Source organism: Paenibacillus periandrae (assembly GCF_022458865.1).
GTDB classification, from domain to species: Bacteria; Bacillota; Bacilli; order Paenibacillales; family NBRC-103111; genus Paenibacillus_S; species Paenibacillus_S periandrae.
On sequence record NZ_JAJNMU010000042.1, the window covers coordinates 1 to 53,085 of the forward strand.

Consider the following 53,085-nt stretch of genomic DNA (forward strand, 5'->3'; position numbering starts at 1 on the left):
CTTGAGGGGGTAGTGTCCCATGGACGTGCGGGTTCAAATCCCGCCGACCGCATTGTTAGACCCTATTAGAGAAATCCTTCTAGCACAAGGGTTTCTCTTTATTTTTGGGCGTCTGTGAACGGCGGGAGAATGGTCTCTGTATCTCTCTCTTTGTGGCCTTGGGGACGGATTGGGGACGGATTCAAATGATCGAATTTAGCAGCGGTCTCTTTGCTAACTTTTTTGGTGACGTGTGTATACAGGTCTGCCGTGGTTTGATACTTTGAATGGCCGAGCCGTTTTTGAATCGCCTTCATATCCGCATCGTTTTCGATCAAGATGGTGGCTGAGGTGTGCCGCAGATCATGGAAACGGATGTGCTCAAATCCATGCTTAATCAAAAACTTAGTCCACCATTTGGACGGCTGCGTGTGATAGAACGGTTTGCCAAATCCGGCATGGAAAACAACTTGTCGATCACCGCCCAACCATTTATTGAGTTCGGACATTTTCCAGAAGGTAACCATCCACTGTTTGTGATACTCTTTTAACTCGGCCATGTACCATTCTGGCATAGATACAATCCGTTTGGAAGTATTATTCTTTGGGCCTTTTCGCACCGCTTGGCTGTTCTCCGTCAGCGATATACTGCGTTTGATCGCCACCGTATTCTCCTTGAAATCCACATCCGGCCACTCTAGGCCAAGCAGCTCGCCGCGACGAAAACCGCCCAGCATAGCACCCAAGCAGAACATCCGCCACACAACCGGAGCGGATTCATAGAGTTTTTGAATCACCAACTGGGCCTGTTCTTCATCGTAGTATCTCATTTCCTGCTGCTCTACTTTTGGTTTAGGCACGCCATTCATTGGATTCTCCTTCAGAAGCCGCCAATCGACCGCTCGGCTAAACACATTTTTAGTAACGCGGTAAATATACTCAATCGTTCCTGGAGACAGCACGCCGTTTTTCCGATCCTTTCGTGCGCCCTCTTTTCGGAGGTCGTTGGCAAACGTCACCAGGTGCATGGTCTGGATCTGGTCAACGCGCATATGTCCGAGCGTCGGTAGGATGTGGTTGTCCAAATGATGTACATAGGTTTTGTATGTTAGCGCGGCCAGCTTTTTCTTTGCGTACTTCTCCTTCCACTCCTCGACGAAAGCTGAAAAGAGCATTTTGTCAGGGGCGATGTATTCCCCGGCCTCCACCTCAATCTTGAATTTTGATAATTCACCATCCAAATAATCCTGTAATTTCTTTGTGGTCCTTAAAAGTGCCTTGTCCTCGATTACGATTGTTTTGCGTTCCCGCCCTCTCCCGCCACCGATCTGATTACCAGCTTCTACCGTGAGGCGCCAAGAATTACTGCTGCGTTTTTCGATACTTCCCTTAGCCATTTCAAAAACTCCCATCCCAAACGTATGTTCTGTTTTTATCTATGAGTAAACAGCCTTGCAGCTGGAAAGCGCAAAGTTAGTATGTAAATTCTGGGGTGGTAAGATCTATAGGTTAATGAATGAGTCCTCGTTTGTCCAAAGATTAAGTTTACGTTCAGGTTTGCTTTTCAGGTGTGCGACTTCTTCTGGAACGCCGCAGGCGACAGCGGCATCATAGATCGTCATGCCGGTCAATAGCAATTCATCGGAAATCAGCAGTTCAACGGCGAACTGGTTGGCCTCGCGTTCGACCTTGTCGATGGACTGCAACGTGTGAGCCTTTAAATACGGCGTGTTTACTTTTGGATGGAGTAGAGAGTGGGCTAGTTCATGGGCACAAGTAAACCGCGATTGAGCCTCTTTCATTAGCTCATGCAAGTGAATAATCGGGATGCGGTTCACACAGCTAAAGTAACCCCAAGTCGATTTTCCCAAGTATTCATACAGAACCAAAATATTTCTCATGCTGGCTATTCTAAAGGGGTCATTGGTTCCGTGGAGTTGAATTAGCTTTTTCACCATATTTACCATTCAAAGCCCCCCGGAGACTATTTGCGATATTTATTTGGCGTAAATTTCTTTTTGGCCATGTATTTGGAAAGCCGCAACGTGTTTTCGATTGATGCAAGCAAAGCCTCTCGATCTTCTTCATCCTCCAGCGGCTCGCCGTTATATGCAAGAGCCATGTCGCTAGCCAAATCTTCTTTAATCTTCTCAAGACGCTTCATAATGTCGCGTTCATCTTTTGATGATAAGGCGTAAGGGTCTAAAGAATTGCCGCGTGAGGAAATTTCCCTCTCTGAATCGGTTTTACCAAGTGATTCAGCATCTATCCCTAGCGTTCTACATATTTTCAAAACATTGTCTATAGATGCATTCGCTAAGTCTCGCTCTATCATAGAACGGATTGTTGTGTAAGCTACTCCCGATGCTTTGGATAAGCTCATGACATTAAATCCTTTTTCCTCAATTATTTTAGTTAAATATTCCCCTCTAGTCACTAATACACTACCTCTCAAATCAATTTAAACTTACGCAATTTCGTAACTCCTATCTAAAGATACCATGTCAATTTTTATTTGTAAACTAATAAGTTACGATTTTGAGTATATAAATGGAAATTAATTGTTGACAAGTTACTTTAAATCGTATATATTTACCTCATCACATACGATATGTCGTAACATCAGGAGGTGATAGTATGTATCCAAACCTCGATGCAGAAATGGCCAGAAGAGGTATAAAAAGAAAAGATTTAGCTTGTTTATTCAAGAATCGAACAGCCACTGTATCTGACAAATTGAATGGGAAATATCCTTTTCTGCTAGACGAAGCTTTCAGGATTAAAGAAACTTATTTTCCTGATATGCCTTTAGATTATTTATTTAAACAGACAAATCAGAACACATCCTAACCGAGATGCTTTTAGTTATTTCTTTATTATGAGGAGGTCATTATGAGCGTTGCTGACCAGATTTTTGAATCTCTTGTCGAGGCGGCTACCGCTGAAGCGGTTCGTCGGGTACTAAGTCAAGTTCAAACGCAGATTAAACCGGATCGAACATTAAATACCCAGGAAGCGGCAGATTACATTGGTGTAAGTCGCAAGACGATCTATGTCATGTGCGCTGAAAAACAAATCCCACATATACCAGCAGGTTCCATCCGATCGAATAAACCGGTATATCTGTTCCGACAATCGACTTTAGATGCCTGGATGCTTGAACGTGAGCAGGCCAGTTGCCCTGACCTAAAATAATCTATCAAGCTATCGGAGTGTTAAGTAGATTACGAGGAAGGAGGTGATAACAACTATGCAAATATCAGCAAGCCTTATGAAAGACCGCTATTGGAGCGGAACGCTGTACTTATTTTTGAACAACCCAAAGCTTAACCGCTACCTGACTATACAGTATTTCAATTTGGAAGAAGGCACGATCCAGGCCGCTGCCTTGAAGAAGCTGGCAAAGCCTTGGGCCGAGTCGGAGAAATTCATGCTCAACTTAGCCCTGCACATGTATAACGAACAGCATAAGGTCAACTTGTCCGACATGGACCATCTGGACTTCAATAACAAGCAGCTCGTGTTTGAAGCGTTGAGACTAAGGTTTGGATGATGAGAGGAGGGAAGGCATTTGGGCGCACAGCAAAATGACATAATCCAGGATAGCCTTGTTGATGCCTGCAAACGGCAGTTGATCGAGGATGGCAAATTAGTATTAACGGACAGCGGGTATCGCCTTACGGCGCGGGGACGCGAAGCCGTCATGAAGGAACTACGTAGGTATGAACTTCGACCGGCAATGGCGATGATGCTCGAAATTCACGTGTTGAACCAGCACGAGCATTCAGTTTGGTAAGGAGGAGTGTGAATGTCAGACGAAATGCTTGATCGGTTGGGCGAGTACTTTGTATATCACCAGATTTTAGAGCGCTACGGTATCCGGTTCGAGCAATTTGTGCAGAAGGTGAGGGCGGGGACATGGGAAGCGTACTTAGCGGCTTGATTATGAATGCTGAGATCCAACGCCGTATTGATGAATTGGACTCTTTTCTTTCCATTACTGTGATACATCCGGAGAGGTTCGACAACGTGGAAAAGGTGAGGGAATGGTTGGAAAGTGAAATTGCTCAACTCGAAGCTGAGCAATTAGCAATGTTGGAAGAGGAAAAAGAAAATAGCCGCCTGGCGGGGCGGCTGGTTGAAAAGCAAGGAAATATACTTAGACCCAGTATAGCGCAATGGCGGATGCTGGGCAAGGGGGAAAACGACAAATGAAAACTGGGAAAACTCTGCAAGAATTAGCGATTGAATTGGATCGTCAAAACAACGTAAAACGGGACTTCATTTTGGATACTCGAAAAATTAGCATGGCCATGGATAGCGGAAAGCCAAATTTAGATATCGTCCAGTCCATCAAAGGGGAACACGTTAACATTGATCGCTTTTCAATGAACGATATTGCACACCGTCAAGTGGGTACACACCTGAGCATTCCAGCAAAATATTATGACCGTATGCTGAAGGAATACCCTGATTTGCTTACCACGAATGTAAATGCATGGTTCCATAAGCAGCCTGCACGCAGAATGGTGAGGACATTGGATGGTAACGCCAGGGCGTTCCTATCGGATCGATATCGCAGGATTGATAATTTCGAGATTGCCTCAGCTGTGCTACCAGTGATTGGCGAAATGCGGGACGCACGGGTTGAGAGCAGCGAGCTGACGGATAGCCGGATGTATCTCAAAATTGTCAATCCGCGGCTTGAGACTGAGGTTCGGAAAGGTGACATCGTTCAGGCTGGCATCTTGATCTCTAACAGTGAAGTTGGCCACGGTGCTGTCAGTGTTCAACCCTTGGTATTCCGGCTCGTCTGCTCGAATGGCATGATCGTTAACGACTTGGGTCAGCGCCGTTATCATGTTGGGCGACAAAATACTGGGGATGAGTACGAGTTGTTCAGGGACGAGACCCTTCAGGCGGATGACAAGGCGTTCATGATGAAAATTCAGGATACCGTTCGCGCTGCTGTTGACGAAGCGAAGTTTCATAAAGTTGTCGATAAGATGCGGGAAGCGACTGAGGCACCAATCACAGGCAAAATCCAAGATGTTGTTGAACTATCGGCAAAGAAGTGGAACCTCAACCAAGGTGAATCAGAAAGCGTGTTGCAGCATTTGATCAAGGGATCCGATTTATCGCTCTTTGGACTTAGCAACGCAATGACCCGCGCAGCCCAAGATGTTGAAAGTTACGACCGCTCGACAGAGATGGAATCACTGGGCTGGGATGTCCTAAATGTAACTAGCAATGAATGGAACGATCTTAACAAAGGAGGGCAAAGCCAATGAAAGGAACTGGCATAGTACGTCGTATTGATGATCTTGGTCGTGTAGTAATTCCGAAGGAGATTCGCCGCACATTTGGAATTTCCGAGGGCGATCCGCTTGAAATATTTGTGGACGGTGATCTCGTGCTGTTAAGGAAATACGTCCCAGGCTGCATATTGTGCGGATCTCTAGAATCTTTGACGCCTTTGTGTCCAGGTAAGGAAATTTGCGCCGGCTGCATCAAGACCATCAACGCCATTGTGCCGATTGCGAACGAGAATCAAACTGCTGGCACTCAAATGCTGGAGGGCGAATCATGAGCTTCAGCGCCCCATACGATTTTTACGAATGTCAGAATTGCTGCTTGGGCTATGCGGTAGAAACGGATCAATCGGACGAACCAGCATGCCCAAGCTGCAGCAATACAGATGCTGATTTTAAAGGAACGAAAATCGTCGAGTTTTCGGAATAATGGCGTGGGAGGGCAAGAAATGAATGTTTTTGATGCAGCGGAAGATATCAAAAATGAGCTCAAAGAAGCAATAGTGGTACTAACAGACGGAGGATTCTATTTAGCAGCCAATGTTTTGGAAAGAAGGCTGGCACAATATGAGACTACTGAAGATGAAATTAAACGGCATTTAGTTTGACCCTATCAGGTGGGGGTTTGAGCGATCGAACCTCCAGTGATGCGGTTAAGCGTCGATATCATTTAGATCATTAGCGCGAGGGTTCCATTGTTTGTCGTTGTTGACTCCCTCATCAAAAGGAAAATACAGCGGCTGGTTCGCCATTAGCCACATAACCGCCTGTTTGATTCGAGTGATCGGTCCGATGGGTCGATGGGTTGGGAAAATGGCAACTCTCGCGGTGATGATCTCAAGCTTCGGCTTCATCGTTGGCCGCTCAAACCGGGGCTTCCCCCTTTCCCTCCGGCGACCTTGAGCGGCGAACGATGGTGCAGACCATCCAAGGGACGGTGGCTTGGTATATCCACCGAAAAAACATATATGCTGCGGCGGTTGCAGATCCGCCATGCCAGGGATTCCCGAGACGGCAGTATCAAAACTGATTCCCTTGTTTTATACCATTACAGAGGAAGGAGGTAAGCCTGTGGGTGAAGCTGCTGATATGATTTTGGAAGGTTTGTTATGCGAAGCTTGCGGTGACGTTATTGACGGCGAAGAGCCAGGCTATCCGCGCAAATGCAAGTGCTGCAAGAAAGGTAAATAACCCGCCTGGCAGCGGGCTACATCAAAACAGTAGATGCCCCCATTTTATCACGGATGGGTGGGGGCGACAAGGAGGCAACCATGGATATACAGACCATTATTAAAAGACTGCTGGCATTGCCGGCAGAAATTACGATCGCTGAGGAGAATGTTTTGCAGGCTCATGCCCGGCTGATCGACGCCAAGGACATGCTGCAGCAAAAAGAGGACTCTCTTCTTCTCGGCAATATGCTTGATGGAAAAAATGCAGAAACAAGGGCGGCCCAAGCACGTCAGTTCACGACGCACGAACGTGAAATTCTTTCAGATGCTGAATTAAATCTGAAGAATGCATCTGTTCGTTTGGAACGTCATCGTTACGAATTCAAAGCTCTTCATGCTGTAGCTGAATTGCTGAAGGGGGCGGCGTAATTGAGCGAAATTCAAGTTCTACCCTCCTCAGGTGGAAATGCCGGAGGTAGTGCAATCGTTGATTTTGAATTGGGTAGCGTTGCCGATTTCAAACGGAGGCTGACCGATATGAAGGCGAAATATGATTTCCTCCAAGAGTTTTTCAAAGAAATTATGGTGAAGGATGAGGATTTTGGTGTTGTACCCGGGACGCAGAAGCCCACATTGTACAAACCAGGCGCGGAAAAATTATGCGAGTTGTACGGTTTTGCGGCTCATGTAAAAAGCAAAGAAGAGGAACGCGAATTCGATAGCGGATACTATCGTGTGTGCTATACATTGCAATTGATACACCGATCATCCGGCATCATCGTCGGCGAAGGCGTAGGTGAATGCAGCACCTTCGAATCCAAATACCGGTACAGATGGGTTAGCGAGAGTAAGGTCCCCGCCCATTTGGAAAAACAAGATTTGTTCTTTGAGCTTAAGGATGACTGGAAGGATGGACAAAAAACTGGGAACACCTACAAGCAATATCGCATCCCGAATGAAGATTTATTTAGCCAGTGGAATACAGTGCTGAAAATGGCTTATAAGCGTGCATATGTGGGGCTGACGCTGCAGTGCACTCGATCCAGCGGCATCTTTACTCAAGAGGAAGCGGAAATGGACGAGTTTGCTAATGTGCCTGAGGAAGATCGTAAGAAAGCCAAGGGGCGAACCGCAAATGCGAATACTGCGCGCAACCAGTCCGCGGCCTCTGCTGGGAACCAACAGCAGGGAGCAGCTACACAGAAAAATCGGGTGCTATCCCTTATGAAGCAGGCGGATCTGGATTGGAATGGTCTTGCTAGGGAAGCCTCAAATGCTCTCGGTCGTGATGTGAAAAAGGTTGTGCAAGACATAAAAAATGAGGCAGAGTGGAAGGCTGTTGGCGACCATCTTGATCAATATATCGCCGGGACTGGCTCTGAGGATGATCTCGACCTACCGGAGGATCTATGAAAATAGCGCATGTTGCAGACAGCCACTGGGGCTTTGGTTATCAGGGGCCTACGCCTTCCTCACGTTTTGAGGACATTACTCGTACGATGGATGGTGTTGCGGATCGTATTATCGCGGAGCAGTGTGAACTTGTACTGTTCTGCGGTGACGCATTTAAGGACGCCCGTGTTTACATTGACAGGGCGACGGCTGAGATCAAGGCGTTCACTTCCTGGCTTCGTAAATTGTCTGACGCCGGAATTGAAGTCGTAGTGATTAGCGGGACCCCTTCGCATGATGCCATCAGTGCTTACCATCTGATACGTGAGATGCAGATCCCCAACGTTCACATTTTCACAGAATTGGACACGGTTCTTCATGTGAAAGGCTTGAACATTGCCTGCCTACCAGGGATGAATCGATCTACGTTCGCTACAGAGCCGGCTTTCGCAGGTTTACCGCCGCATGAATTCCATCAGAAAATGACCGAGTGGATTACGGATCAGTGCCGGGGGCTGGCTGACCATACGACAAGTATTGTGGCTGGCAAAGCTGTCCCAATGATCCTTATGAGCCACTTAACTTTTGATCTGGCTGATACGGGCTTTGAAGATGCATTGCTTCAGAATGAACCTATCTTAACGGATGAAGCTGCACGCATGTTTGATCTGGTCTGCTTGGGGCATATTCACAGGCCACAAAAGGCTGGCAGCAATGTCTTTTACAGCGGGGCTCCCGAACGGCACAATTTTGGTGATGAAAGGACGATGCCCGGGTTTTATATCCATGAGTTTACAGATGGATACGAGGGACTTAAACACACCGTTTCCCGATTCATTGAGACACCTGCCCGACGCTTCAAAACCATCGATTGGTGCGACATGGATATTCAAGCATGGCTTGATGGTCAACTGGACGACTTCGCACTGGTTAAGGATGCAATTGTCCGGGTGAGATATGCCTGCTCGGAAGAATTGCAGAAGCAATTTGATCGGCGTTCTCTGGAGAGGGCGTTGTATGATGCGGGTGCGTTCTTTGTTGCCGAGATCCGGGCAGAGGTTGAGCGTTCGGAGCGAATCCGAGACGCTGAGGTGACGGAGAACTTGAGCCCGATCACGGCGCTATCAGCTTGGGGTAACAACCAAGGCTACGGATTGGAAGAGATCAGTGAGCTGCAGGCGATGACGACGGAGTTATTGGAGGTTACAGGATGAGCGAAACATTTTATGGATACTGCTATCCAGAGCCGGATGGTTGGCATACTCCTTCTGTCACTTTGAATTCACCGGAAGAAATCTATCGTTACACGCAATTGCATGGCAGAACAGGTATGTTCCGGGAAATTCGTGTGACGGATAGCGGCGATCATACGGTTGTGCAAATGATCGATGGTAAATATGTGTGGCCGGAAGAATGGAAGACTTTTAATAAGGAGGGTGCGAGTTGATTCCTATACGCCTCATTATCCATAATTTCAGAGCTATTGAGTTCGCCGACATTGATTTGTCGGCGGTTTCATTGGCAGCTATCGCTGGTCGGAACGGAGCCGGTAAGAGCTCGGCTTTCACACTGGCTCCACGTTTTGCAGTGTTTGGAGATGTCATCAAGGGTGTCAGCCTGGATGATCTGGTTCGTAAGGGCGTACAGGAAATGATGGTCACATTCGAGTTTGAACACCGCGGCAGTGTGTTTAGGGCGATCCGGACGCGGAGCACGAAGGGCAAGGGCAAAACTACGCTTGAATTCCAGGAGCTGGTCAACGGAAGTTGGGAAAGCCGGTCTGCTGAAAAGATTATTGATACGGAGGCAGTCATTCGAGAGTTGCTTAATCTGGACGATGAGACATTCACGGCCAGCTCCATGATTCTGCAAGGCCAGGCCAACGCCTTCACGGGGGCGACGGCCGGCAGACGGAAGGAGATCCTCTCGCAAATTCTCGGGCTCAACACCTACGAGCAACTGCAGGAGCGTGCTCGGCTGAAGGCAGGCGTGCTGCATTTTGAGATTGAGAAAAGCAAGGACAAGCTACTGACGCTCAATGAACGTTTGTCTGAAAAGCCTGCTAAGGAAGTTGAACTGGGCGTAGCAAGCGACCAACACAGCGTAACGCAAGATTTGATTGATGCAGATGAGCGGAAAATCAAGGAAGCGGAAGCGCAGTGGAACACATTAAAGGCCAAGACTAGCCGTATCCAGCAAATTAACAAGGATATAGCGACCATTGATGAAGAACTTTCAGCACTCCATTTGGAGCAGGCAGGACATGTAGGTCGGCTTGATCGGGCTGAGAAAATACTTTTCAATGCCGAGATCATCCATGCCAAGGCAATCGAACTGGAGCAGGTCAAGCAACAAATTACAGCTCTTGAAGCACGGCAGCATGAATTGGATCGACTTCGCAAGGATTTGGCTGGTACGGTGGCTGACTTGCAACAAATCGATACTTCGTTGACCACTACCACTTCACGCATCCTGCTACTGCAGCAACAGTTAGCAGATCGGGACAAGCTTCATGGGCAAGCGAATTTGTATGAAGCGGAACTGGAGCGGTTGCAGGTGTTCGAGAGTTTGGCAGATCAGTGGAACTTACTGGTTGCAGAATTGGCTGACTTACAATCGAAGCGGGATCGAGAAGCGTCCCGTTTGACACTTGAGGAACGTCTGCTGACGGAGAAAATCGCCGCTTTGGAAAAGCAAGAGGCTCATATCCATAACAGCGGATGCCTTCCGACTTGTAAGTTTCAGAATGAAGCTGCAGCTGCGGTGTTGGAACTGCCGGAGTTGCGACAGCAGCTGAATGCGTTGGATCGGACCTATTTGGACGCTCTTAAGAGCAGTATTGCCACTGCGGAAGATAACCAGCAATCATTGGAATACGATTATGCAGCACATCGCGCTTGCAAAGTGAGGGTGGACGAGCTTCGAGCCCCTGCTTCTAAATTCGCCCAGCTTGCTGGCAAAGACGAACTGCTTGAGCAGACAGAGGAGCAGCAGGGTGATCTGGAAAAACGTAAAGCGGATACTCAAGAACGAGAAGGGATATTACAGCAGCGAGTTGACGGGCTCAACAAAGCCATTGCTCCCTTATCTGAATTGCGCAATAAAGCAATCGAATTGGATCGCTGGGCAAGGCTCAAGGATCAGGTATCAGTAGCTCAGGAAGCCAAACTGAATGCGGAAGAGCGTATAACTGCCATAAATGCTGAAATCATTGGGAAGAACGAGCGAAAGGATAGACTCACAGTCGAGTATGATCTCCTTGTTATAGAAACACTTGAGCAGGATGCGCTTCAGCTTGAGCTCGGACGTTTGCAAGCAGCTCTGCAACAGCGGCGTAAGCAATCATCAGGTCTAGCTGAGCTGATCGGCGGTATTAAGGCGGCACTGGCTACGCTTGAATTGGATCAGCAAGAGCGTGACAGACTGGCTGCCGATATGGAGCCTAAGGCGCAGCGCTGGGCTCGGTACCAGACGTTGATCAAGGCATTTGGCCGTGACGGCATCCCGGCACTCATTATTGAGAACGCGGTGCCGCAGCTCGAGCGGATCGCCAACGAGATCCTTGGCCAGATGAGCAAGGGCAAACATTACGTCCGTTTCGAGACTCAGCGGGAGCTTAAGTCTAAGGCTGGCTTAACGGAAACATTGGACATCATGATCGGCGACTGGTCCGCTGAACGCCCCTATGAAACTTTCAGCGGCGGGGAGCAACTCCGCATCGATTACGCTATCCGGTTCGCCCTGGCTGAACTTTTGGCGCAACGTGCCGGTAGCAAAGTGGAATGGTTGACGATTGATGAGGGGCTAGGCAGTCAGGATGCTGAACACCGTGCCCTTGTGCTGGAGAGCATTAAAGAGGTGGCCGGTCGGTTTAAAAAGGTTCTTGTAATCACTCATATCGAGGATGCACAAACTGCCTTTGACCAGGTGATCCGATTTGACAATGCCGATGGTGGTGTTGAGGTCCATGTCGCGTGAACCGATCTATGATGATTACGGCATCCCTTTGTGCGAATCCCATGTAGGCAACCGGATATGGGAGCTGTACAACTTGGAGCAGGAAGCATTCAAGCGCGAGGTAAGAGCTTACTTTGCGCTTGGGATGCCAGGCTTTACACCCATTAAGATTAGCCACAAACAGCGCATCATATGGCTGAGAGACGACAGGAGGCAAAGGGTATGAGTGTGGAACAGTTAGAGATGTTCACTGAGGCGCGGTCAGCAACACCTGCCCCTTCAGGGGTTCCTGTACTAAATGGGTTTTACTACGAAACATGCAGTAAAAAGTTCGTGTGCTTTGCTCGAGGCAGGCGGCATTTCGAAATGTTAGCCTCGATTTGTAAAGAAACGAAAGCTTGGCAGCAAATGATTATTAAGGAGCGGAGTATATGAGCAAAAGTGAAGCAAGAAAAGCGGCATTTAATCTGATGGAAAAAATGTTTACTGAGGCAACGAGCCAAGGAGCGGAAGCAGTTTCTGAGCATCTGATGGCAAGCGCTTATGGCTTGGGAGCACAAATAGCCGTATCTAGCAAACCTGAACTTGTACCAGAATTATTCAATACGCTCGTAACTGAAATGGGGCGAGGGATTCAAATGGGGATGATGGCCAAGCATGGGATGGTCGGGACCGTCCATGTAAGGACTGAAAGTGTCGTTGTGGAGCGCAAACAATGAAGAATGGCAAGCGACCAACTAAGCGTCAAAAGATTGCAATTGCGGCAGCTAAACTCAATCCTGATAACTGGCTGGTCACAAAATCAATGCCAGAGAAACTCAGCCTTGTACACCGTAATTCCGGCAAACAGCGCAGTATATTAGTTTAACTTACATCGAGAGTCCGCAGGAGGAGGGAAAAGACATGCATGCCTGACAACCATATAATCCCTGTCTCCAGCGGTCTTTTCGAACACCGTGAACGTATTGGGCCTGCATTGTGGGAATTCCTGTGGTGCATCGATGCAGTGACTAGCGAGGAAATCGACACACAGGGAAACCATTGGGGACTGGTACACGGCGGGGCAATCGTGAAGTATGAGCGCATTGCCCAAGAAGCCATGACAAGCGAACGAACAGTTAAGCGGAATATGGCCCTTTTAATGGATGAAGGCTATATTGAGACCGTTCGGACAGCCCGGGGGTACATCATAAAACTTGCCAAAAATAAGAAAGACATCTTTAAAAAGAGAAGTGCCAATAGTGGCACATCACAAGAAAGTGATATACAAAAAGTGGCACATCACAACGAAAGTGAAGTGCCATATGTGGCACCTCTAAAAGACTTTAAAGATCTTAGTACTACTTCTACTACTATTTCTACTGATGAAATTTCAGAATCTAAAAAAGAGCAAGACCCGTACCTGCAACTATTAAATGCTTACTGTTCTCTTAACAGCCGCCTTGAGATTCATGTGAGACGGAATGAGCGCGAAGCCATGGGTAAGATGGTCGCCGGAGGTATACCAAACCCTTTTACCATCCGAACTATGGAGAGCCTCCTTGAGGCCAAGCGCAAACGCGAAGGAGATGCATTCGAACTTCCAACAAGTTTTTTGTATTACAAAAATGCGATATGGGACGCTTGGAGAAATGAGAAGGCACTAACCATAGGGGAGCCGCCTGCTGCCAGGGAAGGCATTGGCTCGGATCAAAAAAACTCCTACAAAAGCAAGCAACAGCGAGATTTAGACGAACTCGACAAAATGCGACTGGAGGCCATGGAACGTGAACGAAACCGAAGTCATTGACCTCATGAAAGTTATTAAGCGAAGGTATCCTAGTTTCGATACAAGTCCCGAGAACGTCAGGGATCATGCTAAGTACTTGCGAGATTTCCCCTTTGAGGCTGCGTTAGAAAACGTCGAAAAGTATATTCTAACGGATCGTTTCCCACCGACAATTGCGGACATTCGCGGACGGCTCGGTGACCTTCAGGATAGTCAGCGAAGCAAGGATGAAGCTGCGGCCTTTCAAGCGAAACTTGACCAGTGGGCTGCAGATGACAGACCGCCGCCAAATGGTTACTGGGAGCGGGTCAGACAGAAGCTGCAAAGGAAAGATGATCAGTGAGTAGGCTTGAAGAAGTATTAGGGCTTTTAGGTATTGATCCCCCTTGCGATGTGGCGGCGGAACAAGCGGTATTGGGTGCTGCTTTGCTGGATACGGCAGCGCTTGAACTCATGTTGGATCTGCTGCAGGGCGGTGAGTTTTACAACAAGGCAAACGGGCGGATTTTTAGAGCCATAAGCCAGGTTACTGCGGAAGGAAAAGTTGTTGATTATCTGTCGGTCATAGGACAACTTCAGGACTCCGAGGAAATCGAAGCGGCTGGTGGTATCGGATACTTATCCGAACTGGCCAACGCTGTCCCAACGCTTGCGAATGTCGATTACTACGTAACTCGTGTACAGGAAATGTTTATGCGACGTCAAGCAATCGATACCTCCCTTTCATTGCTCGGAGAAGCTGCACAAAAACAAGATGTTCAGCATTTTGTCGTCATGGCAGAGCAGGCAGTGTCAAAGTTATCTGATCAGACAACCCCCACGCAGCAGTTTGTTGGCCTTAGGCAAGTGTTGATGCAGGTTTGGGAGGATGCGGAACAACGGTATGACGCGCGCTACACGAACCGCGGTATAACAGGGATCAAATCAGGATACGACGATATAGACCGGATGACAGCGGGCTTTCAACGTTCAGATTTGATTATTGTTGCAGCTCGTCCTTCGGTCGGTAAGACAGCTTTTGCTTTGAACATTGCCCAGAATGTAGGGGTGAACGAGAAGGAGACCGTCGCCATTTTTAGTTTGGAAATGAGTGCTCCCCAGCTGGTCCAACGGATGATATGTGCCGAAGCGCAGGTTGATGCCAGTCGGATGCGATCCGGACTTTTTGAAGGGGATGACTGGGAGCGAATGAGTGGAGCGGTCAGTAAACTCGCCGAGGCAGATATCCATATCGATGATACCCCCGGCATCACAGTAAATGAAATCCGATCAAAGTGTCGCTGGTTGAAAAAAGAGCGTGGGCTTGGGATGATCTTGATCGATTACTTGCAGCTCATCCAGGGCAGCGGCCGCCGTGGCGTGAACAGGCAAGAGGAGGTATCCCAAATAACACGGACCTTGAAGCAGATCGCCCGGGAGCTGGATGTACCGGTCATTGCGCTCTCCCAGCTGAGTCGTGGTGTGGAGCAGCGTCAGGACAAACGTCCGATGATGTCTGACCTTCGAGAGTCTGGGGCCATTGAGCAAGATGCGGATATCGTGGCGTTTTTGTACCGGGATGATTACTACGATAAGGAATCCGAAAAAAAGAATGTTATCGAGATTATTATCGCTAAACAGCGTAATGGTCCGGTTGGCACCGTGGAACTGGTATTCCTTAAGCAGTTCAATAAATTTGTCAGTTTGCAGCGGGCATTCAGCACGGACCCACCTGTGAAGAATAAAAGCGGTCCGGCTATCCCGGACATGTACAAGGGAGGCAGAGGGGCATGAAAAAGGTGCGTTTTGATCCATTGTACCAAACCAAGTTTCGCTACTTAATCCGGCATCGAGGAAAAGTGATCGGCGTGGTGTACACGCTACGGCCTTATTGGCGTAACCGGGGGAGGTATCGGGTTTGAAGCTCATGGGTATTGATCACGGTACTAATTACGCCGGATGGGCGACAATGAAGAGAGGCACACCGTCATCATTTGGGTTACGAGACTATAGCAAAATCAGCATGCCAGATGTATTGGACGCGATATACCAGGACTCCTATAAACTTATAAAACGGGAGCAGCCAGATATCGTCGTGCTCGAGCGCCCCGTGCATTTTAAAAATGCCAACAGTGTACTTGCCTTAGTGGGTGCCTATTCCATGGTCACACTGGCTGCGCTGCACCTGGGCAAGCGGATCGAGGGCATCCGTCCCACTGAGCTCAAGATGCAAACGGGCAAAGGGAATGCTGACAAAGAGACCGTGGCCGCCGAAATGATGATGCTGTTCGATTTGGACTATGATCAGATCGCAGTACCCGTGCTGTACAAAGCAAATAAGGGAAAAAATAAAATTGGCGACGTGAAGGAAAGGCTTTTCGACCCATCCGATGCGATTGCACTCTGCTGGGCCTATCATCAAAAATACATCAATGGAGCGTGAACAACATGTCATTTACAGAATTTAAGGCTATCCTCAAATCGGTAGGAATGGGATCGAAGAAAAAGATTGTATTAGAAATTAATGACGCGGAACTGAAGGGCAAATTTGATATTTTGGATGAAATGGTTGATACCCGGGTAGCGATCAGTATCAATGCCGAAGTTGTCCGTTTCAAAGTGCAGATTAATACGAAAACCGATAAGCCGATCAAGTCCTATACGGTGGACGAAACTGGGATCGTCAGCGAGGTTAAGCCGGAAGGGGAGCAACTTGAAGCTGATCTTGACTTACCCAAAGACAAGCTTGCGATTAAAAATGTACCAGAAGTAATTGAGCGTGAAATCGTAGACGATTTTATCCTTTCCGGTCTGGCTCCAATTTATGAAGATATGCGGTGGTACCCGGTTCAGCGCTGGATCGAACGTATTAACAATGGTGAAACGTATCTGAAAGTCGCCACTGAATCTGGTTTGAGCAGTGGCAAAGCCGTGGAGCTGATCGATGAGTATCGCTCCCGTGTTGCCCCCTTGGCCGCCGCTTGGGACGAATGGAGAAAATCGAAAGCCGAGGATTCTTCTGAGCAAGATGAGCTAGATGATGAACAGGAACATATAGGGCAACAGTCGGATCCGGGAGCAACTTCTGGAGAAGATGAAGATATTGAGATTATGGATGAATCTAACATGGCTCCAAATTATGACGGGAAGCAAGTTATTATCGCTCAGCAAAAAGGCACAAATTGGGTTGAGTATGTTTTTCCTATCGTGGATGGAGAGGCAACTTACCCTAAAAAATATGTAGATGGTAAATGCGTACTTGGGATGAATGCTGACGAAGTAAGAAAAGAGATCGGAATTGCCCCGATAGGTGGATATTCACCAGGGCATATTCGTTACCTCATCGGTGAAATACTTGCTTTTGGTGGTGAGCTTCGTGACATTCCATTAGATCCCCTGGGTGATACTGATGGTGACAATGACGACCCCAATGACTTGGAGCATGACTCGAAGGGTGGCGGGGTTACCGAAACAAATTCAGACTCATTGGACCTCGATGCTTACATTTTGAAGAACAAGCCAAGCTTCGAAGACATTCCTTATGATTTCCCAGCACTTCTGGAGCGTCGGAAAGGCGGAGAGACTTGGATGCAGATCGCGGCATCCATAGGAGTTACATCCGGCCAATTGGCTGCCGCATGGAGCAAATACAAGAAGCGTATTAAAGAAGAGCGCAGCAACGGTGCTGCTTAATGGGTGAGAAGAAAATGCTGGATCTAAACAATCTCAATCATCAGCTTGTAGTGGCAGCACTAGACGGTATGGTCGAGAACGATGGTCTAACGCCTCATGCAGCCTTCGATGTGTTGGGCGATATCAAACGGAACAACTGGCACTCACTTGTTGAAATTAAGAGGGAGGTGCAGAGCGGATGATAGAGTATACACTGACCCCGGAAGAATTGGCTGCACTTAATCGGAAATATGCAGGTCCTCAGATACAGAAATGGCAGCGATCTATGACACGTGAGGAGTATCTGCAAGCGATGTTTGATGGAAAGAGTAGCGCAGATATTATGCTAAGTTATTTTAACAATGACCCTCAAGAGTTGAAGAAACAACTCAGAGAGTGGGGATTGAGCCAAGAACAGGAGAGAAGGGAGCTGGAGGAATTGGGGCGGATAACCAAACCGATTGAAATGACACGTGAGCAATATCTGCAACGCCGGGCTTCGGGTGAAGGAAGAATGCGTATTAGTCGATCGCTTGGTGTTGATAACAAACGGTTCTACGCACTTTTGACTGAATGGGGTTTGCGGGAAAAGGACGCAGAGGAATGGGCTATAGAGCTACTGATCACGCAGAGTGATGAACAGTCATCAGAAGAAATTATGCCTGAGACGCAGCAGGGGAACACGGAGACACTGGCAGAGATTGGGGCTGAGCAGGAGACTGCAAACCTGCAGACCGATCTTCAGAAATCGGAACAGGAGGCAACCAGTATTCTGGAGCGTGACCGTAGGATTTCTGAATTGAATGGGCAGATCAATGATTTAGAAGCCCGTTACCAATTCGACAAGGAACGAACACTGAAGCTTGAGGGGGATGTCGAACGACTGGTCCGCAGGCTGGAAGAAGAGGAAAGGGAAACGAAGCATCTGAACGAACTCCTGAAAGGCGCAGCCATCGTCGCCGATCAGGCTGGTGCTCGGATCAACGAATTGGAGGAGGAACAATGCGCTTTGCTGGCAATAATCGATGCCGCTTCCGAAAATGCGGCTGATCCTGTAGTGATTATTCGTGTGCCAATTACTGCCGCCATGCAGCCGATTCAGCAGCGCATCGGTGTTTATAACGGCATTGATTTATTTGAAAGTGCTGTTGAAGCTGCGGAGCTTGATCGTACGCGAGTCATGAGTGAATTGTTTGCTCTGGTCCAGAGAGTTGCTGATTACGTGACGTCGGATCTCGTGGAATTGATCCCTGGTGAAGATGTTTCGAAGTATGTGCAGCGCTTTATGGCCTACCACAATGATCAGCATATAGAACGGATGAAGATAAAGCAGCAGGCGGGGTGAATCAGATGCGAAATACTTTGGGGGATTTAAATAATCATTTGTTCGCTCAATTAGAACGGTTAAGTGACGAGGGTCTGACCGGCGATAAGCTGCTTGAAGAGATCAACAGGGCAAAGTCTGTTACAAGCGTGGCATCTCAAATCATAGCCAACGGTGCTCTTGTACTGGAAGCGAGAAAGCTCGTTGACGACAGGATGAATGCGGACACAACTATCCCGAAAATGCTGGAGGGTTGACTGTGAAACATCATTTCAAGCCTGATCAGATTAATTTCATAATCGAAAACGTTAAAGAGAGTAGTAACGCCAATTTAACAGAATTATTCAACAAAAATTTTGGTCTGAGTTTACGTGTTGCTCAGATCAAAGCGTTTAAAAAGAATAATCAGTTAAGTAGCGGATTGACTGGGAGATTTGAGCCCGGGCGCACACCTTTTAACAAGGGGAAAAAGAAGGATTGGGCTGGCGGTGAAGCCACTCAATTTAAAAAAGGTCACAAGCCACACAATTATGTGCCTGTAGGTTCAGAAAGGATCAACGGTGATGATTACGTAGACGTCAAGATCGCCGACCCAAACAAGTGGCGAGGAAAACACCAACTTGTTTGGGAGAAAAATAATGGACCCATACCGAAGGGGTACGTAATCATTTTTGGTGACGGAAACCGACGCAATTTCGATCCGAACAACCTGATTCTTATATCGCGTGGGCAACTCGCCATAATGAATAAAAACGGTCTGATTCAAAACAACGCAGACCTCACAAGAACCGGTATTATTATGGCGGACATTTACCGAAAGATCGGGGAAAGGAAGAGAAGTAAGCGCAGGGGCAGGCGTAGCACGGACAGCAAAGGATATTTTGAGGAAGGAGTATCAACCGAATGATCGAGACTATAGTTATCGCTGCTAATGTCGCCTTTTTGTTGACACTGGCTTTGGATGCCGCAATTGAGGAGGGATCAACCAAATGAGTCAACACAATTTAGGGCATGGTCCTATCGTATTACAGCAACAAGATGACGGGTCATTCCAACTCAGAGATAATCTATCGCGGTTATGGTGCGCTTGCGGACAACCGGCAGTCCATCGTTTTAACCAAGAGTTACCACCCAATCAATTCAAATGCATCAAATGTGCTTTAGGGGAGGCAGCAGGCCAATGAAGGCTATAACGATATGGCAGCCATGGGCGACGCTGGCGGCGCTTGAGGAAAAGGGGAACGAGACTCGCGGATGGGCCACGAAGTACCGCGGCCCAATTGCAATCCACGCCGCCAAGTACATTGACGGGGAAGCATGCGAACGGGAGCCGATCAAATCGACGCTGGCGAAGCACGGTTATACGGCAGACAATCTGCCTACTGGGGCGATCGTTGGGTTTGCGAATTTGGAGGAGTGCTGGTCGATCGGAGAGGATTATCAGAGTGGCATGCCGATCCTGTATAACGGAGAGGGCGGACGCACGAAGCTGGTCAACTCGACAGAGGCGGAGTTTGGGTGGTACGCGCCTGACCGCTTCGCTTGGGAATTTGCCGACGTTAAGCAACTACCAGAGCCGATCCCGGCCAAGGGACAGCAAGGATTATGGAACTGGGAGGTTTCCCAATGACAGAACGAGCGGAAGTATTAATTTCAGGGTGAAGATCGGGCAGCACAAGCAGCGGCAGTAAAAGAGGGATACCACTTTTTAACATAGGACGGTGTATAAGGAATGAAACCCGATGAAAAGAATTGCCCAGAATGCGGTATAATCCTTTGCCAGTTGTGCGAAGAAAAACATGCAAAGCTTGTTATTGTTAATTCCAAGAACGGTAACCGCATGAAAATATGTACAGATTGCAATGAGGAAATGGGATTTAAATGATTAACTTATAGAGTGGGGGAATACCCGTGAACAACCCGGAGGATATTGTAGAAGTGTATCAGTCACTATTAAAATATTTCGATAGAAAAGGTTATATTGTCGCAACGCCTGACGGAAAAATCCAATGTATTGAACTATCCAACGCACCAATGAACCATGTCCGTATTCAATTTACAGCAAAAGTAGAGGGTGCTAACGAAATAGAACGGGGAAAATTCGAGGTGTATGGAATTCTGCAATTCGAGTTAGGCAAAACGGTAGAAACGGACCCAAAATTCGCAGATCAGATCATGAACGATATGCAATATTTTATGGAGCATTTTGAAGGAACAAGAGAATAAAACAAATTCCCCAGCGTGTGCCTTGGTCGGAGGCGCTGGGGAATAACCATTCTCATCACCATAATACCATAAGGGGCGGTGTTGAGGAATGGCGGATCAAGATGTAATCAATTCCTTTTTCAGGGAAACGGTATGCGGGAATTGTCCAGGAACCTTATGGGGTGAAAAAAGCATATGCCGAGTCCATGAAAAATCGATCGGTCTTATCGAAAGTTGTGAGCAATGGAAGGGCAAAAAAGTTGGAGAATCTAAGCAGCAGCTTGAACTATTTGATATCAGCCCAGCCATTGAAATTATTCAGCGTGTTGAGCAAGAATTGAAGGATTACAGCTGGATGAGGCGGGAGATCCGGCGGCTTCAGATTAAAATTGACCAGGCTCTGCAATCCACGCCAGATACTTCGAATCGGCTTGTATCCACGTATGGAATTGAGGCAGCTATGCCTAAGGCTCAAGGTAAACGCCTAACCGAGCTGACTGTAGATGAAAAGCAGTATGACCGCATGGTTAAAAGACTCAATAAACTGAAAACTCAAATCGAAAATATAGATATTGCTTCCGAAAGTATAACGGATGAGAGGGAAGTCACTGTGCTTGAATGCATTCTTGATGGGGTAAGGATGAACGAAACTGCGTTTCATGTAGGGATATCAAGAACCTGGTTAAATGAAATCAAACACGAAGTCATCCGTAAGATGGCTTGGATCATGTATGAAAAAGAATTGAAAAACGTGGTGTACGTTTCTAACAAAATGCACACTTTGGACGCTTCGGACGGGATTTGATGGTTGGTCGATGGAAAGTGTATACTCAGTACAGGCAATTAAATATGCAAGGCACAGGGCGCAGGTTATGCGTTCTTTTTTTATTCTTGACGAGAATGCATGTTCGCAGTAAAATGCCCTTATACGTATTTAGTTACTAAGTACGTAAGCTTTTAAATGCACGAGCACACCAAGGGCGGTTTTGAATACCTCTGGATTTGAGGATAGGAATATTTGGAATCGCTGCCGCTCCATAGACCCCGACGGAACTGAGGCTTGCGCGATCTGCGCACGGCGACGTGAGGGAGTGGGTGGGTTGCCGTAGGCGGTTTTTAAAACACCGCTTCAGTAACTAAGTACGTAGAATAGACGATTATCACAAAGCCCCACATGCCTATATAAGGCGTAGGGCTTTTTTGTGTTCTATCTGTCGAATGATGGTGAACGGAGGTAAGGAGGGGCGTTCAAGTGATTGTGTGTTCGTCTTGACGGTTTTACTTTGGGCTAAATACCGACATTACACAAGGGGTTGTCCAAGAACGATTTGTGGATATACGTCTGGATTAAAAAGGAAATAGTCGCCTGCTGTCGAAATGTGATGGTGGGGGGTGATACAATGGTGGCAGTAGTAGGGTTTGAAAATAGGAATTTCGATACACTTGCCCGAGAGGTAAGTAAATATGCAGCGAGTATTCCTGCAGAGAAATTTATTGACATTAAGTACAGTAGTGCAACACTAGTAGTTGGCGTGTTTCCAGAAGTAAGTTACACAGCATTGGTAATATACAAAGAATAAATAATATGACAAAAGCACCCTAACCGGTGCTTTTTATTTTGAAAGGGGCAAGTATTTTGGATATCAGAATCGTACCTATCAATCAGATTAAAGCAGCTGCTTATAATCCACGTATCGATGTGCAGCCTGGCGATCCAGAGTATGAGCAGCTTCGCCGGAGCATCGTAGAATTCGGCTATGTGGAGCCTATTGTATGGAATGAACGAACCGGCAATATGGTTGGGGGACATCAGCGATACAAGATCATGGTTAACGAGCAGGAGCATACCGAACTGGCTGTGTCAGTCGTGAACCTGGATGAACAGCAGGAGCGGTTGCTGAATCTGGCGCTCAATAAAATTTCTGGACGCTGGGATGATGAGGCGTTGGCAAGACTGTTGGCCGAGCTGCAGGGGGATGGTACTGATCTGGATCTATCTGGCTTCGATGAGGGTGAAATTAATCGGCTGCTCACTGCTTTCGCTGAACCGTCCACTGATCAACTTGGCGATTTTCAGAACCGAGAGCTGGATGTAAGCGAATTTGACGAATCAAGGTTTGACTGCAAATGTCCAAGATGCGGCTTCGTATTTAATCAGGAGGAACCATCATGAGTCACTCTGCATGGGACTGGAAGCTTTCTGACCTTGCCAACGTTCAGCGGCATAACCGGACAGTGTTTTCATGCTTCAGTTGTGGTGGCGGCTCAACCATGGGTTATAAGCTTGCAGGATACGCGCTGTTGGGGAATGTGGAGATTGACCCACAGATGATGAAAATATACAAGACGAATCACAACCCGCGTTTTCCCTTTCTGATGCCGATCCAGCAATTCATGGCGTTGCCTGATACGGAGCTGCCGAGAGAACTGTTCTGTCTGGATATACTGGACGGTTCGCCACCCTGCAGCGTGTTTTCAACGTCGGGGGATCGGGAGGATAAATGGGGAAAGAATTTTAAGTTTCGAGAGGGGCAGGCAGTACAGAGGCTGGATGATCTGTTCTTCGACTTTCTTGATGTAGCCGATAAACTGCGGCCTCGGGTGGTAGTGGCTGAAAACGTGCGCGGTATGATGATCGGAAAAGCCCGTGGCTTCGTCAGTCTTGTATTGTCGAGGTTTCGAAAAATGGGGTATAGACCGCAGCTGTTTCTTCTCAATTCGGCTACGATGGGCGTTCCTCAAAAACGGGAGCGTCTTTTCTTTATAGCGGCTAGAGAAGACCAGCAATTGCCGCAGCTGACGCTTGAATTCAACGAGTCCCCAGTGTTGTATAAGGATATCCGCAGCGGGGAAGGAAAACCGATAAACCCAGCAAGCAAGACGTTCGAACGTTGGCAAAAGCGGCGACCGTCTGACTTAAGTATCGGTGATGTGACGGAGCGTGAAGAAGGCAAGATGAGCAACTTCAATACGATTCTGCTCAAGGATCAGAAGGTCGCAAACACACTTGCAAGCTCATCCGTTTTTCTGCGTACGGATCAGCCGAATCATATCAGCAATACTGATTGCATTCGAATGCAGACTTTTCCTGCTGATTATGACTTTATGGACGCCAATGTACAGTATGTTTGCGGTATGAGTGTACCGCCTTTAATGATGCAGCGGATCGCTGAGCAGATACATTCCCAATGGCTTAGCTCAAAATAAAAAGGAGGGCGCGTCAACGCCCTCCCTCACACCGAGTTCCCCCGGCTGAGATAGCGGCCCGCCACGCGTGGCATTTTGCAGACATCCGCTATCTCGTTTTCCATAATAACGGAAAGCCGAGGGGAACGACAATGGGAACATCAGATAATAAGGATTTGTTGCTGCAGCACGAGCTCACGGTATTGGCTGGTATTCTGGAATCAAAGGAGCAGTACCGAAAGATCGTCAAGGCTGGCATTGCCCGATGGGTAAAGGATTTTCAGGACGGCAACATTGAGATAAAGACAGTGGACGATCTGCGGAAGCTCATTGAGCTGGACATAGAATTGCAAAAGGATGAATTCTAGAACGTTGTGGTGTTAAATTTAATTTCCTTTTTCTTATCATGTAAGTGTACGGCCGAGGTCGATACAGAGAAAAGGAGAAATGAAAATGAAAATTCAAAATTGGTTAACAGCCCTTATGCAAGAACGAGGTATTAATAGTAAAACCCTTCCAGAAAGAATTGAAGAGGTGAGGCGGTTGCAGTACAAGGAGTACAACCAGAAAGTAGACAAGGTTGTACACACCTACCCTGATTTTATAACCAAGTATAAGCACAGATTGGAATGAACTGTAACAAGAGGGAGATGAGCCGTCACAGCTCATCTTTTTTCTTTTCGGGGGGTGGTGATCGTGTAGTATGGCTAGAGAAAGAAGTCCAGACAGGGATATAGCAAAGCAGATGTGGCTGGATAGCAACGGTAAGATGAAGCTTAAGGACATTGCCGCCGAGCTGGGACTCGGGGAAACACAGGTCCGGAAGTGGAAAAGTCAGGACAAATGGGCCGCTACGATCAATAGTAACGTTACCAATGAGCAGGTAACATCGAATAGTAACGTTACCAAACGAATAGGAGCGCCACTTGGTAATAAGAACGCTGTTGGTAACAAGGGCGGTGCTCCAAAGGGCAGCAAGAACGCTCTTGGTAACCGTGGAGGTCACGGTGGACCGCATGGAAATAAGAAGGCAGTTCGTACAGGGGAGTTTGAGTCCATATGGTTCGATACGTTGGAGCAGGACGAGCAGGAGCTGCTCGGGGAGATTGACACCGATCCGGTACGCCAGGCTGACGAAGCGATAACGTTACTGACCATCCGGGAGCGTCGCATGCTACAGCGGATTAAGCGGCTAACTGACGGCCTGACCGAAAATCAACGGCGTGTGCTACAGCAACTACGCACGACAAAGAAAGCTATTCCGCTTCATGATGAGAAGACCGGAAAGACAACAACGGTCATCAACTCACGGGACGAACTGGTCACGACTGAGATAGAGGAGACTGCCTATCGATCCATTGAGGATATTATCCGCATCGAGGAAGCGTTGACCCGGGTACAGGGGCAGAAGATTAAGGCGATTGAGCTCAAGAATAGGCTTATTGCTGTTGATGAGGAAAAGCAAGTTCGCACGGCTATCCTCCAGATCGAGCTGAATAAGCTGCAAGGAGTCGCGGGTGCAACACAAAGCTGGACTGACGCACTAAAGGAGATTGCACAGCGGCGTAAGGCACGGGTGGCTGCTGATGAGTAAGCCTTATAACGTAATGTCCGATGTGGCACACCTGCTTGATCTATATTGGGACGATCCGGTAGCTTTCGGTGAGGACATGCTGGACTTTGAGGCGGACGACTGGCAGCAAGCGGCCATGATGGATGTTGCTCATCATCCGCGTACAAGCGTGCGCTCTGGACAAGGGGTGGGGAAGACTGGTTTCGAGGCGGTGTTGGTCATTTGGTTCCTCTGCTGCCGACCAAACGCCCGTGTCGTATGTACGGCCCCCACCAAGCAGCAGCTCAATGACGTATTATGGGCTGAGGTTGCTAAATGGTTGGAATCATCCATGGTTAAAAACCTGCTTAAATGGACCAAGACTAAGGTCTACATGATTGGCCATGAGGAGCGGTGGTTCGCTACAGCCCGGACCGCAACGAAACCAGAGAATATGCAGGGCTTCCATGAAGATTACATGCTGTTCGTTGTAGATGAAGCTTCGGGTGTCGCGGATCCGATCATGGAGGCTATTCAAGGTACGCTTTCCGGTTTGGAGAACAAACTGCTGATGTGCGGGAACCCGACCCGAACGAGTGGGGTTTTTTATGATTCCCACAATCGGGACCGCAGCCGGTACCGGACCCACAAAGTTGACAGCCGTGACAGCAAGCGGACAAACAAAGAGAACATTCAAATGCTTATTGATAAATATGGAGCTGAGAGTGATGTTGTCCGTGTACGGGTCTATGGGGATTTTCCTAAAGCAGAGGCGGATTCATTTATTGCATTGGAGCTTGTGGAACTGGCAGCTGGCGGATCCGTTGAGCCAAAAGGTGGCACGCTCCATTTGGGCGTGGACGTTGCACGTTTTGGTGATGATGAAACAGTCATTGCCCCGCGTATTGGGTTGAAGGTGTTCAAGCTTCGTTGCTATAACAAGCAGGATACTATGGTTACGGCTGGTAATGTAATAGCTACGGCCAGAGAAATGCTCCGATCGTTTCCGCTGCTTCGAAGCGTTGAAATCAAGGTTGATGATAGCGGCGTTGGTGGCGGCGTCACAGACCGGCTTGAGGAAGTGATCAGGGAGGAGCAACTGAAGGGCTGGCAAGTCATTCCCATTAACAACGGATCCAAACCAACAAGGAATGAAGATGAGCATTACGAAAACCGCGGGACGGAGACCTGGGCAGACCTCCGGGATATTTTACAGGAGTGCTTCTCCGGACATATCCAAGGAAAGCCTATTGAGGTTGAGTTGCCTAATGACGAGCGTTTAATTACACAGCTGACCCAGAGGAAGTACCGTATGACCAGCAAGGGAAAGATTGCGCTCGAGCGGAAAGAAGATATGAAGAAGAGAGGGCTGGATTCCCCGGATAGGGCGGATGCGGTCGTTTTGTCATTTGTAAGCAAGAAAACGGGTGTGTATTTCCCAAATGAAAAGTAGGAAGGAGGGAAACAATGCTGTTTGCACTCAATGGCGAAATGCAGAATATCGAACGGATCCTCAAAGAGGGGGCACAGTCCGCTGCCACAATCGAGCAGATCATTCAGCTAGAAACCGGGGAATGGCGTAATTCCGCTAAAAGGAAGTGGATGTCTATCGGGGAACGCTATTACCGAAATAAGACGGATATCCTTAGCCGCAAGCGTACAGCTATAGGGGAGAGTGGAGCCAAGGAGTTTGTAGGTAACCTGGCTAATAATAAACTGACCAACGGCTTTATCAGGAAGCTCGTAGACCAGAAGGTGGGCTATCTCTTAGGTAAGCCGATGAGTATCCAAGCAAAGCCGGATGAGTACCTGAAGGCGCTGAACGACGTATTTAACGGATACATGCTGCGGCGGCTACAATCCACCGCGAAAGCTGCAGTCAATGCGGGCATTGCTTGGCTACATGTCTACTATGATGAAGCAGGGGCTTTATCCTTTAAGAAGATGCGAAGCGAAGAGATCCTGCCTCTTTGGAGGGATGAAGAGCATACGATATTGGACGCTTTAATCCGGGATTATGAGGTTGTTGTGTATGAAGGGATCAAGCATACAACTGTACGTAAAATCGAATGGTGGGATACACAAGGGGTAAAGCGATATGTAGTTGGGGGTACGGGCCTCATTCCAGACGTAGTAGTGGGAGATGCCGGGTCCCACTTCACTGTTCTGCAAGGGGAAGAGGAAAAGCCACTGAACTGGGAGCGGATACCGTTCATTGCTTTCAAATACAACGAAGAAGAGCAGCCACTCGTCGAAATCATCAAGTCGTTGGTAGATGACTATGACCGGAACAAGTCGGACAATTCGAACAACCTGGAGGATCTCCCTGACAGCATCTATGTGGTCAAGAACTATGGGGGTACTAAGGCTAGCGAATTTCGAAAGAATATCGCCATATACCGAACCGCTTTTGTCGAAGCCGATGGTGGTGTTGACACACTTGGATTGGACATCAATACAGAAACCTATAAAACGCACCAAGAGCAGAACCGGAAGGATATTTATGAATTCGGTCGGGGGGTTGATACCCAAGCCGCCAATTTCGGGAGCGCGCCGAGCGGCGTGGCTCTGCGCTTCCTTTACTCCGATCTGGACTTGGATGCAAGCCTAATCGAGAGGGAGTTTCAGGCATCGCTTGAGCAACTACGCTGGTTTATTGATACACATTTGTATAACACCACTGGCGTCGATTACAGCGGCGCGGACGTGACGTTCATCTTTAACCGCGATATGCCGGTCGATGAGTCCGCGGTGATCGATGACATTAAGAACAGCGTGGGCATTTTGTCGGATGAGACGCTTGTTGCGCAGCATCCGTATGTGACAGACGTTAAAGCTGAGCTGGACCGGATCAAGAAACAAAAGGATGAGGCATTAGGGCAAATGGAAAATTACGCTGGGATTGGAGGTGGTCCTGATGCTGGAGCAGGAAACCAGTCGCAAAGTCAATGAAATGATCCGCGGCATGTGCTCCTTTTGCACCGATAGCTTCAGAAAAGGTGAACCTGTTAATAGCGATGATCTCAATGCCCTTGCGGAGCTCATCACAGCGGTTAATGCCCCTGACTCCAATGATAAACTGCCGTTAATTGGGTTTATTACTTCGGGAGATCCTTCTGGTGATGACACATGAAGTCACCTGAATATTGGGCCAAACGATTTGAAATGCTGAGTGAATCCCAGCTAAATAAAGGCGAAGCTTATGCCAATCGAACTGATGTAGAATATAAAAAGGCTATGGCGAAGATCAAGAAGGATACTGACGCCTGGTATCAGCGATTGGCGAAGAATAATGATGTTAGCGTTGCAGGTGCACGTAAATTGCTTAAGGCCAATGAGCTTGAGGAATTCAAGTGGGATGTCAAGGACTACATCAAAGCAGGCCGCGAGAATGCTATTGATCAACGTTGGATGAAGCAGTTGGAGAATGCAAGCGCAAAGGTCCATATCAGCCGTTTAGAGGCGCAGCAGTTGCAAATGAGGCAGCATATCGAAATGCTATCAGCATCGAAGCAGGCAGGTACCAAGGAGCTGCTGGGCGGTATCTACAAGGATAGTTATTATAAAAGTATATTCGAGCTTCAAAAAGGTTTCGGGGTAGGTGCAAGTTTCGCCAAGCTGGATGATAGGCAGTTGGACATGCTGCTCTCACGACCTTGGGCTGCCGATGGTGCCATTTTTAGCAGTAGGATATGGAAGGACAAGGTGAAGCTGCTCAATGAGCTTGATACCACGCTCATACAGAGTCTGATACGCGGCGATCCATCAGATCAGATGATTAAAGCCTTTGCTGACCGCATGGGTGTTTCAATGAGGGATGCAAGGCGGCTGGTCATGACGGAAACGGCTTATTTTTCTGGACAAGCAACATTGGATGGCTACCGCGAGTTAGGGGTAGAAGAGTATCAATTCATGGCCACTTTGGATCGGAAAACATCAAATATCTGCCGGGCTATGGATTTGAAAATATTTCCGATGGAAGAAGCGCGAGCTGGCGTGAATTACCCTCCACTTCATGCACACTGCCGGTCAACAACGGTACCGCACTATGAGGACAATATAACGGAGCGTATAGCCCGTGGAGCGGACGGCAAGACGTATATGGTGCCAGGTGATATGAACTATGAGCAGTGGGCAGCTAAGTATGCTGAGGATGCCAAGAAACCGCCGAAGCTTGCACCACCGATTCAGGTAGATCCACCAAAGGTGACACAGAAAGAGGCAAACATACCACCAGAGGGTGAACCTCCGGTACCTGCTCCATTTGTACCGGCTAAGTCGTTACAAGCTGCTGAAACTGCTGCGAAAAGAGACTATGGTTTTGAGGTTGCGGATTATACGGGGCTTGACTTGGAGAGTGCCAATTCGATGAACCGGGCGATCGATAAGGCAATGGAGAATTTCCCGAGCATCAAAGGCTTTGCCAAGGAGATAAAAGCTGTTGATACTGAGGATTTTGTTGCTCAAGCTGGGCTGACCTATGAGGGAGGTATGGCATTTGCAAACCTGAAAATATCAACCAGATATTACAATTCATCCGACATTGATGATATAATTAAAGCATCGGTTGATGCTAAGCATTGGCCTATCGGTTCGACAAAGGAATCCCTTTTTGTGCATGAGTTTGGGCATTTACTTGAGTATGCGCATGCCATGAAGGTAATGGGCGCATGGACGGGAGCGGCGATATCGGTTGATGATGCACAAGTCATTTGGTCCCGAATAACAAAGGGACTTCTGTCTCAGGCGATTATGGCGGAAGCACTAGCAAATCTGGGAATAAAGAATACCGCTCAAAACATCATAGACGAGCTTAGCAATTACGCCAATAAGAACACGAAAGAATTTTTGGCAGAGGCATTTGCTGAAGCTATTGGAACAGCTAATCCGCGGCGTCTTGCTCTTGAGGTCATAAACATATTGAAGAGAAAGCTGAAGGAGGCGGGGATGTAATGGTTCCATTCATTTCACCAAAGTTAGCTCCTTGGATTAATTTCGGGAATGATACTGTGATTCTGAAAACGGGAGCACCCGAGGAAGTAAAGCCGCTATATGAAAAGTTAAAATCTCAAATGGAAAAAGTAGATCAAGGATCAATGAAATGGAAGACGGAATAAAGCACTTTCCCATAAAGCGGAGGGTGCTTTTTTGTTTGCCGTCCTTTTGGTATTGCTGACGTTAAAGAACAAGACATCACCGGTCGCGACCGGGTAAAAAAGCGAAGATGAATCCGGAGGGATATAAAATGAATAAAGAACAGTTTATAGCATTGGGTTTAACGGAAGAACAGGCAACAAAAGCTGCAACTGCATCCGTTGAGGAATTGAAAGGGTTTGTACCGAAAGCAAGGTTTGACGAAGTGAATACGGCAAAGAAAACCGCCGAGGATACACTGAAGGAGCGAGACAAGCAGCTTGATGAGCTCCAGAAGTCAACCGGTGATGCTGCGGCATTGAAGGAGCAAATTACGCAGTTGCAGACGGATAACAAGAGTGCTAAGGAAAAGTATGACTCTGATCTGAAGGAGCTACGCCTGGGTACAGCCGTTAAGCTGGCTCTTAGCGGCAAGGTGCATGACCCTGATATTGTGGCAAGCCTGCTGGACAAATCAAAAATCGTGCTGGACGAAACCGGCAGCGTAAAAGCCGGTTTGGACGACCAAATCAAAGCCCTGCAAACGAGCAAGGCTTTTTTGTTTGTCCCGGAAGATAAGGGCGGGCAATTCCAGTTTAGAGGAACTAAACCGCCTGAGGGTGGCGGAAATGGTGGCAATGAAGGCGATAAAGACGGGGCATTTGGAAAGCGCCTGGCTGACTTCGCCAAACAGAACGAGGGGCTTGCAAAAGCCCAAGAATCGTACTTTAAATAATGGAGGTTGAAAGCGAATGAGCAAATTTGTTGAAACGGTTTATGGCAACAACAAGCAAATCCTTAAATTCCCGGACCATTATGTGGCTCTTGCGGTAACCGTGGATGATACGGGCATTTCGGCAGTAGACGGTAAAAAGATTGTGCCTGCAGGTACGATTGTTGGTAATAGCATTCTCTCGAATCCAGCCAACCTTGCGGTAGCTGCAAATGGTTCCGGATCCGAGGGCGTCCTGCTGAATGATGTCGATGTGACATACGGACCGGCGCCGGGCGCCATGATCATCCACGGCTTCATTGATCTTGCCAAGCTTCCTGCTGCTCCAATTACTGCTGCTGTAACTGCATTAAAACAAATCACGTTTATCGCCTAATAGGCGGAAAGGAGCATCAAATACATGCCAACAATATTTGACATGGTCAACTCAAAAAACATTGCAACTTACTACACAAGTACTCCATCTAATACTATTCCTTACTTGGGTGCGACATTGTTCCCTCCCAAGAAAAAACTGGGACTAGACCTAAAGTGGATTAAAGGATCGAAAGGGCTGCCTGTATCACTGCAGCCTTCAGCATTTGACGCTAAAGCAACCTTGCGTGACCGTATTGGGTTTACGAAAATAGAAACAGAAATGCCGTTTTTCCGTGAAGCAATGCGCATCGGCGAGAAAGATAGGCAGGAATTACTGCGGTTAGCTGATGGGGCTAATGAAGCTTATATCATGCCATTGATCACGCAGATTTTTGACGATGTTTCGACATTAGTTAGTGGTGCCAGAGTTATCCCTGAACGGATGATCATGCAGTTGTTGTCATCCGGCAAAATCCGGATTACTGCGAACCGCCAAGACTTTGACTATGATTTCAAACTGCCCAATTCCCATAAAGTTACGCTGGCGGGTACCAATAAATGGGCTGATCCAGATAGTCAACCAGTCCAAAATATCCAGGCATGGATAAAAACAATTAATACGGATACTGGGGCAACCATTTCGCGTGCTATTTGCACGACAAAAACGTGGGGATACCTGCTTACACACCCTTCGATCCGTTTGGATATGAACCCTCTGGGCGGCCAAAACGTGATCATGACTGATACCATGCTTGAAGAATATCTCCGGGTAAAGCTAAAGCTTAAGGTTGCTGTCTATGACAAAATGTATGCTTTACAAGATGGGTCAACACACCAGTTTTTTCCGGATGACTACTTTACACTCATCCCTGATGGCAATTTAGGCAACACATGGTACGGCACAACTCCTGAAGAGGCAGATCTAATGTCAGGAGCCACTTCTGCCGAGGTTTCGATCGTTGATACCGGCGTTGCTGTTACCACGATCAAAGAACCGCATCCAGTAAATGTGGAAACCATTGTTTCCGAGATCGTGCTGCCGTCTTTCGAAACGATTGACAATATTTTCATTGCGAAGGTGAATTAAGAGGGGAGCAATCCTCTCTATTTTTGTCCGCCATAGAGCGGTGAAGGGAGAATAACATGCAAATTTATGATCGAGCTACAGGAAAATGGCTATGGGTAGGGGTGGGTAACCCGTTACCAACCACTCAATCTGCACGTTCCGCGCTAGCCGTGACTCCAAGCAATACGGTTGACCTGGCGGAAGGCGCAACCAAGTATGTGTATGTGGGAGCGGATGGTGATTTAAAGGTCGATATGGCAGATGGAACTACCGTAACCTTTACAGCTTTGCCAGCGGGTGTGTTCCACCCTTTGGCAGTCAAACGGATACATGCAACGGGTACCACGGCTACAGGTATTGTAGCTGTCCGATAGGAGGCAATACTGTGACCATTGCTGAATACCTGATTAAGCTCAAGATGCTGCTGGGAATAACACTCGACGATACTTCTAAGGATGAACGACTCACCTTTGTTCTGGAAACCGTGGTCCAAGCTGTGTTGGTCTATTGCAATATCACAGCTATCCCGAAAGCGCTGAACAATGTGATTTTAGTCATGTCCGAGGATTATTACCGGGGCAAGTATCCGACAGAATTTGAGCAAGCTCCTGCAGCAGTAACCAGTGTCAAGCGTGGTGATGTACAAACGAACTTTGGTTCTGCTAAGCCGGTTGTTAAAGTTGGGTCCGGAGCGGATTTTGTGCAGAGTTATGAAAGTCAGTTGATTGCATTCCGGAAATTGAGGTGGTAAGTATGGCGTTTGGGAATGTTGCTGCTGAACGGGCGGCGATTGAGATGACTTACGAGGGGCTTTGTACAGTCACAGAGTTTGTAAAGACCAAAGACCCAGACACGAAGGCAAACAAGCAGCAGGCTACTCCTGTGTTGCTCAATCAACCTTGTGCGTTGTCTCAGGCGTCCTTGCCAGCTGCTGGAGCATCGGACACAGCCAATGAGATTAATTATGATGCCAAGCTGTTCATATCGCCTGATGTGACGATCCAGCCGGGCAGCTTGATCACCGTTACTCAAGATGGTATGACGTTTAAAGGTAAACATGCTGGAGAGCCATTCCGGTACCCAACACACCAAGAAATCATGCTTAAAAGGGTTGATCGGGCATGAGTAGCATGGGTAGCTTTGATTTTGAAGATTGGAAGAAGCTCCAAAAGGACCTTCAACGATTGCAGGGCAAGCTCCCACAATTCTACGAAGAGTGTATTAAAGAGCTTGTCGGACGACTACTCGCCAAAACAAAGGCTCGAACGCCTGTAGGGGTGTATGAGGATAAGTGGGTTGAGTTCACTACGAAGACCGGCAAGGAAGTCCGATTCTTTGCAAGGGCACATGGCAAGCAAGGGGGTACACTTCGACGCGGCTGGACAGTCGGTCAGGTTGAACGAACGGCAGGAGGCTACCAAGTTGAAATCATTAACCCTGTACCATATGCGATGTATGTAGAGTATGGACACAGGGCAAGGAATGCAAAAAACGGCATGGGATGGGTAGAAGGTAGGTTCATGTTGACCAAATCGATCGAAGAGTTGGAACGCGAAATGCCTGCCTTTCTGGATCGGAAAATGAAACAATTCTTGGAGCAGAATTTGGGGTGGTAAGATGACCAACGAGGATATTCGAAACGGGATTCTGGCTAGACTCGAAGAATTGGAGCCGGACTATGATAAATACATTAACCATATTGAGCAGGGTTTCACTGAACCTGCTTTTTTTGTTCGATTAATCGACGGTGCCCAGGAGCAGGGTTTAGGCCAGCGGTACACACGATCACTCATGTATAACGTCATGTTCTTTCCAGACCCCGATAGTTTGGATGAACAAACATCCTGTCAGACCATGGCAGATCGGCTTTATGAAAAGCTGATAACCATCGAATCGAATGGCGTTATCCATCGAGGGCTCAGGTTGAAACATGAAGTCGTTGACAATGTGCTTCACTTCTTTGTCAGCTACAACATTAGATTGCTTGCTCCTAAAGAACTGGTACCTAAAATGGAGAAAATCAAACAGGAGGAATACATCAAATGAAAAGAGATGAAGTGAACGAGCTCAAAGAGTCTGCAGCTCCGACATTTAGCAAGCAGCAGCTCATCGAAGCCAAAAGATACACAGCACAGCAAAAGGACCTGCTTAACGCGCTGCTGGATGATGGGCAGGCGTATACGCAGGCGCAAGTTGATGGGTTGATTGGTGAATTTCTAGGAAGGGTGGAGGGTTAATTTGGCCGGAGGCACATGGACGACAATGAACAAGGTTAGACCAGGGACCTATATTAATATTACAGGCCAAGGGGTGGCTGCTGGATCAGTGGGAGACCGCGGGACGGTAGCAATGGCGCTTTCACTCAGCTGGGGGCCTTCTAAATCGCTTTTGAAGATCAATGCAGGCGATGATATCACAACGCTACTCGGTTACGATCTTACGGCACCTTCTGTACTGCTCGTAAAGGAAGCCCTAAAACGGGCCAAGACGCTGCTTTTATATCGTTTGAATGCAGGCACCAAGGCAGCGGTCACAACAGGCACCTTGACCGTCACAGCTAAGCATGGCGGGTTAAGAGGAAACAACCTCACCATTGTCATTCAGACCAACGTAGATGATAATGCCAAATTCGATGTTATTACACTGCTGGCAGGAGCTGAGGTCAACCGGCAAGTTGTGTCGAACATTGCAGGGCTTGTTGCAAATGATTGGGTGGTGTTCAGCGGTAGCGGTACCTTAGCTACGACAGCAGGCGCACCATTGATTGGTGGAGCGGATGGAACAGTAGTGAATTCCGATCACACCGACTTTCTAGCAGCAGTTGAACTTTACGACTTTAACACGCTGGCCTATACCGGAACAGCAAGCGACCTGAAAGCCTTGTACACGGCCTTTATTAAGCGCCTGCGGGATGACGAAGGTAAAAAGGTCCAACTTGTCCTTGAAAACTACGCCACGGCAGGATATGAGGGCGTGATCAGCGTCAAGAACGGAGTCAAGCTGTCCGATGGGACAGTTTTAACAGCAGCTCAAGCAACCGCTTGGGTAGCAGCAGCAACGGCAGCAGCACAAGTGAATCAATCGCTGACCTATGATAATTATGATGATGCGGTTGATGTCGGTACCCGGTACACAAATGCACAGATCGAGGCGGCTATCCTTGCAGGCGAGTTTGTTTTCACGCCCAATCAGGACAAAGCCAAGGTTGAGATCGATATCAACACCTTCACCAACTTTACACCGACTAAGGGCAAGAAGTTTTCCAAGAATCGTGTCATCCGGGTTCTGGACGGGATCGCTAACGATTTTAAACTGATCTTCGATTCCTTTTACGGTGGCAAAGTCGATAATAATCCAGATGGGCGGGACCTGCTTTGGAATGAGTACATTACGTACCTTAAGACGCTGCAGGGGCTCAACGCTCTGCAAAACGTCGATTCTGCAACGGATGTTAAAATCATTCAAGGCACGGAATCGGATAGTGTCTATGTCGAGGTAGCTGTACAGCCGGTAGACAGCATCGAAAAAGTTTATATGAAAGTGACGGTGAGGTAAAATGGCTTTTCTGAATGCGCGGGATACACTGTCCGGTCAAGAAGGCACAGCCTTTGCAACAATACCAGATGCGAACGGCGCTAAACAAAATGAGGAAATGTTTTACGTCAAAAAGCTGGAGGCCAAGGTAGAGAAGGATAAAACCGACATCAAAACGCTCGGCCGTCGCGGTACCCAGCATAAGGCCAATGGCTGGAAGGGCACCGGAACGATGACCATTTATTATGTCACAACCTTATTCCGACAGATGATGCTGGATTATATCGGTACAGGTAAGGATAGCTATTTCGACCTTAAGGTTACAAACGAGGACCCGGCATCCGGTGCCGGCAAGCAAACGGTCATCCTCAAAAATGTAAACCTGGACAGTGTAATTATGGCATCGTTGGATACGGACTCAACGGCTTTGGAAGAAGAGGTTTCCTTCACCTTTGATGGCGTTGAAATCGAATCCAGCTTTAACGATCTTGTTTAATCAAAAAAATAAAAAACACGGAGGCTATTAACGATGAGTGATTTAAGCGCATTTTACGCACAGAACGCAACAGCGACGGTAACGATGGAATTTGTGGTATCCGAGCGATTCAAGGGCAAGGACGGAAGTCCGTTAGCCTGGCAATTACGCGGCATGACGGAATCGCAGAACGAAGAGATTCGGGCAGCAGCTACCAAGCGTGTTCAGGTTAAAAAGGGAGTAACGATACCGGAAACCAATCCGAATGAATACATGGCCAAGCTTGTTGTTGCAAGTGTGGCATTTCCTAATCTGAAAGATGCAGCCTTGCAGGATTCCTATGGTGTAAAAGGTGCAGAGGATTTGCTACGTAAGATGCTGCTGCCAGGTGAATATAGCTCGCTTGTAGAGAAGGTCCAGCAAATTAATGGCTTTGACAAGGAAATGAATGAGCTGGTGGACGAAGTAAAAAACTAATCAAGGGGGGCGATGGTGAGGCTAATTATGCTTACTACGCCCTTCATGAGCTCAAGATACTGCCGCAAGACCTGTTAAAGATGAATCCTTACGAGAGGGCGGCTATTTACGCCATGATCGATATGCGGATTGAAGCAGAGAAGAAGAGGAGTAAGAAATAAGAGCGTCCTTCGGGACGCTTTTCTATTTATTCGGAGGAAAGGAGGGATGGCATGTCAACAACCGTGGGCGCCAGCCTTAAACTGTTCGACCAATTCACGGCAACCATTAACCGGGCGGAGACGGGCATACAATCCGTAATTACGGTAGCTGAACGTCTCAAGCATGAGCTGCAGAGTCAAATCACGCTTAACATTGATATGACTGGAGCCTTAGCGCACATTGAGACTGTTAAGGAACGCATCCGAACAATGGGCGGATCAAGCGCAATCAACGTTATTATCAATGCAGCAGATGTCATTGATAAGATAACGGATATTCAGAATAAAATCCGAACAGGGCTTGCCGGTACAGTGGTAAATTTATCTGTTCATTTTGATGCAGTTGCCGCAAGAGCGCAGCTGATGTCTCTTTTGGCAAGTGTGACAGGATCGGCGGTTCATGTTTCAATTCGCTTTCCTGATGCAGCTGCACTGAGGGCGAGCTTCATGGCGCTTATGGGGAGCTTGGGCACAACAGGAATTCTCATTCATGTCCGATTAGATACAGCCAAGGTCATTACACAGGCAGCTAACCTGCGGCAAAGAATCATTGATACAATAGGAACCATAGTGGTAGACCTTCAAATTGAGCTTCCTGCTGCTGTGCATACAGTGCTAACCGAACTAACCCAGCTTGTAAAAAAACTCATTGAAGCTATAGAGCGACTGCATAATGGTCCCGGAGGTGGGGGAGGTCCTGGAGGTGGTCCTGGTGGCGGAGGCGGCCCCGGTGGACTCATCGGACAATTGAAGGGCGTTGCAGCAGCGTACCTGGGTGTTGCAGCAGCAAAGAAAGCCATGGAAATATCGGACGAGTATGTTTCAACGCAAGCCCGATTAGACCTGATCAAAGACAGCACGCATACCGTTGGGCAAATGCAGACTGAGATATTTCAGGCTGCTCAGCGGGCACGGGGTAGTTACGAGGTCATGGCGAACAGCGTAGGCAAAATGGGCTTGCTGGCTGGTGAGGCATTCGGGAATAACAAAGAGCTCATTGCCTTTACTGAGTTGATGCAGAAGTCATTTAAGATTAGCGGTGCATCAACGATGGAACAACAATCAGGTATGTATCAACTTACACAGGCTATGGCTTCCGGCAAGCTGCAGGGCGATGAATTCCGAAGCATCATGGAGAACGCTCCAATGCTGGCAGATGCCATTGCAAAATTTACAGGGAAATCCAAGGGTCAACTTAAGGAAATGTCGGCGGATGGAACGATTACAGCAGACATTATCAAAGGAGCTTTATTTAAAGCAGCTGATGATATTAATACCAAGTTTGCGACCATGCCCCGAACGTTTGGTGATATGGCAGTCGGTCTCAAAAATAAGGCACTGGAGGCGTTTGGGCCAGTAATCGAGAAAATATCCACATTCATGAATACCAAATCGGGCACAGCCATTTTTGACGGTTTGCTGTCAGGGATTTCTATGGCATCTGCAGCAGCGTCGAAGTTTGTGGACGTCGCAATTTGGGTAGTTAATGTGATGCAAGATAACTGGCCAGTTGTAAGAGCGATCCTTATGTCTTTAGCGCTTGTAATCAGCGTTGTCGTTGTTGCTGCACTCACTGAGATGGCGATAGCTACGCTTGAAGCACTGTGGCCCGTCATATTGGTTATAGCGGCTATAGCACTCGTTATCTATATCATCCAACGGTTTGGAGTTACTACACAACAAATAATAGGTGCGGTGATCGGGTATTTCTACTGGATGTATGCGTCCGTGTACAACATATTTGCCCTGATCTGGAACATCATCGCCTCTTCTGCGGAATTCTTCGGCAACGTGTTCACTCAACCGACATTTATGGTTAAAAATACATTTTATCATTTTGCTATGGCGTTTTTGGGATTTATGGCAGACATGACGGTGGGCGCTGAGGATTTTTCAAAGTCGATATACATGTACATCTTCGAATACGTTAATAAAGCAATTGGTGTATTGAACAAAATGGGTGGAGCACTTAATAAGTTCTTTGATACGGATCGTTTCAAAAAAATAGATCTACTCAATCTGGACAATGTGAAGGGCTTTAGCAGTAGTATCCGTGTGATTATGGGGATGCTTGAACAACCGGTGCCTGAAGAAGAACTGTTCAATTTTCCGCGCATGGAATTAATGAACATGTTCGATGCATTCAATAAAGGATTTGCAAGCGCCGATGACTTGATGAAAGGTATAGATGACATTCTCAAAGGCGCACCGGACTTCGATATGAGCTCGATTAAAAATATAGACAATGTTGGTACCGTGGGCAAGGTCAAAGGAAAGGTCGATATTTCATCTGAGGACCTTAAGGTTATGCGTGAATTGGCCGACATACAAAACATTCAGAATTTTGTCACTCTCACGCCTACAGTCCAGGTACAAACGGGAGATATTAACCAACCAACCGATGTCAGTGAAATCATTCGACAAATAGGCGATTTCATGGAACGAGAGGTTTCCAACAACGCACAACGGGCGTATAGCTAAGATAAAAGGGGTATTGACATTGGAGAATCGAAATAACAAAGTAGCCGGCTGGTCATTTGAGAAAGAAATAGTATTTGAGGGTGGAGCTGCAATTGCAATATCAATCTCATATAGCAATGCAACTCCGCGGGATGCTGTAAAAATTATTTCGGGATTAGAGATCATTTCTAAGCAAGTCGCTGAGAAAGTAGCATTACTTAAAGAAGTGGTTCAGTAATAGCTAAAATGAGAGGGGCAATGACAATGGACGAACAACGCGTAAGAGAGATCGTGAGAGGGGAAATAAAGAATAATGATAGTTTTGTCACGCTCTCGCCAACAGTAAATGTAACGGTGGGCAGCATAAACCAACTTACTGACGTCGACGATGTCATACATCAAATTAGGGAAGTCATGGAGCGGGGTATTGCAGGCCCCACTAAACTTACTTATGGATTTTCAGAAAACCTAGAAAAAGAAGAAGATGGGTATCCTGAGGGCATAAACATTGCCTATGATATAATCAGAAATCTCAAAAAACTTAACCTGACAGTAGAAGAAGCCGAGCATATTCTCGATGAAGCAAAAGCCTCCATAAAAAAATATGCCCGGTTAAGCAACTAACTACCTATCGACAGAAGGTGAGCCTTATCCTTGCTGATCATAGTAAAACTCTGGAAATTACTGCAGCCTCCTGATAGAATAGAGTCATCATCTATCGGGAGGTAAATTATGAAAAAGTATATCATCGGTGCGCTAATCGGTAGCGCCTTAACCGTTTCTGCCACTGCTGGAGCTGCAGCCGTAAAACAGTACATCCTTACCGAAATCTCTTATCCGGTTGTCGTGAATGGAAAGGAGTTTAAGGACCCTGCTGCACCGATCCTGAACTATGAGGGCAGCACGTATGTACCTCTGGCTAAGCTTGGAGATATCACAGGTGTAAATTATAAATGGAATGAAGCAGCCAAGCAGGTGGAGATTGTAACGAGCTCAAGCGGTGGCGGAACAACAGCAGCTCCTTCAACCAACCATGAAGCGGTCAAGGCGACGCCAGGCGGAAACATTCAGTTAACGCCGGATGCTGTTATTGAGAAGCCAAAGGGCTTGGTGGTTGAAAACGGTGAAACGGTCTTTTACGCCTATGACAAGGATGACAAGTTCAAGGGCAGGTTTACTGACAGTGATAGTGCGGGGTATGTAATTGCCAAAATAAAAAAAACGGAACTGCCTCCAACTCTATCCGAAGGTTGGATAGGTGCAGGATTTTTGCTAAAAGTTTACGGAGATGTTGGTTTTGATGGAAAAGATTATGTAATTAGGACTGGGCCAGCTGTTACGAAACAGGAAGTATTTTATAGGTTTCCATTGCCTGATGGATTTAGCGAGAAGGCTAATGGTGGGGAAATCATTACGAATGGGGTAAGGCTGAAAAGTCAAGACAATGGATTTTATTTCAACATAGCTGATTTACAAAAAGTAGGACTTTTAAAATAAGCGAAATGAGCACCCAACAGGTGCTTTTTTTTATTGAGAAGGGACCGGAGCGCCATGGCTGACTATAGTATTTTTTTGAGTTGGAATAACAATGCTGAGGGCATACAATTACCTGTCAACCCTGAGTCTATAGAGGTTAAGGAACAAGGGCAAGGCAAAACCTACAACATTGTAGGTAAGGGAGGTGGTACGGATGAAACAAGGGCAGGTGAGGTCAATGTAATTCAGAGTCCGAAGCTCAAAGAGGTCAGTTTCAGCAGCGTTTTCCCCAACCAGTATTACCCTTTCGTAAATGATGAAGCGCCTTTGTTCGTACCGATGTATTATATCGGATATATAAGAAAGTGGATGGAAAGTAAGCATCCGATCCGTTTTGTTTTTGCGGGCAGTTATAATGCCTTGGCAATAGCTAGTAGGATAAAAGAATTATCAGACCTCAACTTCCCGGCTTCCATTGAATCGTTTAATTGGAAGGAAGTTGCCGGGGGCAGCGGTGATATCGAGTACACGCTGCAGCTCAAGGAATACGTGTTTTACTCGGCCCGGCGCGTAAAGGTTGGCACTGATGCAGCCGGTAATGAAGTGCTTATTAAAGAGCAGCCAAAACGCCCGGATGAACGAATCAGGCCCTTGGCCTATAAAGTGAAAGAGGGGGATAACTTGATCTCCATAGCCAAAAGAATTTTGGATGATGATTCGCGAGATAAAGAAATCCAAAAATTGAACAATTTATCCGATGCGGATGTTAAAAAATTAGCGCCCGGGACGGTCTTAAGCATTCCACGGAATTAGGAGGTATTTCATGCTTGAAATCATTATCGACAACCGGGATGGGTATTTGTGGGACATATCCGGTATCGTCTCAGATGTGACTTACAAGACAGCCAGAATCGGAAGGGCGTCCAGTATGGAAATAACCTTTCTAAAGGGTGGTCTATACGAGGCGAAAGAGTTTAAATATACGATGGGTGATGTGGTTCGGATACAGTTCGGCAATACGCCTATGTTCTTGGGGTACATCTTTGTCATTGATGATGGCCGGGATGAACAAGTTAAAATAACAGCCTATGATCAGCTCAGATATCTCATGGTGACTGAATACTACCAGGGAACGAACAAGACTGCTACGGAGGTGTTGGAGCACTTCGTAGATCGTCTTCAACTGAAAATGGAGGTATTGATCGACACCGAATATAAGATTCCGACGATCAGAGAGGACAACGTAAAGGCGATGGATATTATTTGTGGAGCGCTGGAGTCAACGCTGACGGCCACGGGGGAACGTTTTTTGTTCTTCGATAACTTTGGCTGGTTGACCCTGCGAAACGTCAAAAATATGGTCTTGGACTTGTCGTTAGGTGATGATAGTCTGATGTTTGATTACAAGTTGAAAACCTCAATCGAGGATTCTTATAATGTAGTTTGGCTGACACAGGATAATACGGATACGGGCGTTCGTACAGTGTATCCAGCGCAGGATAGCGCCAACGTTGCCAAGTGGGGATTTTTGAAACTTGTGCAAAACATAGATGAAAAGGCGAATGCTGCACAGATTAAACGGACTTTGGAAAACCTTATACAACTTAAAAACAGAGTAGGTCGGAGCTTCCAAATAGATTCTATCGGAGATATCCGGGTACGTGCCGGATGCTATTTGCACATCGATATCAAAGAAATAGGGATCGATAATTATTACATGGTCAACGAATGTACCCATAAATTTGACGGCGATGAGCACACGATGACATTGGAACTGGTGGACATAAGGAAAGACGATAAGAAAGTGACGGTGGTAACGTGAAGATTTTAGAAATCATGAAGTCCACGAGTATAGGAGTTATACAAGCAGGTTATCCAGCTTCCATTTTCACAGGTAAGGTAATTCAATTAAATCCTCTCGAAGTGATCCTTGATCCACAAAGGGACCCACTGACGGAGGATTTTTTATTGGTTCCAGAGTCGATGACTCGTTATGAGGTCGACTTGAGACATCTGCACACCTACCAAGACGCCAGTGACAGCGGCGATACAACAAGGAGTACGGAAGAAGCTTTACAGGAGCCTATCGTAATCCGCCGTGGCTTAGAAATTAACGATGTCGTCTTGCTTCTACGCGTTCAAGGTGGTCAGCAATACGTAATTTTAGATAGGGTGGTGCAGCCATGATTCCACAAGGGGGTACGCTTGCAAATGATCCAGGGACGGTCCAGCAGCCGAGCAAAACATATCGTATCGACCCGATATCGAAACGGATTGTCGGCACGATTGATAGTTTAGAGTCGGTCAAACAAACCGTATCCCAGATCCTGCAAACGGAAAGATTCGAACACTTGATATTTAGCAGCAATTATGGAGCAGAAGTGGCCAATTTACAAGGAAAGAGTGAATCTTATATCCGAGCAGAATTAGGTAGGCGTATTCGGACGGCGTTGTTACAGGATGATCGAATCTTGGATGTGCAAGACGTGAATATATCCGTTAACGGTGATGAAGTTTTGGCAGTGTTTACGGTGGTTACACAGTTCGGCAGTTTCGAAGCACAGAAAGGAGTATGAGCATGTACGAAAATCAAACCTTTCAAGCGATTATGACTCGTATGCTTGCCGTGGTGCCTAATGATGTAGACAAGCGAGAAGGCAGTGTTGTCTATGATGCTCTGGCTCCAGCTGCTTGGGAATTGAAGAAAATGTACTCAGAATTGGATGCCAATATCAACCTCTCTTTTGCAGACACCTCCAGTGGTGAGTATCTGGAGCGGCGCACTGCGGAATTCGGTGTTGAGCGGGAGCAGGCAACAAAGGCGCGGCGGAAGGGGCTGTTTTATGGAGCGTCAAGCGTACCATTCGATGTGCCTATCGGTAGCCGGTACGCAGCCAATCAACTCAATTATGTGGTCATGGAAAGGTTATCCACTGGCGTATTTGTTTTGGAATGTGAAACGACAGGCACAGTGGGAAATCAGTATTTTGGCCCGTTGCTGCCCATTGATTACGTGAACGGCCTTTCAAGTGTAACGCTTTCTGATGTGCTTGTACCCGGCGAGGATACTGAAACCGATACGGCCTTACGGCAGCGGTACTTTGCCATACTGAACGAGCAGCCATTCGGGGGCAATATAGCGGATTACAAGCAAAAAATTGGCGAGATACCAGGAGTGGGGGGCGTGAAGATTTTCCCAGCCTGGGCAGGTGGCGGGACGGTTAAGGCAACGATTATAACCTCAGATTACTCAGTCCCTTCACCGGAGTTGATTGACGAGATCCAGACGGCCATTGACCCGGTTATTAATAGTGGAGAGGGCATTGGTTTTGCACCGATTGGTCATAGCGTGACGATTACAGGCGTCAGCAACACGACAATCAACGTTGAAACGACCCTTACACTCAGTAACGGCGTAACCATAGGGCAGGTCCAGGACGACATTCAGTCTATTATCGGCGCGTACTTATTAACTTTAAGGCAGTCCTGGGCAGCAGAAAAGGAACTGGTTGTACGTGTCGCTCAAATTGAGGCGCGTATTCTAGCAGTGTGGGGGGTAACGGATATTATCGGTACGATGATAAATGGTGATGCTGCAAACATCACATTATCGGGTGATCAAATCCCGGTGCTTGGAACGGTGGTGCTACATGGTTAAACTGATTGATTATTTGCCGGACCTGTACCATGGATTAAAAGAAATGGTCAAGTTGACCGAGGCCGAAGACCCTGAGTTCAATGTGCTTGCTCAAGTTATTCGCCAAATGCTGGATAATCAATTTGTTGTTACATCCAATCAGCAGGCCATAAAACGCCGGGAACAGCAGCTTGATATCCGGGCCGATCCCGGCGTTGAAACCTTGGATTTCCGGCGTAAGCGGCTCATTCATCGTTATTCTACTCGTCCACCGTTCACGGCACGTTATTTGCAAAACAGACTCGATGAACTTGTCGGTGTGGGTGTGGCTACTGTGGAGCTGGATATACAGAATTTTATTCTTACCATCAAGCTTAAAATCCCGGATGCAGCTCATTTTTTAGAAATTGAACATGTCATTAGACTGATGAAGCCTGCCAATCTCATTTACTACCAAGAGACAGCTCTTGCCGATACGCTAACACTGGAAGAACACATGTGGAGTACACCCCTTCACCGCATGACAAGGCTGGGAACCTCTTGGAGATTAGGTAGCACACCGTTTTCTGTACGCGAACAGGAGGTGCAGATTAAATGATTCCTACAACTTATTTGACGGAGCTGGCCGCGTACACGAGGGATAGGATTATGAAGGTGGTTGTCAATAATACGGTTGAAATCACATCGTTTTATATTCGACAAGTGAGTGATCATACAGTTGAACTGGAATATATGATACCTCATGGTTCCGTTGTAACTGCCGAGCTGATTGAGCTCAAGAGCGCAACGGATGTTGTAGTGAGCTCGAATGCTGTATATATACCGATTACGAGCGATACGATCATCAAACAAAAAATGAAGGTCAGCGAGGTGACAGTATGACCTATGTACCTAAGACGAATTGGCAGTATGACGAGATGGTTACGGAAACAGACATGAATAGGATTGAGAAGCGACTTGCAGAGGCGGCAGTCGTGATCCTCTCTAACATTGAGCCTGCTAATCCCGACACACATACATTTTGGCTTGAAGATGTGGGCGAAGATTACGATCCTGGTGGCGATGGTGGTTTAGTCATTGAAAATGCAGCTCTCGACGGTAGTGCAACAATTTGGTTGGATGAAGAATAAATAAAACATAGGATGGTGTTGAGAAATGTCAGACAAAAATATTCAAATGAAAATTAAAAACGGTGCGGATTGGGATAACTTGTACCCGAAAACAAAAGCAGGGTTGATTGATGGACTGGCCGATCAGGTAGCGTCCTTGGTGGCTGGTGAAGTTGCCGGTAAGGTGGATAAGGTTGCTGGAAAGCAACTATCAACGGAAGATTACACAACAGCTGATAAGACAAAGCTTGGAGGAATCGCAAGCGGAGCCAACAACTATGTACACCCAACTGGAGACGGAAACACCCACGTTCCAGCGACAGGAACAACCAACAACGGTAAGGTGCTGACAGCCGGGGCCACGGCCGGGAGTGCTGCATGGGCGGACTTGCCTGCTGCTGGATCGAAAATAGCTGTCAGCACGGTTGAACCAACTAATGCTGATTTTTGGTATGAAGAACTTGCTTAGGAGGCTGAATGATGGCTGACAAAAACATTCAAATGAAAGCAAAGAACGGCGCGTCTTGGGATGCGCTGTTTCCTGTTACTAAAGTGGGATTGGTTGAAGGTTTGGAGGAACGGATAGCGGAAATACCGGGGGGAAGCACAAATGCTTCGGATATTCATATTGCTGATGTTGCCAATAACACTAGCGCTACAAATGTTGAAGATGCTAATGCAGAACTTTATGCAAAATTAGCTATTGCTAGAACGTATTCGTAAGGGGTGAATAGAAGCATATGGAAATAGCGTCTCCAGTGTTAATAGATACATCCAATGTTAATAATATTTTAAATCCAGATTCAGCAGTACGTGATTCGGCAGGTACTATATGGGTAATGAATTCGCAGTATACTTCAACTTCCGTACCAATCATAAGGAAATCAACGGATGACGGCGCAACTTGGAGCGTGGCAGCGTTTCCTGATGGATCTTCCCCCACATCGCCACCAGCCAGTATTAGCAACGCGCGGCTAAAGTTAGGTGGCGGAAAAGCGTATTTCATAATCGCCACAAATGCTGTCGGCGTCACCGTGTTTAATCTTACTGACAACATAGGAACCCTGGCCAACGTTTTTTCTACGACAGCTTCATTTGGGTCCTTCGGCCATGACTTATGCGTTGCGCCGAACGGAAGGCTGATGGTAGCATACTTATTTAGCGGGACGACCGGTTCCACCGTATACAGCGATGACTTCGGTGCGACTTGGACCGGCAGAAATACCCTAAACGTGGGTACCAGCACGAATCTGGGATCAAATCCTATAACGGTCACCGCGGACAGCGATAGCAACTTCTATATCTTTTCCACAAAGTATGTCAGTGCCACTAACGTAACTTTAGCTATGACAAAATTTACAAATAGCTCATCAACGTATTCATCATTAGGCAATATAATAACATCTGCATCTGGAGTATACGTGAAACGTCCAGTTGCTAGGTGTATCAAAGGTTCAGATGGTATAGATCGAATTATAATTACTTACTCCGTTGGTAGCACAGCATCTGCCAATACCGCTGGTACAGATGTGAAATGGATGGAATCTACTAACGGGGGTTCAACATGGAGCACACCTGCAACTATAATCAATGTACCAGCAGCGGGAGCTCCTAATAATACAGCCTATCCTATGAAAATTTTCTTTGACCATGTTAATGAATTCGTTATTTTTCAATTCGGCCCTTTTTCACACGCGTATGCTTTCTATTTCAGAAAGTCTCTGACAGGCACGACTTGGGTTAGCTCATCCTCAGTCCTTACGAATACGCTTTTCAGTTCTAGTTTAATAAGATCAGTGGATACACCTTCTGGATACGAATATGTATCGGGTTTCGATGCAATTTATACTTTGTCTTCTCCCACATATGTATACTATCACAAAGGTGGAGCTGCATTTAATAATAAACTAGAATCCTCGACAATACTGCCGTCATCCTTTGAAACGGTCCTTAATAAAAGACCGTTAATAAGGTATTCGGTTCCGAATACTGATGCCGAAGGGGATACGCTAGCGGCTTTGGTCGTTAAATATTCGACAGCCAATGAGCCAAACTTTGATGCTAATGTTTTCGCGTCAGATTCCGTCTCGATAACCAAGGTGTCTGGATCGTTCGCATATACTCGTCCGAGTGTTGATCTCCCTACAGGGACAACATACATCCGTGTTATTGCTTATGATAATTATGGTTTATCAACGTATTCCACTACTACAATCTTGGGCATGACCCCCGCAAACTGGGATAGCAATGAATTTATTGCAGGCTCTGGTAACATATCAGCTAGTTCTGTTACCTATCTCGTGCAGCAGCTCAACCTTGTTCGGGTAGCATATGGGCTTGCCGGGATAAGTGGATTAACAATAGAAGCAGGTGTAACAGAAGTTTCAGCAGCAGACCTTCTTTTATTAAGAACATCCTTCGAAGAGATAGTGACGGCTATTGGTGGGCAAAGTCCTGTAACTTGGACTGTTCCATCGATAGTTGCAGGTACAACAATACGTGATGGGGCACACTGGAAAGAAATACAAGACAAGTTGAGTGCCTTGTAGACCGTGGAGAATTAACATAGTTTTAGTTAAGAGCACACTTACCCCGTGCTCTTTTTGCGCTTGAAATTTAAAAGGAGGCTTGAATGATGTCAAAAAACATCTTGCTCAAAAAGCATAACGGCACAGGTTGGGATGTGTTACACCCAATTACCAAAGCAAAAAACGTGATGTCTTCTGATGGGGGAACCGTACAAGATCACATCGGGGCAGGCGGGACGGCACACGCCAGCGCTACAGGCTCCCAAGCGGGGTTTATGCCCCCAGAGGATAAAGCAGCCTTGGACGCGGCAACCTCAGCGGCCACAGCCTCTACGTTGGCGAAGCGTGATACGGCTGGACGATTAAAGGCGGCTGCACCTGCTGCAGCGGATGACGTAGCACGAAAAAATGAAACAGACGCGGCGATGACAGCAGCAGCCACGGCCAGTGGCGCGGCAGCTACAGCACAGAGCAGAGCAGATGCCGCATATAACAGGGCAGACGCGGCTTTTACGCAAGCCAGTGAGGGTAAGACGGTTGTCGCTGCCGCAATCACTGGCAAGGGTGTACCAGCTTCAAACAGCGACACATTCCCGCAATTGGCTACTAAGATAAATAGCATTCAACTCGCTACAGGTAACGCTACTGCTGCTGATGTATTAGTCGGTAGATCATTTAGTACTCCAGCCGCAGGTACTGGTGCTGTAGGTACCATGCCTGACAATGTAAATAACGTAGTACAGCCCAGTGCATTAGGAAATGTAGCAATACCATATGGTAGGCATAGCGGTAGTGTAGTGGCCGCAGTACAAGTAAACACAGCGGCGCTGCTCTCCGGCTTCAGTGTAGCCGGTGCGGCAGGTACTATGCCAAGTCATGGATCACCTGAATGGAACCCAACCACATTCAATCAATACCTACCTGCCGGTTACTTCGGTGGTGGGGTTGTGTACGGTAGTCCAAACTTGGCCGCTGATAATATACGCGATGGTGTAGATATATTCGGCGTAGTAGGTAATGTGCAGGCTAAACAAACAGCTAACGGTTCTTTTCCTACAAAGGCAGTAGATAACGCAAATCAAGCGTCTTGGGTTAACACCGTCCAGCTATCTTTTATACCTACTGCTTATGCATGCTATCTAACCGGAGGCTCGTTCCCTTGCAAAAGCTTTTATGTTGGTGGCATATCCGTAACTACTACTGCCACTGGGACTGGAGCTGCCCCTAACGGCGGCATATTCTTCTACCCAGAAACGATGACTTTGTCTCTAAGCTTTTGGGCACTAGGCAATAACCAGTCTTACAGTGCGACTTGGTATGCGATAGGCTAATACAATAACTTAAGGCGGTGGCACATGAGCCTTGAATTGATAGCATTCTGGCAAGCATACGGATAACAGATTAAGCCCGAGAAATCGGGTTTATTTTTTTGCTCAAAATAAGGGAGGGGTAAGCGAATGTCGGATGAAATTCAGAAAGTACAGGAGACGCTTGTCCAGGTCCGGATTGAACTGGGACAGCTCTCAACGAAAATGGATGCTCTAAAGGACATTGGTCGTGAGCTTGGAGCGGTGGATGATCTTGCTAAGAAAGCCATGGAGTCTACAAAAGCAGCACACCATCGATTGGACAGGATCGACAAGCTTGTTAGCTGGCTGGCAACAACGGTGATCGGAGCAATCATTTTGGCCGTGATTGGTTTTATTATCAAGGGTGGACTCATCATTAAATAAAAGGAGAACTGATAAACATGGAATGGAACGCAATAGCTCAATTAATCGATCCGCAATTATTTCTGGTTCTTGCCGCGTGCTGGATCATTGGATTTGCCCTAAAGCAATCACCAAAGGTGCCTAATTGGACCATAATTATTTTTGTGACCGTCTTCGCGGTCGTTTTCTCACTATTAATTCTTGGACCCTCACCGCAATCGGTGCTGCAAGGTATTTTGATTGGAGCCGTGGCTGTATATGGTTATGAAGTTTATAAGGCCGTCAAGCAGGCTGGAAAGGAAGGTGGCAAGCGATGAAAGCACAAGACTTTATCGCTATCATCGCACCCATGGCCCAATCTGAGCAACGGCGCACCGGAGTTCTGGCCAGCATTACAATTGCCCAGGGCGCTATCGAATCAGGTTGGGGAACTGCTGCTCCCGGTAACAATCTGTTTGGGATCAAAGGATCAGGCCAACTGCAGGCAACACAAGAGTTTATTAATGATCAATGGATTAATACAGTTGCTGGATTTCGAGTGTATAGCTCTTGGGAAGGAAGTGTAATCGATCACTCCCAATTTCTTGTAGAAAATGGTCGGTATGCCCGAGCTGGATTTTTCAATTGCTGCAGCCAGTTGGACTATGTAGGGGCTGCACGATGCTTGCAGAATGCCGGTTATGCAACCGATCCGAACTATGCGGCCAAACTGGTGCAAATCATCCAAAGCAACAACCTGGATAGATTCGACATTTTGGAAACAAAAGAAGAACCGAAAATTGAGGAGGATGAAGATATGAAACCATTAGTTTATGACGCCGATTGGAAATGGGACCAGCTCGCTAAATCTTTGGATGGTTTATACCATGCTGGCCTGCTTGAGAATTACAATTGGGCGGAACAGGCTTCAAAACGCGAGATCAATGCTGCTGACGCTTTGCTTATTATCGCTACCATGTTGGCGCGGCAAAACGGCGTGAAGCTGTAGCATACTTATTAATGAAAATTGACCACCTCCGGGATCAACCAGAGGTGGTTCACAAATATTTAAATAACAAAAGCACTACTTATAATAACCAACAAAATGAACAGAACGAGAATGGCGGCTGTACTAGTTCCTAATCCATAACCTGCACAACTTGCACAGCTACCACCAACACCACCAACACCGAGTGCACCCATGTTTACCCCTCCTTCCGGTTTACATACAGTAAGTTATGAATATCAGCGGAATCGTGATTGGACGGATGTCGCAATGGGTGATTAAAGTAGGAGCGACAGGAACCTAACTCGAAAGACTTTCATATGCTGTGGTATGGCTGAATCCTCCTTTTGCTTACATCGGCCTCTCTCCCTGAAAGTAGACGGCAGCATACTGGGCTCCGTCTACTTCTTTTTGAGGATTTGATGCCGTTTAAAATTCCCAAAGTCAATGACGACAATTTCGCCATTAGATTTTCGACGTATGTTGTTATAGTTGGGTTTACCGCTATTAGTTGTTACTTCGTAAGGAACAACTCCATATTTTCTGAATTTGGCTTTCATTGCAAAAAGTTTCCGCATATTTCTATCTGTCTTTTTTAACATCAACGAGTAGCGTTTCATGACAAGCCAGCTATAATCATTTCCAAATTTTTCAATACGGGCAAGATGCTTTTTTATCTCGGATGGAGATAATCTATATATCATTACTTCTATTTTGTTACTCATTATCCCATATTTTGTTTTTGCTACTTTTAAGACATAACCACCCCCAAGGTCATAAACAACTCGCCTAGCACCTACACCGATATTTTTTTTGCCTCTAATCATTTTCTTTATATTCTTGTTCATTGGGACAAAAGTACCCTCCTTCATAAAAGGATGTCCATGGAAGTATTCTATTCAAACATGTTAAGAAAACGTATGTATATTTACATCACGTTTACAAAATATGCTATTTCGCAATCGAAGCGAAATTGAACAGTCATTAGAAGAATGACCCACAATCATGGTTAGCAGTAAGGTGTTTAACGGGAGACGTTAGTTTAACAGGCTGTAATTGGTACAAATATAAGGGGAATCGCGCTTCGTATTGGAAAAACTTAAACAGAACAGAAAACCCTAACCTAGTCTCCCCTGATTTGTTCCCGACTTGCTGCATTTCATTCGGAAGAAACGTAAAATCTCCCATCATGATGCTGATCCGAGATTTCACCACATCCCTCATTATGGCAAAGGGATACTCATAGCCGCGGAAAATATATTTATAGTGCAGGTCATCATCCGGACGGGTATCTTCGAACACCCTGATTTGTCTGACCCTGAGCTCATTTTTGTTTTTGACCATCTCTACATGGATACGTTTCGGCAGGAATCTACATAAAAATAATGTGTACATTAATATTAAACAGACTCTAATCCCAACAATAGTACCTATTTTTTAGGCTTATGTAATTGTACATAATTAGTTTGTGCGCATAAATGTTAGCTTTTTGTACATATTGACGCTCACGAAAATCCTTTACCGATTTATTTTCAACTTTGAAACATGAATTATTTTCGAAATAATGTAAAAATAAATAAGATAGCCTCTGGGAAATTAGTAATGGATTTACGAGGAGAACTATCAGCTATGCATCAGACCAAGTTAAAAGACTTATTGGAGATTCATAATTTAATTGAGTAGGGATAGAACCAGCGAAGCTGAC

At 46.9% G+C, this 53,085-nt stretch carries 83 protein-coding genes; 75 read left to right on the plus strand and 8 right to left on the minus strand.

The window, feature by feature from the left end:
• Nucleotides 1-98: 98 nt before the first annotated feature.
• The 3 genes from LRL21_RS41425 to LRL21_RS41435 form a co-directional block, all read right to left on the minus strand.
• Nucleotides 99-1,376 (minus strand): tyrosine-type recombinase/integrase, encoded by a 1,278-nt coding sequence (locus LRL21_RS41425; protein ID WP_240421603.1) that lies wholly within the window; start codon nt 1,374-1,376, stop codon nt 99-101.
• A 105-nt stretch (nt 1,377-1,481) separates the two neighbouring features.
• Entirely contained in the window at nt 1,482-1,946 is a 465-nt protein-coding gene (locus tag LRL21_RS41430) for an ImmA/IrrE family metallo-endopeptidase (protein ID WP_240421604.1), read from the minus strand.
• A 17-nt stretch (nt 1,947-1,963) separates the two neighbouring features.
• Entirely contained in the window at nt 1,964-2,416 is a 453-nt protein-coding gene (locus LRL21_RS41435; RefSeq protein ID WP_240421605.1) for a helix-turn-helix domain-containing protein, read from the minus strand.
• Nucleotides 2,417-2,616: 200 nt separating this feature from the next.
• Here LRL21_RS41435 and LRL21_RS41440 point away from each other — a divergent pair, with 200 nt between their 5' ends.
• From LRL21_RS41440 to LRL21_RS41480, 10 genes are all read left to right on the plus strand, one after another.
• Nucleotides 2,617-2,829, plus strand: a complete 213-nt coding sequence (locus tag LRL21_RS41440; RefSeq protein ID WP_240421606.1) for an XRE family transcriptional regulator — start codon at nt 2,617-2,619, stop codon at nt 2,827-2,829.
• Nucleotides 2,830-2,871: 42 nt separating this feature from the next.
• A complete protein-coding gene (locus LRL21_RS41445) occupies nt 2,872-3,174 on the plus strand; it encodes a helix-turn-helix transcriptional regulator (protein WP_240421607.1) in 303 nt (100 codons plus the stop codon).
• Between the two features lie 76 nt (nt 3,175-3,250).
• A complete protein-coding gene (locus LRL21_RS41450; protein ID WP_240421608.1) occupies nt 3,251-3,532 on the plus strand; it encodes a hypothetical protein in 282 nt (93 codons plus the stop codon).
• A gap of 18 nt (nt 3,533-3,550) precedes the next feature.
• Entirely contained in the window at nt 3,551-3,775 is a 225-nt protein-coding gene (locus tag LRL21_RS41455) for an ABC transporter ATP-binding protein (RefSeq protein WP_240421609.1), read from the plus strand.
• Nucleotides 3,776-3,787: 12 nt separating this feature from the next.
• A complete protein-coding gene (locus LRL21_RS45945; protein ID WP_275901155.1) occupies nt 3,788-3,922 on the plus strand; it encodes a hypothetical protein in 135 nt (44 codons plus the stop codon).
• A complete protein-coding gene (locus LRL21_RS41460; protein WP_240421610.1) occupies nt 3,898-4,194 on the plus strand; it encodes a hypothetical protein in 297 nt (98 codons plus the stop codon). The genes LRL21_RS45945 and LRL21_RS41460 overlap by 25 nt, the downstream gene beginning before the upstream one ends.
• Nucleotides 4,191-5,270 (plus strand): DUF932 domain-containing protein, encoded by a 1,080-nt coding sequence (locus LRL21_RS41465; protein WP_240421611.1) that lies wholly within the window; start codon nt 4,191-4,193, stop codon nt 5,268-5,270. Before LRL21_RS41460 ends, LRL21_RS41465 begins: the two co-directional genes overlap by 4 nt.
• The gene (locus tag LRL21_RS41470) at nt 5,267-5,569 is read left to right on the plus strand and encodes an AbrB/MazE/SpoVT family DNA-binding domain-containing protein (protein ID WP_240421612.1); all 303 of its coding nucleotides are present in this window, start codon (nt 5,267-5,269) and stop codon (nt 5,567-5,569) included. The genes LRL21_RS41465 and LRL21_RS41470 overlap by 4 nt, the downstream gene beginning before the upstream one ends.
• Nucleotides 5,566-5,721, plus strand: coding sequence for a hypothetical protein (locus LRL21_RS41475; RefSeq protein WP_240421613.1), 156 nt, complete (start codon nt 5,566-5,568; stop codon nt 5,719-5,721). The genes LRL21_RS41470 and LRL21_RS41475 overlap by 4 nt, the downstream gene beginning before the upstream one ends.
• Nucleotides 5,722-5,740: 19 nt before the next feature.
• The gene (locus tag LRL21_RS41480; protein WP_240421614.1) at nt 5,741-5,899 is read left to right on the plus strand and encodes a hypothetical protein; all 159 of its coding nucleotides are present in this window, start codon (nt 5,741-5,743) and stop codon (nt 5,897-5,899) included.
• A gap of 45 nt (nt 5,900-5,944) precedes the next feature.
• Here LRL21_RS41480 and LRL21_RS41485 read toward each other — a convergent pair whose 3' ends face one another.
• Entirely contained in the window at nt 5,945-6,145 is a 201-nt protein-coding gene (locus tag LRL21_RS41485) for a hypothetical protein (RefSeq protein ID WP_240421615.1), read from the minus strand.
• A gap of 181 nt (nt 6,146-6,326) precedes the next feature.
• On the opposite strand from LRL21_RS41485, the gene LRL21_RS41490 reads away from it, so the two are divergent.
• The 60 genes from LRL21_RS41490 to LRL21_RS41780 all read left to right on the plus strand — a co-directional run bounded on the left by LRL21_RS41490 (nt 6,327) and on the right by LRL21_RS41780 (nt 46,878).
• Nucleotides 6,327-6,482: a hypothetical protein gene (locus LRL21_RS41490; RefSeq protein ID WP_240421616.1), complete on the plus strand. Its 156-nt coding sequence runs from the start codon at nt 6,327-6,329 to the stop codon at nt 6,480-6,482.
• Between the two features lie 80 nt (nt 6,483-6,562).
• Complete coding sequence (locus LRL21_RS41495; protein WP_240421617.1) at nt 6,563-6,892, plus strand: hypothetical protein; 330 nt, start codon at nt 6,563-6,565, stop codon at nt 6,890-6,892.
• A complete protein-coding gene (locus tag LRL21_RS41500; protein ID WP_240421618.1) occupies nt 6,893-7,876 on the plus strand; it encodes a hypothetical protein in 984 nt (327 codons plus the stop codon).
• A complete protein-coding gene (locus LRL21_RS41505) occupies nt 7,873-9,069 on the plus strand; it encodes a metallophosphoesterase family protein (protein ID WP_240421619.1) in 1,197 nt (398 codons plus the stop codon). The genes LRL21_RS41500 and LRL21_RS41505 overlap by 4 nt, the downstream gene beginning before the upstream one ends.
• Nucleotides 9,066-9,302, plus strand: a complete 237-nt coding sequence (locus LRL21_RS41510; protein ID WP_240421620.1) for a hypothetical protein — start codon at nt 9,066-9,068, stop codon at nt 9,300-9,302. Before LRL21_RS41505 ends, LRL21_RS41510 begins: the two co-directional genes overlap by 4 nt.
• Complete coding sequence (locus tag LRL21_RS41515) at nt 9,299-11,833, plus strand: sbcc family protein (protein WP_240421621.1); 2,535 nt, start codon at nt 9,299-9,301, stop codon at nt 11,831-11,833. The genes LRL21_RS41510 and LRL21_RS41515 overlap by 4 nt, the downstream gene beginning before the upstream one ends.
• Nucleotides 11,823-12,038 (plus strand): hypothetical protein, encoded by a 216-nt coding sequence (locus LRL21_RS41520; RefSeq protein WP_240421622.1) that lies wholly within the window; start codon nt 11,823-11,825, stop codon nt 12,036-12,038. Before LRL21_RS41515 ends, LRL21_RS41520 begins: the two co-directional genes overlap by 11 nt.
• Entirely contained in the window at nt 12,035-12,247 is a 213-nt protein-coding gene (locus LRL21_RS41525; RefSeq protein WP_240421623.1) for a hypothetical protein, read from the plus strand. The genes LRL21_RS41520 and LRL21_RS41525 overlap by 4 nt, the downstream gene beginning before the upstream one ends.
• Nucleotides 12,244-12,531, plus strand: a complete 288-nt coding sequence (locus tag LRL21_RS41530) for a hypothetical protein (protein WP_240421624.1) — start codon at nt 12,244-12,246, stop codon at nt 12,529-12,531. Before LRL21_RS41525 ends, LRL21_RS41530 begins: the two co-directional genes overlap by 4 nt.
• Complete coding sequence (locus tag LRL21_RS41535) at nt 12,528-12,680, plus strand: DUF6906 family protein (protein ID WP_240421625.1); 153 nt, start codon at nt 12,528-12,530, stop codon at nt 12,678-12,680. Before LRL21_RS41530 ends, LRL21_RS41535 begins: the two co-directional genes overlap by 4 nt.
• Nucleotides 12,681-12,719: 39 nt before the next feature.
• Complete coding sequence (locus LRL21_RS41540; RefSeq protein WP_240421626.1) at nt 12,720-13,601, plus strand: hypothetical protein; 882 nt, start codon at nt 12,720-12,722, stop codon at nt 13,599-13,601.
• Nucleotides 13,579-13,923, plus strand: coding sequence for a replicative helicase loader/inhibitor (locus LRL21_RS41545; protein WP_240421627.1), 345 nt, complete (start codon nt 13,579-13,581; stop codon nt 13,921-13,923). Before LRL21_RS41540 ends, LRL21_RS41545 begins: the two co-directional genes overlap by 23 nt.
• The gene (gene dnaB / locus LRL21_RS41550; RefSeq protein ID WP_240421628.1) at nt 13,920-15,353 is read left to right on the plus strand and encodes a replicative DNA helicase; all 1,434 of its coding nucleotides are present in this window, start codon (nt 13,920-13,922) and stop codon (nt 15,351-15,353) included. Before LRL21_RS41545 ends, dnaB begins: the two co-directional genes overlap by 4 nt.
• Nucleotides 15,350-15,481 (plus strand): hypothetical protein, encoded by a 132-nt coding sequence (locus LRL21_RS45950; protein WP_275901156.1) that lies wholly within the window; start codon nt 15,350-15,352, stop codon nt 15,479-15,481. Before dnaB ends, LRL21_RS45950 begins: the two co-directional genes overlap by 4 nt.
• A 5-nt stretch (nt 15,482-15,486) precedes the next feature.
• A complete protein-coding gene (locus LRL21_RS41555; protein ID WP_240421685.1) occupies nt 15,487-16,002 on the plus strand; it encodes a crossover junction endodeoxyribonuclease RuvC in 516 nt (171 codons plus the stop codon).
• A gap of 5 nt (nt 16,003-16,007) precedes the next feature.
• Nucleotides 16,008-17,252 carry a hypothetical protein gene (locus LRL21_RS41560; RefSeq protein ID WP_240421629.1) on the plus strand — a complete coding sequence of 415 codons (1,245 nt, stop codon included), beginning with the start codon at nt 16,008-16,010 and terminating at the stop codon, nt 17,250-17,252.
• Nucleotides 17,252-17,434: a hypothetical protein gene (locus tag LRL21_RS41565; protein ID WP_240421630.1), complete on the plus strand. Its 183-nt coding sequence runs from the start codon at nt 17,252-17,254 to the stop codon at nt 17,432-17,434. Before LRL21_RS41560 ends, LRL21_RS41565 begins: the two co-directional genes overlap by 1 nt.
• On the plus strand, nt 17,431-18,576 hold the full coding sequence (locus LRL21_RS41570; protein WP_240421631.1) for a hypothetical protein: 1,146 nt from the start codon (nt 17,431-17,433) through the stop codon (nt 18,574-18,576). The genes LRL21_RS41565 and LRL21_RS41570 overlap by 4 nt, the downstream gene beginning before the upstream one ends.
• Before the next feature lie 5 nt (nt 18,577-18,581).
• Nucleotides 18,582-18,812 (plus strand): hypothetical protein, encoded by a 231-nt coding sequence (locus LRL21_RS41575; protein WP_240421632.1) that lies wholly within the window; start codon nt 18,582-18,584, stop codon nt 18,810-18,812.
• A 2-nt stretch (nt 18,813-18,814) separates the two neighbouring features.
• On the plus strand, nt 18,815-19,462 hold the full coding sequence (locus LRL21_RS41580) for an HNH endonuclease signature motif containing protein (RefSeq protein ID WP_240421633.1): 648 nt from the start codon (nt 18,815-18,817) through the stop codon (nt 19,460-19,462).
• A 273-nt stretch (nt 19,463-19,735) separates the two neighbouring features.
• Nucleotides 19,736-20,185: an ASCH domain-containing protein gene (locus LRL21_RS41585; protein ID WP_240421634.1), complete on the plus strand. Its 450-nt coding sequence runs from the start codon at nt 19,736-19,738 to the stop codon at nt 20,183-20,185.
• A gap of 281 nt (nt 20,186-20,466) precedes the next feature.
• Nucleotides 20,467-20,781 (plus strand): hypothetical protein, encoded by a 315-nt coding sequence (locus LRL21_RS41590; protein ID WP_240421635.1) that lies wholly within the window; start codon nt 20,467-20,469, stop codon nt 20,779-20,781.
• Between the two features lie 88 nt (nt 20,782-20,869).
• Nucleotides 20,870-21,565 carry a hypothetical protein gene (locus tag LRL21_RS41595; RefSeq protein ID WP_240421636.1) on the plus strand — a complete coding sequence of 232 codons (696 nt, stop codon included), beginning with the start codon at nt 20,870-20,872 and terminating at the stop codon, nt 21,563-21,565.
• A gap of 595 nt (nt 21,566-22,160) precedes the next feature.
• The gene (locus LRL21_RS41600; RefSeq protein ID WP_240421637.1) at nt 22,161-22,340 is read left to right on the plus strand and encodes a hypothetical protein; all 180 of its coding nucleotides are present in this window, start codon (nt 22,161-22,163) and stop codon (nt 22,338-22,340) included.
• A gap of 56 nt (nt 22,341-22,396) precedes the next feature.
• Nucleotides 22,397-22,933 carry a ParB N-terminal domain-containing protein gene (locus LRL21_RS41605; protein WP_240421638.1) on the plus strand — a complete coding sequence of 179 codons (537 nt, stop codon included), beginning with the start codon at nt 22,397-22,399 and terminating at the stop codon, nt 22,931-22,933.
• Nucleotides 22,930-23,967: a DNA cytosine methyltransferase gene (locus LRL21_RS41610; RefSeq protein WP_240421639.1), complete on the plus strand. Its 1,038-nt coding sequence runs from the start codon at nt 22,930-22,932 to the stop codon at nt 23,965-23,967. The genes LRL21_RS41605 and LRL21_RS41610 overlap by 4 nt, the downstream gene beginning before the upstream one ends.
• A gap of 131 nt (nt 23,968-24,098) precedes the next feature.
• A complete protein-coding gene (locus tag LRL21_RS41615) occupies nt 24,099-24,314 on the plus strand; it encodes a hypothetical protein (protein ID WP_240421640.1) in 216 nt (71 codons plus the stop codon).
• Nucleotides 24,315-24,399: 85 nt separating this feature from the next.
• Complete coding sequence (locus LRL21_RS41620) at nt 24,400-24,579, plus strand: hypothetical protein (protein WP_240421641.1); 180 nt, start codon at nt 24,400-24,402, stop codon at nt 24,577-24,579.
• Between the two features lie 70 nt (nt 24,580-24,649).
• On the plus strand, nt 24,650-25,540 hold the full coding sequence (gene terS / locus LRL21_RS41625; protein WP_240421642.1) for a phage terminase small subunit: 891 nt from the start codon (nt 24,650-24,652) through the stop codon (nt 25,538-25,540).
• Nucleotides 25,533-26,951 carry a DEAD/DEAH box helicase family protein gene (locus tag LRL21_RS41630; protein ID WP_240421643.1) on the plus strand — a complete coding sequence of 473 codons (1,419 nt, stop codon included), beginning with the start codon at nt 25,533-25,535 and terminating at the stop codon, nt 26,949-26,951. The genes terS and LRL21_RS41630 overlap by 8 nt, the downstream gene beginning before the upstream one ends.
• A 14-nt stretch (nt 26,952-26,965) precedes the next feature.
• Entirely contained in the window at nt 26,966-28,450 is a 1,485-nt protein-coding gene (locus tag LRL21_RS41635; RefSeq protein WP_240421644.1) for a phage portal protein, read from the plus strand.
• Complete coding sequence (locus LRL21_RS41640) at nt 28,416-28,631, plus strand: hypothetical protein (RefSeq protein WP_240421645.1); 216 nt, start codon at nt 28,416-28,418, stop codon at nt 28,629-28,631. The genes LRL21_RS41635 and LRL21_RS41640 overlap by 35 nt, the downstream gene beginning before the upstream one ends.
• The gene (locus LRL21_RS41645; RefSeq protein WP_240421646.1) at nt 28,628-30,451 is read left to right on the plus strand and encodes a minor capsid protein; all 1,824 of its coding nucleotides are present in this window, start codon (nt 28,628-28,630) and stop codon (nt 30,449-30,451) included. Before LRL21_RS41640 ends, LRL21_RS41645 begins: the two co-directional genes overlap by 4 nt.
• On the plus strand, nt 30,451-30,615 hold the full coding sequence (locus tag LRL21_RS41650; protein ID WP_240421647.1) for a hypothetical protein: 165 nt from the start codon (nt 30,451-30,453) through the stop codon (nt 30,613-30,615). The genes LRL21_RS41645 and LRL21_RS41650 overlap by 1 nt, the downstream gene beginning before the upstream one ends.
• A gap of 128 nt (nt 30,616-30,743) precedes the next feature.
• Complete coding sequence (locus LRL21_RS41655) at nt 30,744-31,367, plus strand: phage scaffolding protein (RefSeq protein WP_240421648.1); 624 nt, start codon at nt 30,744-30,746, stop codon at nt 31,365-31,367.
• 16 nt (nt 31,368-31,383) lie between these two features.
• The gene (locus tag LRL21_RS41660) at nt 31,384-31,740 is read left to right on the plus strand and encodes a hypothetical protein (RefSeq protein ID WP_240421649.1); all 357 of its coding nucleotides are present in this window, start codon (nt 31,384-31,386) and stop codon (nt 31,738-31,740) included.
• A 24-nt stretch (nt 31,741-31,764) separates the two neighbouring features.
• Nucleotides 31,765-32,808 (plus strand): major capsid protein, encoded by a 1,044-nt coding sequence (locus LRL21_RS41665; protein WP_240421650.1) that lies wholly within the window; start codon nt 31,765-31,767, stop codon nt 32,806-32,808.
• Nucleotides 32,809-32,864: 56 nt separating this feature from the next.
• A complete protein-coding gene (locus tag LRL21_RS41670; RefSeq protein ID WP_240421651.1) occupies nt 32,865-33,161 on the plus strand; it encodes a spike base protein, RCAP_Rcc01079 family in 297 nt (98 codons plus the stop codon).
• Between the two features lie 11 nt (nt 33,162-33,172).
• Nucleotides 33,173-33,538: a phage head-tail connector protein gene (locus LRL21_RS41675; RefSeq protein ID WP_240421652.1), complete on the plus strand. Its 366-nt coding sequence runs from the start codon at nt 33,173-33,175 to the stop codon at nt 33,536-33,538.
• A gap of 2 nt (nt 33,539-33,540) precedes the next feature.
• On the plus strand, nt 33,541-33,912 hold the full coding sequence (locus tag LRL21_RS41680; protein WP_240421653.1) for an ABC transporter ATP-binding protein: 372 nt from the start codon (nt 33,541-33,543) through the stop codon (nt 33,910-33,912).
• Nucleotides 33,909-34,403 carry an HK97 gp10 family phage protein gene (locus LRL21_RS41685; RefSeq protein ID WP_240421654.1) on the plus strand — a complete coding sequence of 165 codons (495 nt, stop codon included), beginning with the start codon at nt 33,909-33,911 and terminating at the stop codon, nt 34,401-34,403. Before LRL21_RS41680 ends, LRL21_RS41685 begins: the two co-directional genes overlap by 4 nt.
• A gap of 1 nt (nt 34,404) precedes the next feature.
• Nucleotides 34,405-34,833, plus strand: a complete 429-nt coding sequence (locus tag LRL21_RS41690; protein ID WP_240421655.1) for a phage tail terminator family protein — start codon at nt 34,405-34,407, stop codon at nt 34,831-34,833.
• Nucleotides 34,830-35,024 carry a hypothetical protein gene (locus tag LRL21_RS41695; protein ID WP_240421656.1) on the plus strand — a complete coding sequence of 65 codons (195 nt, stop codon included), beginning with the start codon at nt 34,830-34,832 and terminating at the stop codon, nt 35,022-35,024. Before LRL21_RS41690 ends, LRL21_RS41695 begins: the two co-directional genes overlap by 4 nt.
• Nucleotide 35,025: 1 nt before the next feature.
• Nucleotides 35,026-36,342, plus strand: a complete 1,317-nt coding sequence (locus LRL21_RS41700) for a phage tail sheath family protein (RefSeq protein ID WP_240421657.1) — start codon at nt 35,026-35,028, stop codon at nt 36,340-36,342.
• Nucleotide 36,343: 1 nt separating this feature from the next.
• The gene (locus LRL21_RS41705) at nt 36,344-36,817 is read left to right on the plus strand and encodes a phage tail tube protein (protein ID WP_240421658.1); all 474 of its coding nucleotides are present in this window, start codon (nt 36,344-36,346) and stop codon (nt 36,815-36,817) included.
• Nucleotides 36,818-36,850: 33 nt separating this feature from the next.
• Nucleotides 36,851-37,273, plus strand: coding sequence for a phage tail assembly chaperone (locus LRL21_RS41710; RefSeq protein WP_240421659.1), 423 nt, complete (start codon nt 36,851-36,853; stop codon nt 37,271-37,273).
• Between the two features lie 212 nt (nt 37,274-37,485).
• Nucleotides 37,486-39,954, plus strand: coding sequence for a tape measure protein (locus LRL21_RS41715; RefSeq protein ID WP_240421660.1), 2,469 nt, complete (start codon nt 37,486-37,488; stop codon nt 39,952-39,954).
• Between the two features lie 19 nt (nt 39,955-39,973).
• Complete coding sequence (locus LRL21_RS41720; protein ID WP_240421661.1) at nt 39,974-40,171, plus strand: hypothetical protein; 198 nt, start codon at nt 39,974-39,976, stop codon at nt 40,169-40,171.
• Between the two features lie 26 nt (nt 40,172-40,197).
• Nucleotides 40,198-40,557 carry a threonine/serine exporter family protein gene (locus LRL21_RS41725; protein ID WP_240421662.1) on the plus strand — a complete coding sequence of 120 codons (360 nt, stop codon included), beginning with the start codon at nt 40,198-40,200 and terminating at the stop codon, nt 40,555-40,557.
• A gap of 108 nt (nt 40,558-40,665) precedes the next feature.
• Nucleotides 40,666-41,430, plus strand: coding sequence for a stalk domain-containing protein (locus tag LRL21_RS41730; RefSeq protein ID WP_240421663.1), 765 nt, complete (start codon nt 40,666-40,668; stop codon nt 41,428-41,430).
• A 75-nt stretch (nt 41,431-41,505) separates the two neighbouring features.
• A complete protein-coding gene (locus LRL21_RS41735) occupies nt 41,506-42,222 on the plus strand; it encodes a LysM peptidoglycan-binding domain-containing protein (protein ID WP_240421664.1) in 717 nt (238 codons plus the stop codon).
• Between the two features lie 10 nt (nt 42,223-42,232).
• Nucleotides 42,233-43,231, plus strand: a complete 999-nt coding sequence (locus tag LRL21_RS41740; RefSeq protein ID WP_240421665.1) for an XkdQ/YqbQ family protein — start codon at nt 42,233-42,235, stop codon at nt 43,229-43,231.
• Between the two features lie 14 nt (nt 43,232-43,245).
• Nucleotides 43,246-43,596, plus strand: a complete 351-nt coding sequence (locus tag LRL21_RS41745) for a DUF2577 domain-containing protein (protein ID WP_240421666.1) — start codon at nt 43,246-43,248, stop codon at nt 43,594-43,596.
• Nucleotides 43,593-43,985, plus strand: coding sequence for a DUF2634 domain-containing protein (locus tag LRL21_RS41750; RefSeq protein ID WP_240421667.1), 393 nt, complete (start codon nt 43,593-43,595; stop codon nt 43,983-43,985). Before LRL21_RS41745 ends, LRL21_RS41750 begins: the two co-directional genes overlap by 4 nt.
• A gap of 2 nt (nt 43,986-43,987) precedes the next feature.
• Complete coding sequence (locus LRL21_RS41755) at nt 43,988-45,067, plus strand: baseplate J/gp47 family protein (protein WP_240421668.1); 1,080 nt, start codon at nt 43,988-43,990, stop codon at nt 45,065-45,067.
• A complete protein-coding gene (locus LRL21_RS41760) occupies nt 45,060-45,644 on the plus strand; it encodes a putative phage tail protein (RefSeq protein WP_240421669.1) in 585 nt (194 codons plus the stop codon). The genes LRL21_RS41755 and LRL21_RS41760 overlap by 8 nt, the downstream gene beginning before the upstream one ends.
• Complete coding sequence (locus LRL21_RS41765; RefSeq protein WP_240421670.1) at nt 45,641-45,928, plus strand: ketopantoate hydroxymethyltransferase; 288 nt, start codon at nt 45,641-45,643, stop codon at nt 45,926-45,928. Before LRL21_RS41760 ends, LRL21_RS41765 begins: the two co-directional genes overlap by 4 nt.
• On the plus strand, nt 45,925-46,176 hold the full coding sequence (locus LRL21_RS41770) for a hypothetical protein (RefSeq protein WP_240421671.1): 252 nt from the start codon (nt 45,925-45,927) through the stop codon (nt 46,174-46,176). The genes LRL21_RS41765 and LRL21_RS41770 overlap by 4 nt, the downstream gene beginning before the upstream one ends.
• Before the next feature lie 25 nt (nt 46,177-46,201).
• A complete protein-coding gene (locus tag LRL21_RS41775) occupies nt 46,202-46,624 on the plus strand; it encodes a hypothetical protein (RefSeq protein WP_240421672.1) in 423 nt (140 codons plus the stop codon).
• Between the two features lie 8 nt (nt 46,625-46,632).
• Nucleotides 46,633-46,878, plus strand: coding sequence for a hypothetical protein (locus tag LRL21_RS41780; RefSeq protein WP_240421673.1), 246 nt, complete (start codon nt 46,633-46,635; stop codon nt 46,876-46,878).
• Here LRL21_RS41780 and LRL21_RS41785 read toward each other — a convergent pair.
• On the minus strand, nt 46,862-47,431 hold the full coding sequence (locus LRL21_RS41785) for a hypothetical protein (RefSeq protein WP_240421674.1): 570 nt from the start codon (nt 47,429-47,431) through the stop codon (nt 46,862-46,864). The two genes, LRL21_RS41780 and LRL21_RS41785, sit on opposite strands and share 17 nt — an antisense overlap.
• Before the next feature lie 262 nt (nt 47,432-47,693).
• On the opposite strand from LRL21_RS41785, the gene LRL21_RS41790 reads away from it, so the two are divergent.
• The 5 genes from LRL21_RS41790 (at nt 47,694) to LRL21_RS41810 (ending at nt 51,383) form a co-directional block, all read left to right on the plus strand.
• Nucleotides 47,694-48,704 carry a hypothetical protein gene (locus LRL21_RS41790; RefSeq protein WP_240421675.1) on the plus strand — a complete coding sequence of 337 codons (1,011 nt, stop codon included), beginning with the start codon at nt 47,694-47,696 and terminating at the stop codon, nt 48,702-48,704.
• 83 nt (nt 48,705-48,787) lie between these two features.
• Complete coding sequence (locus tag LRL21_RS41795) at nt 48,788-50,014, plus strand: hypothetical protein (protein WP_240421676.1); 1,227 nt, start codon at nt 48,788-48,790, stop codon at nt 50,012-50,014.
• 126 nt (nt 50,015-50,140) lie between these two features.
• Nucleotides 50,141-50,416: a hemolysin XhlA family protein gene (locus tag LRL21_RS41800; RefSeq protein ID WP_240421677.1), complete on the plus strand. Its 276-nt coding sequence runs from the start codon at nt 50,141-50,143 to the stop codon at nt 50,414-50,416.
• A gap of 17 nt (nt 50,417-50,433) precedes the next feature.
• Nucleotides 50,434-50,712 carry a phage holin family protein gene (locus tag LRL21_RS41805; RefSeq protein WP_240421678.1) on the plus strand — a complete coding sequence of 93 codons (279 nt, stop codon included), beginning with the start codon at nt 50,434-50,436 and terminating at the stop codon, nt 50,710-50,712.
• Nucleotides 50,709-51,383, plus strand: coding sequence for a glycoside hydrolase family 73 protein (locus LRL21_RS41810; protein ID WP_240421679.1), 675 nt, complete (start codon nt 50,709-50,711; stop codon nt 51,381-51,383). Before LRL21_RS41805 ends, LRL21_RS41810 begins: the two co-directional genes overlap by 4 nt.
• A gap of 59 nt (nt 51,384-51,442) precedes the next feature.
• Here LRL21_RS41810 and LRL21_RS41815 read toward each other — a convergent pair whose 3' ends face one another.
• The 3 genes from LRL21_RS41815 to LRL21_RS41825 all read right to left on the minus strand — a co-directional run bounded on the left by LRL21_RS41815 (nt 51,443) and on the right by LRL21_RS41825 (nt 52,775).
• Nucleotides 51,443-51,577, minus strand: coding sequence for a YjcZ family sporulation protein (locus tag LRL21_RS41815; protein WP_240421680.1), 135 nt, complete (start codon nt 51,575-51,577; stop codon nt 51,443-51,445).
• A gap of 204 nt (nt 51,578-51,781) precedes the next feature.
• Nucleotides 51,782-52,228, minus strand: a complete 447-nt coding sequence (locus LRL21_RS41820) for a hypothetical protein (protein WP_240421681.1) — start codon at nt 52,226-52,228, stop codon at nt 51,782-51,784.
• 136 nt (nt 52,229-52,364) lie between these two features.
• Nucleotides 52,365-52,775 carry a YhjD family protein gene (locus tag LRL21_RS41825; protein WP_476703990.1) on the minus strand — a complete coding sequence of 137 codons (411 nt, stop codon included), beginning with the start codon at nt 52,773-52,775 and terminating at the stop codon, nt 52,365-52,367.
• Between the last annotated feature and the right edge of the window lie 310 nt (nt 52,776-53,085).

Bases quoted from the DNA above. Each gene is read 5' to 3' on its own strand.
- LRL21_RS41505 (WP_240421619.1), top strand. From the start codon at position 7,873: ATGAAAATAGCGCATGTTGCAGACAGCCACTGGGGCTTTGGTTATCAG.
- LRL21_RS41710 (WP_240421659.1), top strand. From the start codon at position 36,851: ATGAGTGATTTAAGCGCATTTTACGCACAGAACGCAACAGCGACGGTA.
- LRL21_RS41770 (WP_240421671.1), top strand. From the start codon at position 45,925: ATGACCTATGTACCTAAGACGAATTGGCAGTATGACGAGATGGTTACG.
- LRL21_RS41480 (WP_240421614.1), top strand. From the start codon at position 5,741: ATGAATGTTTTTGATGCAGCGGAAGATATCAAAAATGAGCTCAAAGAA.
- LRL21_RS41615 (WP_240421640.1), top strand. From the start codon at position 24,099: ATGGGAACATCAGATAATAAGGATTTGTTGCTGCAGCACGAGCTCACG.
- LRL21_RS41525 (WP_240421623.1), top strand. From the start codon at position 12,035: ATGAGTGTGGAACAGTTAGAGATGTTCACTGAGGCGCGGTCAGCAACA.
- LRL21_RS41640 (WP_240421645.1), top strand. From the start codon at position 28,416: ATGCTGGAGCAGGAAACCAGTCGCAAAGTCAATGAAATGATCCGCGGC.
- LRL21_RS41755 (WP_240421668.1), top strand. From the start codon at position 43,988: ATGTACGAAAATCAAACCTTTCAAGCGATTATGACTCGTATGCTTGCC.
- LRL21_RS41750 (WP_240421667.1), top strand. From the start codon at position 43,593: ATGATTCCACAAGGGGGTACGCTTGCAAATGATCCAGGGACGGTCCAG.
- LRL21_RS41810 (WP_240421679.1), top strand. From the start codon at position 50,709: ATGAAAGCACAAGACTTTATCGCTATCATCGCACCCATGGCCCAATCT.
- LRL21_RS41730 (WP_240421663.1), top strand. From the start codon at position 40,666: ATGAAAAAGTATATCATCGGTGCGCTAATCGGTAGCGCCTTAACCGTT.
- LRL21_RS41460 (WP_240421610.1), top strand. From the start codon at position 3,898: ATGGGAAGCGTACTTAGCGGCTTGATTATGAATGCTGAGATCCAACGC.
- LRL21_RS41790 (WP_240421675.1), top strand. From the start codon at position 47,694: ATGGAATCTACTAACGGGGGTTCAACATGGAGCACACCTGCAACTATA.
- LRL21_RS41800 (WP_240421677.1), top strand. From the start codon at position 50,141: ATGTCGGATGAAATTCAGAAAGTACAGGAGACGCTTGTCCAGGTCCGG.
- LRL21_RS41775 (WP_240421672.1), top strand. From the start codon at position 46,202: ATGTCAGACAAAAATATTCAAATGAAAATTAAAAACGGTGCGGATTGG.
- LRL21_RS41565 (WP_240421630.1), top strand. From the start codon at position 17,252: ATGGGTGAGAAGAAAATGCTGGATCTAAACAATCTCAATCATCAGCTT.
- LRL21_RS41680 (WP_240421653.1), top strand. From the start codon at position 33,541: ATGGCGTTTGGGAATGTTGCTGCTGAACGGGCGGCGATTGAGATGACT.
- LRL21_RS41745 (WP_240421666.1), top strand. From the start codon at position 43,246: ATGAAGTCCACGAGTATAGGAGTTATACAAGCAGGTTATCCAGCTTCC.
- LRL21_RS41540 (WP_240421626.1), top strand. From the start codon at position 12,720: ATGCCTGACAACCATATAATCCCTGTCTCCAGCGGTCTTTTCGAACAC.
- LRL21_RS41815 (WP_240421680.1), bottom strand. From the start codon at position 51,577: ATGGGTGCACTCGGTGTTGGTGGTGTTGGTGGTAGCTGTGCAAGTTGT.
- LRL21_RS41470 (WP_240421612.1), top strand. From the start codon at position 5,267: ATGAAAGGAACTGGCATAGTACGTCGTATTGATGATCTTGGTCGTGTA.
- LRL21_RS41450 (WP_240421608.1), top strand. From the start codon at position 3,251: ATGAAAGACCGCTATTGGAGCGGAACGCTGTACTTATTTTTGAACAAC.
- LRL21_RS41530 (WP_240421624.1), top strand. From the start codon at position 12,244: ATGAGCAAAAGTGAAGCAAGAAAAGCGGCATTTAATCTGATGGAAAAA.
- LRL21_RS41670 (WP_240421651.1), top strand. From the start codon at position 32,865: ATGCAAATTTATGATCGAGCTACAGGAAAATGGCTATGGGTAGGGGTG.
- LRL21_RS41575 (WP_240421632.1), top strand. From the start codon at position 18,582: ATGCGAAATACTTTGGGGGATTTAAATAATCATTTGTTCGCTCAATTA.
- LRL21_RS41475 (WP_240421613.1), top strand. From the start codon at position 5,566: ATGAGCTTCAGCGCCCCATACGATTTTTACGAATGTCAGAATTGCTGC.
- LRL21_RS41715 (WP_240421660.1), top strand. From the start codon at position 37,486: ATGTCAACAACCGTGGGCGCCAGCCTTAAACTGTTCGACCAATTCACG.
- LRL21_RS41650 (WP_240421647.1), top strand. From the start codon at position 30,451: ATGGTTCCATTCATTTCACCAAAGTTAGCTCCTTGGATTAATTTCGGG.
- LRL21_RS41620 (WP_240421641.1), top strand. From the start codon at position 24,400: ATGAAAATTCAAAATTGGTTAACAGCCCTTATGCAAGAACGAGGTATT.
- LRL21_RS41655 (WP_240421648.1), top strand. From the start codon at position 30,744: ATGAATAAAGAACAGTTTATAGCATTGGGTTTAACGGAAGAACAGGCA.
- LRL21_RS41760 (WP_240421669.1), top strand. From the start codon at position 45,060: ATGGTTAAACTGATTGATTATTTGCCGGACCTGTACCATGGATTAAAA.
- LRL21_RS41425 (WP_240421603.1), bottom strand. From the start codon at position 1,376: ATGGCTAAGGGAAGTATCGAAAAACGCAGCAGTAATTCTTGGCGCCTC.
- LRL21_RS41660 (WP_240421649.1), top strand. From the start codon at position 31,384: ATGAGCAAATTTGTTGAAACGGTTTATGGCAACAACAAGCAAATCCTT.
- LRL21_RS41820 (WP_240421681.1), bottom strand. From the start codon at position 52,228: ATGAACAAGAATATAAAGAAAATGATTAGAGGCAAAAAAAATATCGGT.
- LRL21_RS41510 (WP_240421620.1), top strand. From the start codon at position 9,066: ATGAGCGAAACATTTTATGGATACTGCTATCCAGAGCCGGATGGTTGG.
- LRL21_RS41585 (WP_240421634.1), top strand. From the start codon at position 19,736: ATGAAGGCTATAACGATATGGCAGCCATGGGCGACGCTGGCGGCGCTT.
- LRL21_RS45945 (WP_275901155.1), top strand. From the start codon at position 3,788: ATGTCAGACGAAATGCTTGATCGGTTGGGCGAGTACTTTGTATATCAC.
- LRL21_RS41645 (WP_240421646.1), top strand. From the start codon at position 28,628: ATGAAGTCACCTGAATATTGGGCCAAACGATTTGAAATGCTGAGTGAA.
- LRL21_RS41560 (WP_240421629.1), top strand. From the start codon at position 16,008: ATGTCATTTACAGAATTTAAGGCTATCCTCAAATCGGTAGGAATGGGA.
- LRL21_RS41495 (WP_240421617.1), top strand. From the start codon at position 6,563: ATGGATATACAGACCATTATTAAAAGACTGCTGGCATTGCCGGCAGAA.
- LRL21_RS41520 (WP_240421622.1), top strand. From the start codon at position 11,823: ATGTCGCGTGAACCGATCTATGATGATTACGGCATCCCTTTGTGCGAA.
- terS (WP_240421642.1), top strand. From the start codon at position 24,650: ATGGCTAGAGAAAGAAGTCCAGACAGGGATATAGCAAAGCAGATGTGG.
- LRL21_RS41570 (WP_240421631.1), top strand. From the start codon at position 17,431: ATGATAGAGTATACACTGACCCCGGAAGAATTGGCTGCACTTAATCGG.
- LRL21_RS41555 (WP_240421685.1), top strand. From the start codon at position 15,487: ATGGGTATTGATCACGGTACTAATTACGCCGGATGGGCGACAATGAAG.
- LRL21_RS41430 (WP_240421604.1), bottom strand. From the start codon at position 1,946: ATGGTAAATATGGTGAAAAAGCTAATTCAACTCCACGGAACCAATGAC.
- LRL21_RS41780 (WP_240421673.1), top strand. From the start codon at position 46,633: ATGATGGCTGACAAAAACATTCAAATGAAAGCAAAGAACGGCGCGTCT.
- LRL21_RS41465 (WP_240421611.1), top strand. From the start codon at position 4,191: ATGAAAACTGGGAAAACTCTGCAAGAATTAGCGATTGAATTGGATCGT.
- LRL21_RS41635 (WP_240421644.1), top strand. From the start codon at position 26,966: ATGCTGTTTGCACTCAATGGCGAAATGCAGAATATCGAACGGATCCTC.
- LRL21_RS41740 (WP_240421665.1), top strand. From the start codon at position 42,233: ATGCTTGAAATCATTATCGACAACCGGGATGGGTATTTGTGGGACATA.
- LRL21_RS41665 (WP_240421650.1), top strand. From the start codon at position 31,765: ATGCCAACAATATTTGACATGGTCAACTCAAAAAACATTGCAACTTAC.
- LRL21_RS41485 (WP_240421615.1), bottom strand. From the start codon at position 6,145: ATGAAGCCGAAGCTTGAGATCATCACCGCGAGAGTTGCCATTTTCCCA.
- LRL21_RS41685 (WP_240421654.1), top strand. From the start codon at position 33,909: ATGAGTAGCATGGGTAGCTTTGATTTTGAAGATTGGAAGAAGCTCCAA.
- LRL21_RS41610 (WP_240421639.1), top strand. From the start codon at position 22,930: ATGAGTCACTCTGCATGGGACTGGAAGCTTTCTGACCTTGCCAACGTT.
- LRL21_RS45950 (WP_275901156.1), top strand. From the start codon at position 15,350: ATGAAAAAGGTGCGTTTTGATCCATTGTACCAAACCAAGTTTCGCTAC.
- LRL21_RS41445 (WP_240421607.1), top strand. From the start codon at position 2,872: ATGAGCGTTGCTGACCAGATTTTTGAATCTCTTGTCGAGGCGGCTACC.
- LRL21_RS41600 (WP_240421637.1), top strand. From the start codon at position 22,161: ATGGTGGCAGTAGTAGGGTTTGAAAATAGGAATTTCGATACACTTGCC.
- LRL21_RS41795 (WP_240421676.1), top strand. From the start codon at position 48,788: ATGATGTCAAAAAACATCTTGCTCAAAAAGCATAACGGCACAGGTTGG.
- LRL21_RS41725 (WP_240421662.1), top strand. From the start codon at position 40,198: ATGGACGAACAACGCGTAAGAGAGATCGTGAGAGGGGAAATAAAGAAT.
- LRL21_RS41630 (WP_240421643.1), top strand. From the start codon at position 25,533: ATGAGTAAGCCTTATAACGTAATGTCCGATGTGGCACACCTGCTTGAT.
- LRL21_RS41695 (WP_240421656.1), top strand. From the start codon at position 34,830: ATGAAAAGAGATGAAGTGAACGAGCTCAAAGAGTCTGCAGCTCCGACA.
- LRL21_RS41805 (WP_240421678.1), top strand. From the start codon at position 50,434: ATGGAATGGAACGCAATAGCTCAATTAATCGATCCGCAATTATTTCTG.
- LRL21_RS41825 (WP_476703990.1), bottom strand. From the start codon at position 52,775: ATGTACACATTATTTTTATGTAGATTCCTGCCGAAACGTATCCATGTA.
- LRL21_RS41535 (WP_240421625.1), top strand. From the start codon at position 12,528: ATGAAGAATGGCAAGCGACCAACTAAGCGTCAAAAGATTGCAATTGCG.
- LRL21_RS41595 (WP_240421636.1), top strand. From the start codon at position 20,870: ATGGCGGATCAAGATGTAATCAATTCCTTTTTCAGGGAAACGGTATGC.
- LRL21_RS41765 (WP_240421670.1), top strand. From the start codon at position 45,641: ATGATTCCTACAACTTATTTGACGGAGCTGGCCGCGTACACGAGGGAT.
- LRL21_RS41690 (WP_240421655.1), top strand. From the start codon at position 34,405: ATGACCAACGAGGATATTCGAAACGGGATTCTGGCTAGACTCGAAGAA.
- LRL21_RS41440 (WP_240421606.1), top strand. From the start codon at position 2,617: ATGTATCCAAACCTCGATGCAGAAATGGCCAGAAGAGGTATAAAAAGA.
- LRL21_RS41705 (WP_240421658.1), top strand. From the start codon at position 36,344: ATGGCTTTTCTGAATGCGCGGGATACACTGTCCGGTCAAGAAGGCACA.